Annotated in this window: 56 protein-coding genes (1 of these 56 only partly in view); 29 read left to right on the forward strand and 27 right to left on the reverse strand. The window is 71.9% G+C overall.

The features are described 5' to 3' along the window. Positions 1-117 precede the first annotated feature (117 nt). Positions 118-1,143, forward strand: a complete 1,026-nt coding sequence (locus AB0C38_RS40810) for an oxidoreductase (protein WP_360684073.1) — start codon at positions 118-120, stop codon at positions 1,141-1,143. Here AB0C38_RS40810 and AB0C38_RS40815 read toward each other — a convergent pair. Continuing rightward, positions 1,140-1,838 carry an SDR family oxidoreductase gene (locus AB0C38_RS40815; RefSeq protein ID WP_360683760.1) on the reverse strand — a complete coding sequence of 233 codons (699 nt, stop codon included), beginning with the start codon at positions 1,836-1,838 and terminating at the stop codon, positions 1,140-1,142. The two genes, AB0C38_RS40810 and AB0C38_RS40815, sit on opposite strands and share 4 nt — an antisense overlap. Positions 1,839-1,858: 20 nt before the next feature. Beyond that, positions 1,859-2,767 carry an NADP-dependent oxidoreductase gene (locus tag AB0C38_RS40820; RefSeq protein WP_360683763.1) on the reverse strand — a complete coding sequence of 303 codons (909 nt, stop codon included), beginning with the start codon at positions 2,765-2,767 and terminating at the stop codon, positions 1,859-1,861. A 107-nt stretch (positions 2,768-2,874) separates the two neighbouring features. On the opposite strand from AB0C38_RS40820, the gene AB0C38_RS40825 reads away from it, so the two are divergent. From AB0C38_RS40825 to AB0C38_RS40855, 7 genes are all read left to right on the forward strand, one after another. Then, positions 2,875-3,306: a helix-turn-helix domain-containing protein gene (locus tag AB0C38_RS40825; RefSeq protein ID WP_360683766.1), complete on the forward strand. Its 432-nt coding sequence runs from the start codon at positions 2,875-2,877 to the stop codon at positions 3,304-3,306. 10 nt (positions 3,307-3,316) lie between these two features. Continuing rightward, positions 3,317-4,303 (forward strand): WYL domain-containing protein, encoded by a 987-nt coding sequence (locus AB0C38_RS40830; protein ID WP_360683770.1) that lies wholly within the window; start codon positions 3,317-3,319, stop codon positions 4,301-4,303. Next, positions 4,300-5,280, forward strand: a complete 981-nt coding sequence (locus tag AB0C38_RS40835) for a WYL domain-containing protein (RefSeq protein ID WP_360683773.1) — start codon at positions 4,300-4,302, stop codon at positions 5,278-5,280. Before AB0C38_RS40830 ends, AB0C38_RS40835 begins: the two co-directional genes overlap by 4 nt. Before the next feature lie 10 nt (positions 5,281-5,290). Beyond that, positions 5,291-5,503, forward strand: coding sequence for a bacteriophage holin (locus AB0C38_RS40840; protein WP_360683776.1), 213 nt, complete (start codon positions 5,291-5,293; stop codon positions 5,501-5,503). 31 nt (positions 5,504-5,534) lie between these two features. Further along, on the forward strand, positions 5,535-5,861 hold the full coding sequence (gene tatA / locus AB0C38_RS40845) for a Sec-independent protein translocase subunit TatA (RefSeq protein ID WP_360683779.1): 327 nt from the start codon (positions 5,535-5,537) through the stop codon (positions 5,859-5,861). An 86-nt stretch (positions 5,862-5,947) separates the two neighbouring features. Further along, the gene (tatC, locus tag AB0C38_RS40850) at positions 5,948-6,919 is read left to right on the forward strand and encodes a twin-arginine translocase subunit TatC (RefSeq protein WP_360683782.1); all 972 of its coding nucleotides are present in this window, start codon (positions 5,948-5,950) and stop codon (positions 6,917-6,919) included. Beyond that, on the forward strand, positions 6,919-7,800 hold the full coding sequence (locus AB0C38_RS40855) for a YegS/Rv2252/BmrU family lipid kinase (RefSeq protein ID WP_360683786.1): 882 nt from the start codon (positions 6,919-6,921) through the stop codon (positions 7,798-7,800). Before tatC ends, AB0C38_RS40855 begins: the two co-directional genes overlap by 1 nt. On the opposite strand, the gene AB0C38_RS40860 is transcribed toward AB0C38_RS40855, so the two are convergent. After that, on the reverse strand, positions 7,797-8,372 hold the full coding sequence (locus AB0C38_RS40860; RefSeq protein WP_360683789.1) for a hypothetical protein: 576 nt from the start codon (positions 8,370-8,372) through the stop codon (positions 7,797-7,799). The two genes, AB0C38_RS40855 and AB0C38_RS40860, sit on opposite strands and share 4 nt — an antisense overlap. Before the next feature lie 176 nt (positions 8,373-8,548). On the opposite strand from AB0C38_RS40860, the gene AB0C38_RS40865 reads away from it, so the two are divergent. The 4 genes from AB0C38_RS40865 to AB0C38_RS40880 all read left to right on the forward strand — a co-directional run bounded on the left by AB0C38_RS40865 (position 8,549) and on the right by AB0C38_RS40880 (position 14,912). Next, positions 8,549-11,326 carry a DEAD/DEAH box helicase gene (locus tag AB0C38_RS40865; protein WP_360683792.1) on the forward strand — a complete coding sequence of 926 codons (2,778 nt, stop codon included), beginning with the start codon at positions 8,549-8,551 and terminating at the stop codon, positions 11,324-11,326. Positions 11,327-11,591: 265 nt separating this feature from the next. Beyond that, positions 11,592-12,362 carry a DUF4333 domain-containing protein gene (locus AB0C38_RS40870; protein WP_360683795.1) on the forward strand — a complete coding sequence of 257 codons (771 nt, stop codon included), beginning with the start codon at positions 11,592-11,594 and terminating at the stop codon, positions 12,360-12,362. A 74-nt stretch (positions 12,363-12,436) separates the two neighbouring features. Then, positions 12,437-13,639, forward strand: coding sequence for a GNAT family N-acetyltransferase (locus AB0C38_RS40875; RefSeq protein ID WP_360683798.1), 1,203 nt, complete (start codon positions 12,437-12,439; stop codon positions 13,637-13,639). Between the two features lie 55 nt (positions 13,640-13,694). After that, positions 13,695-14,912 (forward strand): GNAT family N-acetyltransferase, encoded by a 1,218-nt coding sequence (locus tag AB0C38_RS40880; RefSeq protein WP_360683801.1) that lies wholly within the window; start codon positions 13,695-13,697, stop codon positions 14,910-14,912. Here AB0C38_RS40880 and AB0C38_RS40885 read toward each other — a convergent pair whose 3' ends face one another. Then, positions 14,913-15,860 (reverse strand): 5'-3' exonuclease, encoded by a 948-nt coding sequence (locus AB0C38_RS40885; protein WP_360683804.1) that lies wholly within the window; start codon positions 15,858-15,860, stop codon positions 14,913-14,915. It abuts the gene before it with no gap. Positions 15,861-16,087: 227 nt separating this feature from the next. Here AB0C38_RS40885 and AB0C38_RS40890 point away from each other — a divergent pair, with 227 nt between their 5' ends. The 4 genes from AB0C38_RS40890 to AB0C38_RS40905 are packed head-to-tail and all read left to right on the forward strand — an operon-like array spanning position 16,088 to position 18,239. Further along, positions 16,088-17,230: a Xaa-Pro peptidase family protein gene (locus tag AB0C38_RS40890; RefSeq protein WP_360683807.1), complete on the forward strand. Its 1,143-nt coding sequence runs from the start codon at positions 16,088-16,090 to the stop codon at positions 17,228-17,230. Beyond that, positions 17,227-17,682 carry an Lrp/AsnC family transcriptional regulator gene (locus AB0C38_RS40895; RefSeq protein ID WP_360683811.1) on the forward strand — a complete coding sequence of 152 codons (456 nt, stop codon included), beginning with the start codon at positions 17,227-17,229 and terminating at the stop codon, positions 17,680-17,682. Before AB0C38_RS40890 ends, AB0C38_RS40895 begins: the two co-directional genes overlap by 4 nt. 46 nt (positions 17,683-17,728) lie before the next feature. Next, entirely contained in the window at positions 17,729-17,953 is a 225-nt protein-coding gene (locus AB0C38_RS40900; protein ID WP_360683814.1) for a hypothetical protein, read from the forward strand. Continuing rightward, positions 17,940-18,239, forward strand: coding sequence for a hypothetical protein (locus tag AB0C38_RS40905; RefSeq protein WP_247023286.1), 300 nt, complete (start codon positions 17,940-17,942; stop codon positions 18,237-18,239). The genes AB0C38_RS40900 and AB0C38_RS40905 overlap by 14 nt, the downstream gene beginning before the upstream one ends. A 94-nt stretch (positions 18,240-18,333) precedes the next feature. Here AB0C38_RS40905 and AB0C38_RS40910 read toward each other — a convergent pair whose 3' ends face one another. The 3 genes from AB0C38_RS40910 to AB0C38_RS40920 form a co-directional block, all read right to left on the reverse strand. Further along, positions 18,334-19,413: a GDSL-type esterase/lipase family protein gene (locus tag AB0C38_RS40910; RefSeq protein WP_360683819.1), complete on the reverse strand. Its 1,080-nt coding sequence runs from the start codon at positions 19,411-19,413 to the stop codon at positions 18,334-18,336. Between the two features lie 47 nt (positions 19,414-19,460). After that, positions 19,461-20,645 (reverse strand): cytochrome P450, encoded by a 1,185-nt coding sequence (locus AB0C38_RS40915; RefSeq protein WP_360683823.1) that lies wholly within the window; start codon positions 20,643-20,645, stop codon positions 19,461-19,463. Between the two features lie 194 nt (positions 20,646-20,839). Beyond that, complete coding sequence (locus AB0C38_RS40920; RefSeq protein WP_360683826.1) at positions 20,840-21,742, reverse strand: LysR family transcriptional regulator; 903 nt, start codon at positions 21,740-21,742, stop codon at positions 20,840-20,842. A 98-nt stretch (positions 21,743-21,840) separates the two neighbouring features. Between AB0C38_RS40920 and AB0C38_RS40925 the strand changes: the two genes are divergently transcribed. Further along, positions 21,841-22,680, forward strand: a complete 840-nt coding sequence (locus AB0C38_RS40925) for an oxidoreductase (RefSeq protein WP_360683829.1) — start codon at positions 21,841-21,843, stop codon at positions 22,678-22,680. On the opposite strand, the gene AB0C38_RS40930 is transcribed toward AB0C38_RS40925, so the two are convergent. The 4 genes from AB0C38_RS40930 to AB0C38_RS40945 form a co-directional block, all read right to left on the reverse strand. Beyond that, positions 22,677-23,027 carry a VOC family protein gene (locus tag AB0C38_RS40930; RefSeq protein ID WP_360683832.1) on the reverse strand — a complete coding sequence of 117 codons (351 nt, stop codon included), beginning with the start codon at positions 23,025-23,027 and terminating at the stop codon, positions 22,677-22,679. The genes AB0C38_RS40925 and AB0C38_RS40930 overlap by 4 nt on opposite strands. A gap of 81 nt (positions 23,028-23,108) precedes the next feature. Then, positions 23,109-23,795: an ATP-binding cassette domain-containing protein gene (locus AB0C38_RS40935; RefSeq protein WP_360683835.1), complete on the reverse strand. Its 687-nt coding sequence runs from the start codon at positions 23,793-23,795 to the stop codon at positions 23,109-23,111. Next, the gene (locus AB0C38_RS40940; RefSeq protein ID WP_360683838.1) at positions 23,792-24,484 is read right to left on the reverse strand and encodes an ATP-binding cassette domain-containing protein; all 693 of its coding nucleotides are present in this window, start codon (positions 24,482-24,484) and stop codon (positions 23,792-23,794) included. The genes AB0C38_RS40935 and AB0C38_RS40940 overlap by 4 nt, the downstream gene beginning before the upstream one ends. Then, the gene (locus AB0C38_RS40945) at positions 24,477-27,059 is read right to left on the reverse strand and encodes an ABC transporter permease (RefSeq protein WP_360683841.1); all 2,583 of its coding nucleotides are present in this window, start codon (positions 27,057-27,059) and stop codon (positions 24,477-24,479) included. Before AB0C38_RS40945 ends, AB0C38_RS40940 begins: the two co-directional genes overlap by 8 nt. 286 nt (positions 27,060-27,345) lie before the next feature. Here AB0C38_RS40945 and AB0C38_RS40950 point away from each other — a divergent pair, with 286 nt between their 5' ends. Next, positions 27,346-29,061, forward strand: coding sequence for a glycosyl hydrolase family 18 protein (locus AB0C38_RS40950; RefSeq protein WP_360683845.1), 1,716 nt, complete (start codon positions 27,346-27,348; stop codon positions 29,059-29,061). A gap of 101 nt (positions 29,062-29,162) precedes the next feature. Continuing rightward, positions 29,163-29,696: a carboxymuconolactone decarboxylase family protein gene (locus AB0C38_RS40955; protein ID WP_360683848.1), complete on the forward strand. Its 534-nt coding sequence runs from the start codon at positions 29,163-29,165 to the stop codon at positions 29,694-29,696. On the opposite strand, the gene AB0C38_RS40960 is transcribed toward AB0C38_RS40955, so the two are convergent. The 5 genes from AB0C38_RS40960 to AB0C38_RS40980 form a co-directional block, all read right to left on the reverse strand. Beyond that, positions 29,693-30,646, reverse strand: coding sequence for a zinc-binding alcohol dehydrogenase family protein (locus AB0C38_RS40960; protein WP_360683851.1), 954 nt, complete (start codon positions 30,644-30,646; stop codon positions 29,693-29,695). The genes AB0C38_RS40955 and AB0C38_RS40960 overlap by 4 nt on opposite strands. A gap of 5 nt (positions 30,647-30,651) precedes the next feature. Next, positions 30,652-31,512: a dioxygenase gene (locus tag AB0C38_RS40965; RefSeq protein ID WP_360683853.1), complete on the reverse strand. Its 861-nt coding sequence runs from the start codon at positions 31,510-31,512 to the stop codon at positions 30,652-30,654. 11 nt (positions 31,513-31,523) lie between these two features. Beyond that, a complete protein-coding gene (locus AB0C38_RS40970) occupies positions 31,524-32,318 on the reverse strand; it encodes a citryl-CoA lyase (protein WP_360683856.1) in 795 nt (264 codons plus the stop codon). Then, positions 32,311-33,471, reverse strand: a complete 1,161-nt coding sequence (locus AB0C38_RS40975; RefSeq protein ID WP_360683859.1) for a CoA transferase — start codon at positions 33,469-33,471, stop codon at positions 32,311-32,313. Before AB0C38_RS40975 ends, AB0C38_RS40970 begins: the two co-directional genes overlap by 8 nt. Positions 33,472-33,537: 66 nt before the next feature. Then, positions 33,538-34,347 (reverse strand): IclR family transcriptional regulator C-terminal domain-containing protein, encoded by an 810-nt coding sequence (locus AB0C38_RS40980; protein ID WP_360683862.1) that lies wholly within the window; start codon positions 34,345-34,347, stop codon positions 33,538-33,540. Positions 34,348-34,478: 131 nt separating this feature from the next. On the opposite strand from AB0C38_RS40980, the gene AB0C38_RS40985 reads away from it, so the two are divergent. Both AB0C38_RS40985 and AB0C38_RS40990 read left to right on the forward strand, forming a co-directional pair. Beyond that, positions 34,479-35,894 (forward strand): amidohydrolase family protein, encoded by a 1,416-nt coding sequence (locus AB0C38_RS40985; protein ID WP_360683865.1) that lies wholly within the window; start codon positions 34,479-34,481, stop codon positions 35,892-35,894. 14 nt (positions 35,895-35,908) lie between these two features. After that, entirely contained in the window at positions 35,909-36,412 is a 504-nt protein-coding gene (locus tag AB0C38_RS40990; protein WP_360683868.1) for a hypothetical protein, read from the forward strand. A 21-nt stretch (positions 36,413-36,433) separates the two neighbouring features. Here the strand turns inward: AB0C38_RS40990 and AB0C38_RS40995 are convergent, their stop codons facing one another. Further along, a complete protein-coding gene (locus AB0C38_RS40995) occupies positions 36,434-37,261 on the reverse strand; it encodes a hypothetical protein (RefSeq protein WP_360683871.1) in 828 nt (275 codons plus the stop codon). Positions 37,262-37,397: 136 nt separating this feature from the next. On the opposite strand from AB0C38_RS40995, the gene AB0C38_RS41000 reads away from it, so the two are divergent. Beyond that, positions 37,398-38,024: a TetR/AcrR family transcriptional regulator gene (locus AB0C38_RS41000; RefSeq protein ID WP_360683874.1), complete on the forward strand. Its 627-nt coding sequence runs from the start codon at positions 37,398-37,400 to the stop codon at positions 38,022-38,024. A gap of 179 nt (positions 38,025-38,203) precedes the next feature. Here the strand turns inward: AB0C38_RS41000 and AB0C38_RS41005 are convergent, their stop codons facing one another. Together AB0C38_RS41005 and AB0C38_RS41010 are read right to left on the reverse strand one after the other, a co-directional pair. Further along, positions 38,204-39,679, reverse strand: a complete 1,476-nt coding sequence (locus tag AB0C38_RS41005; protein WP_360683877.1) for a helix-turn-helix domain-containing protein — start codon at positions 39,677-39,679, stop codon at positions 38,204-38,206. A gap of 181 nt (positions 39,680-39,860) precedes the next feature. After that, positions 39,861-41,249 (reverse strand): lysine 2,3-aminomutase, encoded by a 1,389-nt coding sequence (locus tag AB0C38_RS41010; RefSeq protein ID WP_360683880.1) that lies wholly within the window; start codon positions 41,247-41,249, stop codon positions 39,861-39,863. Between the two features lie 132 nt (positions 41,250-41,381). On the opposite strand from AB0C38_RS41010, the gene AB0C38_RS41015 reads away from it, so the two are divergent. From AB0C38_RS41015 to AB0C38_RS41025, 3 genes are read left to right on the forward strand one after another with little or no spacing between them, the layout of a single operon-like run. Continuing rightward, positions 41,382-42,974, forward strand: coding sequence for an amidohydrolase family protein (locus AB0C38_RS41015; RefSeq protein ID WP_360683883.1), 1,593 nt, complete (start codon positions 41,382-41,384; stop codon positions 42,972-42,974). An 11-nt stretch (positions 42,975-42,985) separates the two neighbouring features. Further along, positions 42,986-44,620: an apolipoprotein N-acyltransferase gene (lnt, locus tag AB0C38_RS41020; RefSeq protein WP_360683886.1), complete on the forward strand. Its 1,635-nt coding sequence runs from the start codon at positions 42,986-42,988 to the stop codon at positions 44,618-44,620. 26 nt (positions 44,621-44,646) lie between these two features. Next, positions 44,647-45,414, forward strand: a complete 768-nt coding sequence (locus tag AB0C38_RS41025) for a polyprenol monophosphomannose synthase (protein WP_360683890.1) — start codon at positions 44,647-44,649, stop codon at positions 45,412-45,414. Here AB0C38_RS41025 and AB0C38_RS41030 read toward each other — a convergent pair. Next, positions 45,401-46,153 carry a methyltransferase domain-containing protein gene (locus tag AB0C38_RS41030; protein ID WP_360683893.1) on the reverse strand — a complete coding sequence of 251 codons (753 nt, stop codon included), beginning with the start codon at positions 46,151-46,153 and terminating at the stop codon, positions 45,401-45,403. The genes AB0C38_RS41025 and AB0C38_RS41030 overlap by 14 nt on opposite strands. A gap of 35 nt (positions 46,154-46,188) precedes the next feature. Here AB0C38_RS41030 and AB0C38_RS41035 point away from each other — a divergent pair, with 35 nt between their 5' ends. Then, a complete protein-coding gene (locus AB0C38_RS41035) occupies positions 46,189-46,983 on the forward strand; it encodes a PIG-L family deacetylase (protein ID WP_360683896.1) in 795 nt (264 codons plus the stop codon). Here AB0C38_RS41035 and AB0C38_RS41040 read toward each other — a convergent pair. Then, positions 46,916-47,665: a DeoR/GlpR family DNA-binding transcription regulator gene (locus AB0C38_RS41040; protein ID WP_360683899.1), complete on the reverse strand. Its 750-nt coding sequence runs from the start codon at positions 47,663-47,665 to the stop codon at positions 46,916-46,918. The two genes, AB0C38_RS41035 and AB0C38_RS41040, sit on opposite strands and share 68 nt — an antisense overlap. Before the next feature lie 48 nt (positions 47,666-47,713). Here AB0C38_RS41040 and AB0C38_RS41045 point away from each other — a divergent pair, with 48 nt between their 5' ends. Next, positions 47,714-48,340 (forward strand): NUDIX domain-containing protein, encoded by a 627-nt coding sequence (locus AB0C38_RS41045; protein WP_360683902.1) that lies wholly within the window; start codon positions 47,714-47,716, stop codon positions 48,338-48,340. A 210-nt stretch (positions 48,341-48,550) separates the two neighbouring features. Here the strand turns inward: AB0C38_RS41045 and AB0C38_RS41050 are convergent, their stop codons facing one another. The 3 genes from AB0C38_RS41050 to AB0C38_RS41060 all read right to left on the reverse strand — a co-directional run bounded on the left by AB0C38_RS41050 (position 48,551) and on the right by AB0C38_RS41060 (position 51,366). Then, the gene (locus tag AB0C38_RS41050) at positions 48,551-48,898 is read right to left on the reverse strand and encodes an RNA polymerase-binding protein RbpA (protein WP_003081521.1); all 348 of its coding nucleotides are present in this window, start codon (positions 48,896-48,898) and stop codon (positions 48,551-48,553) included. A 226-nt stretch (positions 48,899-49,124) separates the two neighbouring features. Next, entirely contained in the window at positions 49,125-49,889 is a 765-nt protein-coding gene (locus AB0C38_RS41055; RefSeq protein WP_360683905.1) for a thymidine kinase, read from the reverse strand. A gap of 76 nt (positions 49,890-49,965) precedes the next feature. Then, positions 49,966-51,366 (reverse strand): MFS transporter, encoded by a 1,401-nt coding sequence (locus AB0C38_RS41060; protein ID WP_360683908.1) that lies wholly within the window; start codon positions 51,364-51,366, stop codon positions 49,966-49,968. Between the two features lie 244 nt (positions 51,367-51,610). Here AB0C38_RS41060 and AB0C38_RS41065 point away from each other — a divergent pair, with 244 nt between their 5' ends. After that, positions 51,611-52,279 (forward strand): transglycosylase family protein, encoded by a 669-nt coding sequence (locus tag AB0C38_RS41065; protein WP_360683911.1) that lies wholly within the window; start codon positions 51,611-51,613, stop codon positions 52,277-52,279. Positions 52,280-52,282: 3 nt separating this feature from the next. Here the strand turns inward: AB0C38_RS41065 and AB0C38_RS41070 are convergent, their stop codons facing one another. Further along, positions 52,283-53,074, reverse strand: a complete 792-nt coding sequence (locus AB0C38_RS41070; RefSeq protein WP_360683914.1) for a glycerophosphodiester phosphodiesterase — start codon at positions 53,072-53,074, stop codon at positions 52,283-52,285. A gap of 66 nt (positions 53,075-53,140) precedes the next feature. Between AB0C38_RS41070 and AB0C38_RS41075 the strand changes: the two genes are divergently transcribed. Then, positions 53,141-53,521, forward strand: coding sequence for a hypothetical protein (locus AB0C38_RS41075; protein WP_360683917.1), 381 nt, complete (start codon positions 53,141-53,143; stop codon positions 53,519-53,521). Between the two features lie 39 nt (positions 53,522-53,560). Here AB0C38_RS41075 and AB0C38_RS41080 read toward each other — a convergent pair whose 3' ends face one another. Both AB0C38_RS41080 and AB0C38_RS41085 read right to left on the reverse strand, forming a co-directional pair. Continuing rightward, entirely contained in the window at positions 53,561-54,541 is a 981-nt protein-coding gene (locus AB0C38_RS41080) for a tyrosine-type recombinase/integrase (RefSeq protein ID WP_360683920.1), read from the reverse strand. A gap of 537 nt (positions 54,542-55,078) precedes the next feature. Further along, positions 55,079-55,242 carry the 3' end of an SRPBCC domain-containing protein gene (locus AB0C38_RS41085; protein WP_360683923.1) on the reverse strand. Its footprint extends 277 nt past the window's final position, so the window shows 164 of its 441 coding nt (coding positions 278-441); its start codon lies off the right edge, out of view; the stop codon is at positions 55,079-55,081.

Here is a 55,242-nt window from a genome sequence, read left to right on the forward strand (position 1 = left end):
TCGCCCACCGCCGAGCAGCCCACCATACCGCAAATTATGGCCGGTAAGGAGGCCTCCACGGCTTTTGACCCTACGAAAGTCGGCGGGCGGGTGCGGCAGGATCGCCCCATGCGTGTGCTGCGTGCGGTGGTTCTGGTCCTTGGCCTTCTGGTGGCGCTGGCTGTTCCGGCGTCGGCCGGAGGGCACCTGCCGAAGTGGGAGCTGAGCGCCACCGGCGTCACCGCCCAGTTCCGGGGCCTGTCCGCCGTCAGCGCCCGCGTCGCGTGGGTCAGCGGTACCCAAGGCACCGTCCTGCGCACCACCGACGGCGGGGCGAACTGGAAGTCCGTCGGCCCGCCCGGGACCGGCACCCTCGAGTTCCGCGACATCGAGGCCTTCGACGCCGACCACGCCGTGATCCTGTCCATCGGTCCCGGCACCGACTCGCGCGTCTACCGGACCGACGACGCCGGCGCGCACTGGCGCCAGACTTTCCAGAACACCGAGGCGGCCGCCTTCTACGACTGCCTGGCCTTCTTCGACCCGTGGCGCGGGCTCGCGATGAGCGACCCCGTCGACGGCCGCTTCCGCGTGCAGGCCACCTTCGACGGCGGCCGCAGCTGGCGCCAGGTGCCCGACAGCGGGTTCCCGCCCGCGCTGCCCGGCGAGGCCGGGTTCGCGGCCAGCGGGCAGTGCATCACCACCGCCGGGCCGTTCGACGCCTGGCTGGCCACCGGCGGCGGCGCGACCGCCCGCGTCCTGCACTCCGGCGACGGCGGCCGCCACTGGACGGCGTCGGCCACGCCGTTGCCGAGCAGCCCGTCGGCCGGCGTGTTCGCCCTTGCCTTCCGCACCCCGTGGCAGGGGGTCGCGATCGGCGGGGACTTCGCCGCGCCGACGGCGCCCGGCCCCGCCGTCGCGCTGTCGAACGACCGCGGCCGCACCTGGCGCACCCCCGGGCACTACCCCGCCGGGTACCGCTCCGGGCTGGCCTGGCGCGGCGGCACGGTCCTCGCCGTCGGCCCCGGCGGCAGTGACCTGAGCCCGGACGGTGGGCGGCACTGGACGTCGTTCGACACGGGCAGCTTCGACAGCGTGGACTGCACATCGCTGGGCAGCTGCTGGGCGTCCGGTGCCCAGGGGCGCGTCGCCCGGCTGGGCTAGAGCACCTGGCCGGCCGGGCGGACCATGATCTCGTTGACGTCCACCGAAGGCGGCTGGGACAGCGCGTAGAGCACGGCGCGGGCGATGTCGTCCGGCTCCAGCTTGGGCTTCTTCCGCTGCTCGTCGCTGAGGATGTCGGTGTCGGTCATGCCGGGGTTGATCAGCGTCACCCGCACGCCGGTGCCGACGGCCTCCTCCCGGATCGCGCCGGCCATCCCGGTCACGGCCCACTTCGTCACCGAGTACAGGCTCGCGTTCCGGATATAGCGGCCGGCGACCGAACCGGTGATCAGCAGGTGCCCCTTCGACTCCGCCAGCGCGGGCAGCGCCGCCCGGGCGGTGTAGGCCGCGCCGAGCACGTTGATGCGGACCATCTCTTCCCACCGCGTGGGGTCGGGGTCGTCGGTGCCGAAGAACGACGTCCCGACGCCGATGCCGGCGTTGGCGAAGGCCGCGTCGAGCCGCCCGAACTTCCGCACGGTTTCGGCGACGGCGCCGGAGATGGCCGCCCAGTCCGCGACGTCGGCGCCCAGCGCCAGCGCCCGGTCTTCGCCGAGCTCGGCCGCCAGGGGCGCGACGGACTCGGCCTTGCGGGCCACGAGGGCGACCTGGAAACCGGACACGGCGGCCAGCCGCGCGGTCGCGGCACCCAGGCCGCGGGAGGCACCGGTGATGAGGAGAACACGATCATCCATGCCCCCAGGCTAAGGAGAACTCACGGCGTCAGCACGAGACGGCCGCGCAGCCCGCCCGCCGCCAGCCGTTCGTGGGCTTCGGCGGCCCGCGAGAGCGGCAGCACGTCCGCGACGCGCGGGCGGAGCGCGCCGGCCCGGGTGAGCCCGGCCAGCCGTTCGCCGTCGGCGCGGATCCAGACGGTGCGTACGCGGATCCCGCGCAGGGGAATCGGCGCGGCCCCGGCGGCGAAGGCGACGAACTCCCCGCCGCCGCGGACGGCATCGAGAGCGTCGAGGCCGAGCAGCGCGGGGTCGAGAGCGGCGTCGACGCCACCCGGGACCAGGGTTCGCACGCGATCACCCAGCGCAGGCCCGCGCGGCACGAACCGATCCGCCCCGAAGCCGCGGACGGCGGCTTCGTCGGCCTCGGACGCGACGGCGACGACGTGCAGCTTCCGGGCGTGCGCGAGGGCGACCGCATGCCCGCCGACCGCGCCCGCCGCGCCGGTGACCAGCACGGTTCCGCCGGTTTCGACGAGGTCGAGCGCCTGGGCGGCGGTGAGGGCGTTGAGCGGCAAGGTCGCGGCTTCGGCGGGGGAGAAGCAGACGGGTGCCGGGGCGACAGCCGAGGCGTCCAGCACGATCTGCTCGGCGTAGGCGCCCAGCGGCGTGGCGATCCGGTCGCGCAGGCCGATCACGGCGTCGCCCACCCGGAACCCGGAGCCGGCCTCGACCACACCGGCGACGTCCCAGCCGAGGCCGAGCACCTCCCGCGGCGGGATCACCCCCGCCTCGGTGAGGATCCCGGCCCGGGTGGCGAGGTCGACCGGGTTGACCGCGGCCGCCGTCACGCGGATCAGCACCTGTCCGGGACCCGGCTCCGGCGCCGGGACCTCGATCGACTCCAGGACCTCCGGGCCGCCGAACCGGCGGACCACCATCGCACGCATCTTCGTCTCCTTCGCGAGGCCGGATCTTCCCCACGAACGTATGGGGAGCTACTCTCCATCGGGAAGTACGCACCCGCAGGTTCCCCACGTACCAGGAGGTTCGCCCGGTGCCCACGCGCACGGCGGAACAGCGGCGGCAGGCCGAAAAGGCCGCCTACGACGCCTATCTCGCGGCCTGCCCCACCCGGAAGCTCCTCGACGAGATCGCCGGCAAGTGGGTCAGCCTCATCCTCGTCGCGCTCGGTGACGGCCCGCAGCGCTACAGCGACCTTTCGCGGCGCATCGCCGGGGTCAGCCAGAAGATGCTCACCCAGACCCTGCGGGTGCTCGAACGGGACGGGCTGGTGCGCCGCGAGGTGACCCCGTCGGTGCCCGTGCGCGTCGACTATTCCCTTACGCCGCTGGGGGAAAGCCTCCGCGCGCTGATGGCCGGCTTCAAGGGCTGGGCCGAGACGAACTTCGACGCCGTGGACGCCGCCAGGACCGATTACGACGCGCGCACCCCGGACCTCACGATCGGGCCGGGCGGCGCGGGCTAGGCTCTACCGGGTGTCCACCGCACGCGCCGAACGGCTGGTCAATCTGGTACTGGCCCTCCTGTCCACCCGGCAGTACCTCACCGCCGAGCGGATTCGCGGCATCGTGCCCGGATACGGCGACGCGGCCAGCGACGACGCCTACTTCCGGATGTTCGAACGGGACAAGACCGAGCTGCGCGAGCTCGGCATCCCCCTGGAGACCGGCCGCAACTCCGCCTTCGACGCCATCGAGGGCTACCGCATCGCCCGCCGCGACTACGAGCTCGGCGAAATCGACCTGGCCCCCGACGAGGCCGCCGCCGTCGCGCTCGCGTCCCGGCTGTGGGACTCGCCGGAGCTGACCGGGCAGGCGCAGGGCGCGATGGTGAAGCTGCGTGCCGCCGGCCTGGAGGTGGACGACCAGGCACCCACCGTCGTCGAGCCGCGCGTGCGCGCCGAACCCGCGTTCGGGCCGCTGCTGGCCGCGGTGCAGAACGGCCAGGCCGTGGGCTTCGAGTACCGCCGCAGCGGCTCGCCCGAGCGGATCATGCGGACCCTCGAGCCGTGGGGCGTGGTCTCGTGGAAGGCCCGCTGGTACGTCGTCGGGCACGACCGCGACCGCGGCGCCACCCGCTGCTTCCGCCTCTCCCGCGTGACCGGCCAGGTGCGCCCGGTGGGCAAGCCCGGTGCGGTCCGGCGGCCCGACGGCGTCAACCTGTTGCAGCTGGTGTCGGCCACCAGCGGGAGCGCCGAGCCCGCGCCGGTCACCACCGCCCGGCTCTGGGTCGCCGACGGCCGCGCCGCCGGGGTCCGCCGCCGCGGCACCGTCCTGGGCCGGTGCGCGATCGACGGCGAAGAGGGCGACCTCGTCGAGATCGGGCTCTACTTCCCGGAGTCGGCGGCCGACTGGATCACCGCGCAGGGCCCCGACGTCGTCGTGCTCGAACCCGACGTGCTGGCCAAGACCGTCCAGGACCGGCTCGAAGCCGTCGTGGCCCGGCAGGGGAGCGGCCGGTGAGCGGGTCCACCGACCGGATGCCGCGGCTGCTGGCACTGGTGCCCTACCTGCTGGCGCGCCCCGGCATCCGCGTCGACGAGGCGGCGCAGGACTTCGACGTCACGCCGAAGCAGCTGCGCAAGGACCTCGAGCTGCTGTGGATGTGCGGGCTGCCCGGCTACGGCCCCGGCGACCTGATCGACCTGTCCTTCGAGGGCGACACGATCGTCGTGACCCACGACGCCGGGATGAACCGCCCGCTGCGGCTCACCGGCGGCGAGGCCACGGCGCTGCTGGTGGCGCTGCGGGCGCTGGGGGAGACCCCCGGCGTGGTCGACGGCGACGCCGTCCGCCGGTCCATCGCCAAGATCGAGTCCGCGGCCGGGCAGGCCCAGCCCGCCGGCGTGGTCGTCGGCGGCGGGGTGCGCGAGGGCAAGAAGACCGCGCACACCCGCGAAGAGGTCGCCCGGGCGCTGCGGGACGGGCGGGCGATGCGGATCCGCTACTACACCGCGTCCAAGGACCAGATCACCGAGCGCACGGTCGACCCGATGCGGCTGCTGATCGTGCAGGCGGTCGGCTACCTCGAGGCCTGGTGCCGCCGCGCCGAGGGCGTCCGGCTGTTCCGGCTCGACCGGATCGACGACCTGGCGGTCCTCGACGAGCCTTCGCGCCCGCCCGCGCACGCCCACCCCACCGATATTTCCGAGGGTGTCTTCCGCGAGCGTCCCGACCAGCGGGAGGCGGTGCTGGTCCTCGACCCGGACGCACGCTGGGTAGCCGAGTACTACCCGTGCGAGGAGCTGGACGAGCTCGACGGCGGCCGGCTGCGGATCCGGATGCGCTACGCCGACCAGTCCTGGATGGTGCGCCTCGTGCTGGGTCTGGGCGGGGAAGCGCTGGTCGAGAGCCCGGCCGAGCTCGCGTCGGACGTCGGACGCCGCGCGGCCGACGCGGTGGCCCGAGCCCGTCACCTTCCGTCAACCTGCGACCACTAGGGTGATCGACGTGCCGTACCTGCCCACCGTCGTGCTCGCCGCGATCGGTCTGCTGCTGCTCGTCGTCCTGCTGGTGCGGACCGCCAAGGTCTTGCGTGGTTTCAAGCGGACCGCAAGCATGGTGGCTACGAACACCCAGGACCGGGCCGGGCTCATCCGTGCCCGGTCGGCAGCGCTGCGCGTCGCTTTCGCGGAGCGCCGCCGGAAACCGGAAAACCAGTAACATCCCTACCAGACGCAGATAGGAGGCCATCTTGTTCGCCAACGGATTGCAAGGATGGCATTTGATCATCTTGGTGCTGCTCGTCGTGCTGCTGTTCGGGGCCAAGCGGCTTCCCGATGCGGCGCGGTCGATCGGCAAGTCCATGAAGATCTTCAAGGCCGAGACCAAGGACCTCGCGGGCGACAAGAGCGCCTCGACCGAGGACGCCGAGCCCGTCGAGACCAAGCAGATCCCGGCCACGCCCGTCGCCCCGCCGGCGACCGCCGCGACCGACCAGCAGGTCGCCGACCTCCAGCGGCAGCTCGACAAGCTGAAGAAGCAGCAGTCCGCCGACCAGCCGCAGAAGAACGCCAGCTGAGCGGCTAGGTCACACCCGGTCCCTGGTCCACGGAGCGCGCCCCAGCCGGCGCGCTCCGGCGGACACCGACGAGAACGGAACACCCCGTGGCGGAACCCGCCTCCGGAAACGGTGACAACCGCCGGTCGAAGCGGCGCCAGCGCAGCCGGCGCAAGAACCCCGACGGCACGATGACGCTCATCGAGCACATCTACGAGTTCCGCCGCCGTCTCGGTTTCGCGATGCTCGCCGTCGTCGTCGGCGGCATCCTCGGTTTCATCTGGTTCAGCACCAAGGTGGGCCCGATCCCGTCGCTCGGCGAGATCGTCAAGGCCCCCTACTGCGCCATCCCGGCCGGCCGCCGGCTCGACGGCGAGCAGGGCTGCCGGTTGCTGCAGACCGTGCCGTTCGAAGCGTTCATGACGCAGTTGAAGGTCGGTATCGCCGCGGGTGCCGTGCTGCTGTCCCCGGGCTGGCTCTACCAGATCTGGGCGTTCATCGCGCCCGGCCTGTACTCCAAGGAACGCAAGTACGCGCTGACGTTCGTCGGCTTCGCCTCGGTGCTGTTCGCCGGCGGCGCCGTGCTCGCCTACATCCTCTTCCCGCACGCGCTGGAACTGCTCATGGGCTTCGGCCAGGATGAGTTCGTCACCGCGCTGACCGCGGACAAGTACATCTCCTTCATGTTGTCGCTGCTGATCATCTTCGGGATCAGCTTCGAGCTCCCGCTGCTCGTGGTGATGCTCAACCGCGTCGGCGTGGTCAAGTACCGGCAGCTGAAGAAGTGGCGTCGCGGCATCGTGTTCGCGCTGTTCGTCTTCGCCGCCTTCGTCACCCCCGGCTCGGACCCGTTCTCGATGCTCGGCCTGGCGGGCGCGCTGACGGTGCTGTTCGAGCTGTCGATCCAGATCGCGCGCCTGCACGACCGCAAGAAGGAGCGGGAACGCTCCGACGAGGGCTGGGACCAGCTCGACGACGACGAGGCCGCCCCGTTCGAGTACACGCCGAGCAAGATCGACGACGAGCCGTCCGCCCCGACCGCGTCCGGCGGCCGCTCGTCGACCGACGACATCACCTAGTGGGGATCCACGCGGCGCTCGCCGTGCACCCGGCCTCGGGGCACGGCGCGGCCGCCCGCGTCGCGGACACCGTCGCCGAGCGGCTGCGCTCCGCCGTCGACCGACTCGACGTGCTGGTCGCCAACACCGTCGAAGAGTCCCGCGCGCTGATGCGGACCTCCCACGACGCGGGCCTCGACGTCCTGATCGTGCTCGGCGGCGACGGCGCCGCCCACCAGGGCGTCCAGTTCTGCGCGAACCACGACGTCGCGCTCGGCCTGGTCCCGGCGGGCACCGGCAACGACTTCGCCCGCGCCCTCGGCGTCCCCGGCGAGCCGCTGGCCGCCGTCGACGCGCTGGTCGCGGCGCTGCGCTCGGGCGCCCGGCGGCGGATCGACCTCGGCCGCGCCGGCGACACGTGGTTCGCGACGGTGCTGTGCGCGGGCTTCGACGCGAGCGTCAACGAACGCGCCAACCGGATGCGCTGGCCGTCCGGGCCACGCCGGTACGACCTGGCGATCCTCGCCGAGCTGGCGGCGTTCCGCTCCCGCCCGGTGGTGGTCGACACGGGCACCGAGCGCCTCGAGCTCGACGCGACCCTGGTGGCGGTCGGCAATACCCGCTTCTACGGCGGCGGCGTCCCGGTCTGCCCGACGGCGGACCCCGAGGACGGCGTCTTCGACGTGACGGTGGTGGGGCACGTGACCCGCCGCGGTCTCATCCGCATGCTGCCGGGCCTGCGGACGGGCAAGCACCTCACGCACCCGGCGGTCCGGACGCTGCGCGCCCGCTCGGTCTCGCTGACCGGCAACAGCTGGCCCGCCTACGCCGACGGCGAGCCGCAGGGGACCGTGCCGGTGACGGTCACCTGCGTCCCGGGCGCGCTCACGGTCCTGGCCTAACGCTCGTAGCCGCCGGCCCGCGCGACCAGCTGCCGGAAGTGCGCCGGCGTCAGCAGCTGCCCCGCTTCGGTGAAGTACACCCCGCCGCAACGGTGGCAGAACCAGCCCTGCTCCCACACCTGCTGCGCCGCAGGCACCCCCCGCCGCTGACGCCGGTGCGCCCGGACCCGGCGCACGTAGAGCCACACCAGCACCCCGGCCGCGACGAACACGCACAACGACGGCAACGAGATCAGCGCGACCCCCAGCGCCTGGGACGCGGGGCCGCCGGGCGGCGGATCGTCGGCCGCCGACAACGGCAGCAGCAGGAAACAGCTCCCCACCAGCACCAGCAAGATCACCGCCGTCAGCAGCCCGCCACCGCGGCGCGGGGGAGGGAAGGGGTCCAGCGACCGCGCCACCGCGGACACCGAAACCCCGCTGACCTGGCTGCTCGCGTAGACCACACCATCCCCGGCCGGCACCGCGACCAGCGGACCCTGACCGCGGTAGAACGAGTGCCCGCCGTGGTAGACGGCGGGCACATGCTGCACGTGGTCCAGCTGTCCGCAGCTCGGACACGGTTCGGTCATGCAGCCTCCGACGCCGCCGTACCCACCCCGGTTCCCCGTCACCAATGTGTATAACGTCCTATACGTCGGCCGACGGCGAAGATCATCGCGCCGGGTCACTCGATCGAAAAAGAAGCACGGACGGCCGTCGGTCACGCCGCGTGCGGACTGCCGGGGGGATGTGAAACCCTGACGAGGTGGCCAGTAGCCCTTCTCAGTCCCCGGCCGAGGCCTATGCGGCCTCCTCGCGTCGAGGGAAGTACCCCCAGCTGACGCGCTTCGCCGCGGAATCATCCTTCGAGTTCGACGACTTCCAGATCCGTGGGTGCGAAGCCCTCGAGGGCGGTCACGGCGTGCTCGTCTGCGCGCCGACCGGGGCCGGCAAGACCATCGTCGGCGAGTTCGCCGTGCACCTGGCGCTGGCCGAAGGCCGCAAGTGCTTCTACACCACGCCGATCAAGGCGCTGTCGAACCAGAAGTACGGCGACCTCGTCGCCCGGTACGGCCCGGACGCCGTCGGCCTGCTGACCGGCGACACGTCGATCAACGGCAGCGCGCAGGTGGTCGTGATGACCACCGAGGTGCTGCGCAACATGCTCTACGCCGGCTCCTCCACGATCACCGACCTCGGCTACGTGGTCATGGACGAGGTCCACTACCTGGCCGACCGGTTCCGCGGGGCGGTGTGGGAAGAGGTGATCCTGCACCTGCCGGAGCACGTCCGCGTGGTCGGGCTGTCGGCCACGGTCAGCAACGCCGAGGAGTTCGGCGAGTGGCTGGTCGAGGTCCGCGGCGACACGGCCGTCGTCGTCGACGAGCACCGGCCGGTGCCGCTCTGGCAGCACATGCTCGTCGGGAACCGGCTGCTCGACCTGTTCGCCGGGGACGACGTCCACGCGCCGGGGGCCGAGCTGCGGATCAACCCGACTCTGCTGCGCCGCACCGAGGAGATCGGCCGCCAGTACGCGCCGGCCGGGTTCCGGGGGCAGCGCGGGCGGCGGGGCGGGCCGTCGCGGATGCCGCGGTTCCGGCCGCCGTCGCGGGTGGAGGTCGCCGAGCAGCTGGACCGGGCGGGGCTGCTGCCGGCGATCGTGTTCATCTTCTCCCGGGCCGGCTGTGACGCCGCGGTGGGTCAGTGCGTGCGGTCGGGGCTGCGGCTCAACGGGCCGGGCGAGGTCGACGAGATCCGCCGGATCATCGAGGAGCGCACGTCCGAGCTGCCCGAGGGCGACCTGGGCGTGCTCGGCTACTGGGAGTGGCGGGAGGCCCTCGAGCGCGGGATCGCCGGGCACCACGCCGGGTTGCTGCCGGCGTTCAAGGAGACCGTCGAGGAGCTGTTCGTCCGCGGTCTGGTGAAGGTCGTGTTCGCCACCGAGACGCTCGCGCTCGGGATCAACATGCCGGCGCGGACCGTGGTGCTGGAACGGCTGGTCAAGTACAACGGCGAGGCGCACGTCGACCTGACGCCGGGGGAGTACACCCAGCTGACCGGCCGGGCCGGGCGGCGCGGCATCGACGTCGAGGGGCACGCCGTGGTGGCGTGGCAGCCGGGGGTCGACCCGAAGCAGGTCGCCGGGCTGGCTTCGACGCGGACCTACCCGCTGCGGTCGTCGTTCCGGCCCGGCTACAACATGGCGGTGAACCTGGTCGCCCAGGTCGGGGCGTCGGAGGCTCGTGAGCTGCTGGAACAGTCGTTCGCGCAGTTCCAGGCCGACCGGTCGGTGGTCGGCCTGGCGCGCCGGATCGAGCGGAACAAGGAGGCCCTGAAGGGCTACGCGGCCGCGGTGACCGGGGAGTTCGACGAGGTGCTCGAGTACGTGGAGCTGCGGTCGAAGATTTCGGCGCGGGAGAAGGCGTTGTCGCGGCAGAACACCGCCGTGCGCCGGGCCGGGACCGCGGAGTCGCTGGAGAAGCTCCGGAAGGGTGACGTGATCGCGGTGCCGGCGGGCCGGCGGGCGGGGCTGGCCGTGGTCGTCGACCCGGGGCTCGACCCGATCCGGGAGCCGCGTCCGGTCGTGGTGACCGAGGACCGGTGGTCGGGGCCGTTGTCGGTGGCCGACTTCCCGGCGCCGGTCGATGTGCTGGGGCGGATCAAGCTGCCCAAGCACATCGAGCTGCGGTCGCCGAAGACGCGCCGGGACATCGCTTCGACGCTGCGCGACGCCGGGATTTCGTTGCCCGGCAGGCAGAAGCGGCGGTCGGGGGCGAACGAGGACGGCGAGCTGGCGGCGCTGCGGCGGGCGCTGCGGGCGCATCCGTGCCACGGGCTGGCCGAGCGCGAGGCGAACCTGCGCTGGGTCGAGCGGTACGAGCGGCTCGCGACGGAGACCCAGCAGCTGGAGCGGAAGGTCGCGGCGACGACCCACTCGCTGGCGCGGGCGTTCGACCGGATCCTGGCGCTGCTCGGCGAGCGCGGTTATCTGGGGCCGGAGTCGGCGGGTGACGGCGAGGACCGCGTCACCGAGCACGGCCGGCGCCTGACCCGGCTCTACAGCGAGTCCGATCTGCTGGCCGCGGAGTGCATCCGCCACGGCGTGTGGCGTGGGCTCGAGCCGGCCGAGCTGGCCGCGGTCGTCTCCACGCTGGTCTTCGAGGCTCGCCGGGACACCGCCGGGGAGCCGCGGCTGCCCGGCGGTGCGGTGCCCGAGGCGTGGCAGGAGACGGCGAAGCTGTGGGTGGAGCTCACCGAGGACGAGCGGCGGCACCGGCTCGACCGCACCCGGGAGCCCGACGCGGGCTTCGCGTGGCCGGTCTACCGCTGGGCGCGCGGCGAGTCGCTGGAGAAGGTGCTCACGGCGGCCGAGGCGAACGGGCAGGAGCTGTCGGCGGGGGACTTCGTGCGCTGGTCGCGTCAGGTGATCGATCTGCTCGACCAGATCCGCGACGTGCTCGGCAAGGGCGATCCGGTGGGTGCGGCGGCGGCCGAGGCGGTCAAGGCGCTGCGGCGGGGTGTCGTCGCCGCGGGTGCCGCGTGAACTCCGTGTTACTGATCCGGCCGGAAGCAGGCCGCCCCCCCCCCCGAGCGTCACGCAACCGTTGCCGCGAAGCTATCGGCCGTGGCTGGGGTCGGATCAGTGACGACCAGCACAGTAGGGGTGGTCCGGACGGAGCAGGCGGTGGGCGTGGACACGTGTGCTCGGGTCCGACCTGTGGTTGGATCGCCTGCAAGACCGTATGTACGCGGCTTTACGGCGGTTTCGGGGTGGACAGCGAGATGAGCGAAGCAGGCGGAGGCAGAAGATGAGCACGCCGTATGGCGGCAACGACCCACAGCAGCCCCAGTACGGGCAGCAGCCGGGCGGCGCGTACCCCCCGAGCGGCCCGCAGGAGCAGCCGCAGTGGGGACAGCAGCCGCCTTCGTACGACCCGAACCAGCAGCAGTGGGGTGGTCAGCCCCAGCAGCAGCCGCCCTACGGCGGCCAGCAGCCCGGGGGGTACACGCCGCCGCAGCAGCCGCAGTGGGGCCAGCAGCCGCCGCCCTACGGGCAGCAGCCGGGCGGTGGTTACCCGCAGAGCGGCCCGCAGGCCCAGCCGCAGTACGGGCAGCAGCCCGGCGGGGCGTACCCGCAGAGCGGGCCCCAGCAGCAGCCGCAGTACGGCCAGCAGCCGCCGCAGGGCCAGTACGACTACGGCCAGCAGCAGCAGTTCCCCGGCCAGGGCGCGCCGGAGGGGGAGCAGCAGCCGGCGAAGTCGAAGAAGGGCCTGCTGATCGGCGTCATCGTGCTGGTCGTGGTGGTGGCCGTGGTCGGCGTCCTCGGTTTCGTGGCGCCCGGGTTCTTCAAGACGCAGGTCTTCAACAACACCCAGATGCAGACCGACGTGCAGAAGCTGCTCACCGAGACCTACAAGATCGACGGTGTCACCGGCGTGACGTGCCCGGCCGAGCAGAAGGTCGAGGACGGCGCGAAGTTCGAGTGCACCGCGACCATCGCGGGCAAGCCGCAGCAGATCCCCATCACGGTGAAGGGTGACGGCGGAAACTACGAGGTTTCCCCGCCCGCCACGAAGTAGCTGTGCGCACGAGGTCCGGTCGCCGCGGGAAATTGCGGTGGCCGGACTTCGTCGTTTCCGGAGATGATCCGGGGATGAGCGACTTCGAGATCCGGACGCTGAAGGCCGACGAGCTCCGCGGGGCGAGTGACCTGTTCCGCGCGAGCCTGCACGTTCCGCCGAGCGACGACGCCGACTGGGAGCGCGCGGCCCGCGCGTACCAGCCGGGCGGGACGATCGGGGCGTTCGACTCGGCTCTCATCGGCACCGCGCGGTCGTTCGACGCGGAGATGACGGTCCCGGGCGGCGCACGGGTGCCGATGGCCGGCGTGACCGGGGTGGGGGTCCGCGCGGACCGGACGCGGCGGGGCGTGCTGCGGGCGTTGATGACGACGCAGCTGGAGGACTTCGCGGCGCGCGGTGTCGTGCTCGCGAGCCTGCTCGCCTCGGAGGCGCCGATCTACGGCCGGTTCGGCTACGGGCTGGCCCTGCGGTACCGCACCTACAGCGTCGAGCGGTACCGCGCGCTGCTGCGTCCGGACGTGCCGGCCGCGGGGGAGGTCCGGCTGCTGGAGCTGGACGAGGCCCTGGAGGTCTGTCCTGGCGTCTACGAGAGCTTGGCGGGGCGGCCCGGGATGATGTCCCGGCCGGAGGTGCTGTGGCGGCTCTACGAGAACCAGGCCCGCCGCAACCCCCAGTCCGTCAAGACCGCCGTGCACCACGGCCCGGACGGGCCGGACGGCTACGCGACCTACTTCGTCGATGGTCTGCAGGTGCACCCGTGGACGAAGAGCCTGCACCTGGTGGACCTGTTCGCGGGCACGCCGGCCGCGTTCGCCGGGCTGTGGCGGTTCCTGCTGGGCATCGACCTGGTCGACCGGATCGTCGCGGAGGCCCGCCCGCTCGACGAGCCGATTGAGCTGATCCTCGCCGACCACCGCCGCAGCACCGTCGAGCGGATCGGCGACGAGCACTGGGTGCGGCTCGTCGACGTCCCGGCGGCGCTGGCCGCCCGCGAGTACGGCACCGCCGCGCCGGTCGTCGTCGAGGTCACCGATCCGCTGCTGCCGGCCAACAGCGGTGCCTACCGGGTCACCCCCGGCGGTGCCGAGCGCACCGACGAGCCGGCGGCGCTCCGCCTCGATGCCGCCACCCTCGCGATGGTCTACTTCGGCACGTGGCGGCCGTCCGCGCTGGCCGGCGCGGGCCGGATCGAGGTGCGTGACCCGGATGCCGCGGCAAACGCCGACGTGCTCTTCGGGACGCGGGTGGCGGCGTGGAGCGGCACGCACTTCTGAGCGGCCGCCGGAAAACGGGATGCCCCGGGCGGGGCCGGACGGCAGGATCGGTGCCATGAAAGACTTCGACGTCCGCCCGGTGACCGAGGACGAGCGCCGCGGCACCCTCGACCTGCTGGGCCGCTCGCTGCACACCAACCGGATCAGCGACGAGTCCTGGTCCCAGTACGGGGATTCCTGGCCCGCGGCGCACAAGTTCGGCGCGTACGACCGCGGTACCCCGATCGGGATCACCAGCTCGTTCGACACCGAGATCGCGGTACCCGGCGGCGCTGTCCTGCCGATGGGAGCGGTCGACGGCGTCGGGGTCCGTGCCGACCGCACCCGCCGCGGGGTCCTCACCGCGATGATGGCGGTGCAGCTCGAGGACTTCGTCGCGCGCGGAATCCCGCTGGCCGCCCTGCACGCCAGTGAACCGACCATCTACGGCCGGTTCGGCTACGGCTCGGCCGCGCTCGGCAAGACCGTGTGGCTGCCCAGGCCCGCGGCCCGGCTCCACGACCGCGTGCCGGCGGCCGGTGACGTCCGGATGCTCACGCCCGAGGAAGCCGTGAAGGAGATTCCGGGGCTGTACCAGCGGATCGGGCTGCACCGGGCCGGGATGATCGGCCGGCCCGCCGAGTGGTGGCCGATCGCGCACGACCGCCTCGTCGGCCCGACGGGCAGCTACGTCGCGGCCGTCCACAGTGGACCCGACGGCGACGACGGGTTCGTCGTGTACGACACGGTGGACCGCCGCACGCTGGAGTCGCCGAACGAAGGAGCCGTGCTGAAGGTCCGGGAGCTGCACACCGCCGACCCGGTCGCGCGGGCGGCGCTCTGGCGGTTCCTGCTGTCGATCGACCTCGTCTCCGGGGTGCGCGCCCGCTACCGCCCGGTCGACGAGCCGCTGGCCCTGATGCTGGCCGACCACCGGCACGCCCAGACCACCGACGTCGACGACGACCTGTGGCTGCGGCCGGTCGACGTCGCGGCCGCGCTCGCCACCCGCACCTATCGGGCGGCCGATCCGGTCGTGCTGGCGGTGACCGACCGCATGCTGCCGGCCAACACCGGGCACTACGAGGTCACCCCCGAGGGGGCGAGCCGCACGGACGCCGCCGCGGACCTGGCCCTCGACGTCGACACCCTCGGCATGCTCTACCTCGGGCAGTGGAGCGCGACGGGGCTGGCGCAGGCCGGCCGGATCGAGGTCCGCGACCCGGCCGCGGCGGCCCGCGCCGACGAGCTGTTCACCACCGTCGCCGCGCCGTGGTGCGGCACTTTCTTCTGACTAGGAGCCGGGGAGGGCCTTGAGGAGCCGCTCGACCGAGTTGCCGAGGTTCCACCGCTCGGCCAGCTCGGCGACGCGGTCCGGGTCGGCGGGCGTCGCGGGGACGGTGTCGGGGCGGGACTGCTCCACCGGCGCGTCGACGGCTACCCGGACCACGGTCGGCGCGACGGCGAGGTAGTCGGCCGCGTCGGACAGGCGCAGCCGCGTCTTGAGCGGGACGCGGGGATCGCTCGCGGCCGATGCCTCCAGGAGCGCGTCGAGCGAGCCGAACTGGGTGATCAGCTTGGCCGCGGTCTTCTCGCCGATGCCGGCGACGCCGGGCAGCCCGTCGGAGGGGTCGCCGCGCATCATGGACATGTCCGCGTACGCCGGGCCGGCCGTCTCGCGGGGGAGGCTGTAGCGCTCGGCGATCTCGGCCGGGCCGAGCACCTCGGCCTTGGCCCAGCCCTTGCCGACGTAGATCACCGACGTCGGGGTCGGCTCGGTGCGCACCAGCTGGAACAGGTCCCGGTCCCCGGTGATCACCTCGACCGGGTCCTTCTTCTCGCGGGTGGCGAGCGCGCCGATGACGTCGTCGGCCTCGTAGCCGGCCGCCTCCGCGGTGGCGAACCCGAACGCCTCCAGCAGGTCGAGGATGATCGGCACCTGCGGCGTGAGGGTGTCGGGCACCTCTTCGACGTCGGGGTTGCCGCTGTCGGTCTCTTCGGCCACCCGGTGCGCCTTGTAGCTGGGCAGCAGGTCGGTGCGGAACTTCGGCCGCCAGTCCGCGTCGAGGCAGCACACGAGCCGGGCCGGGTGCCGGTCGGTGAGGATCCGCGCGATCGTGTCGGCGAACCCGCGCACGGCGTTGACCTGCGTCCCGTCGGCGGCGCGCATCGAGTCGGGCAGGGCGAAGAACGAACGGAAGTACAGGCTCGCGGAGTCGAGCAGGGCAAGGGGTCCGGTCACCCGCACAGCCTGCCACGCCGGGCGCGCGCCCGGGGCCTGCCACGCGCACGCGGCCGCCGCAGCGGTGCCCGGGAGTCCGTGAATGGCACATCGAGGAAACTCGAGTTTCCTCGATGTGCCATTCACGGCTGGGACGGCCGGGGGAGTGGGGAGCCGTGTCACCCGGACCGGCATGTCGTGGGCCCGGGCGGGTGGACCGCCTGGCCCGGCCCACTAGGCTCGGCCTCATGTCGCGCCGTTCCCTCCACACGCCCGCCCCCGACGCCGCTGCCCTTCGCGCCCGGCTGGACCGCGCCCGCGCCGCCGCGGCCGCCGCGGACACCGATGCCCTGCTGATCGCGCCCGGCTCCGACCTGCGCTACCTCATCGGCCAGGCCGGCGGTTCGTTCGAGCGCCTCACCACCCTCGTCGTCCCGGCCGACGGCACGCCCGCGCTGGTCGTGCCGAAGCTGGAGGCGCCCGGTTACGCCGACGTCCCGGCCGACGAGCTCGGCGTCGAGCTGCTCACCTGGGTGGACGGCGACGACCCGTACGCCCTCGTCGCGGACCGGCTGGGCAAGCCCGGCCGCGTCGCGGTCAGCGACTTCACCCCGGCCCTGCACGTCCTGGCCCTGCGGACCGCGCTCGGCGCGGCCGAGCAGACCCTCGCCGGGCCGGTGGTGCGGGAGCTGCGGATGCGCAAGGACGCCGCGGAGATCGCGTCGCTGCGGGACGCCGGCGCGGCCATCGACCGGGTGCACGCCCGGGTCCACGAGTGGCTGCGGCCCGGCCGCACCGAGGCGGAGGTCGGCGCCGACATCGCCGCGGCCATCGTCGAGGAGGGCCACGTCCAGGCCGACTTCGTGATCGTCGGGTCCGGCCCGAACGGGGCGAGCCCGCACCACGACGTCTCCGGCCGCGTCATCGAGAAGGGTGACGTCGTGGTCGTCGACATCGGCGGCCCGCTGCCGGCCGGCTACAACTCCGACTCCACCCGCACCTACGCGGTCGGCACGCCGCGGGACGCCGACGTCGCCGAGACGTACGCGGTGCTGCAGCGGGCCCAGGCCGCCGCGGTGGCCGCGGTCAAGCCGGGGGTCACGGCCGAGGCGGTCGACGCGGCCGCCCGCGACGTCATCGCCGAGGCCGGGTTCGGCGAGTACTTCATCCACCGCACCGGCCACGGCATCGGCTTGGACGTGCACGAGGAGCCGTACATCATCGCCGGCAACGCGCTGCGGCTGGAGCCGGGCATGGCCTTCAGCGTCGAGCCGGGCATCTACCAGCCGGGCCGGTGGGGCGCCCGGATCGAGGACATCGTGATCGTCACCGGAGACGGCGTCGAGTCCGTCAACAACCAGCCGCACGAGCTCGTCGTGCTGGACGCATGACACCCGGCGGCCTGGAGCCGCTGGACCAGTCGATCGTCCAGGAGCTCGCGGCCGACGGGCGGCGCAGCTTCACCGACCTCGCCGAGCGGGTCGGGCTGTCGGTGTCGGCGGTGCACCAGCGGGTGCGCCGCCTCGAGCAGCGCGGGGTCATCCTCGGCTACACCACGCGGCTCGACGGCGAGCAGATCGGGCTGCCCCTGACGGCGCTCATCTCGCTGACGCCGAACGACCCGGGGGCGCCGGACGACTACCCGCAGCGGATCCAGCACATCAAGGAGATCGAGTCGTGCTACTCCGTGGCCGGCGACGAGTCCTACATCCTGCTGGTGCGCGTCCAGTCGCCGCTGGCCCTGGAGGACCTGCTGCGCCGGATCCGGGAGGCCGCGAAGGTGTCGACGAGGACCACGGTGGTGCTCTCTACGCCGTTCGAGGGACGTTCGCCGACGTTCTGACGCCGGGTCTCCGCCCGGCGGCCGGGTCACTGGTACGGTAAAAGGTATGGCAACACGTAAGGTGACTCTTTCGCTGGACAGTGGCGCCTTGGAATTCGCCGAACGCGCCGCGAAAGCACACGGGATCTCGGTCTCGTCCTGGCTGTCGAAGGCGGCCCGGCGCGAGGCGGTTCGCACGGGCTACACCCCGCAGAAGCCGGAGCCGGTCGTCGCGGAGTTCGACGAGGCCGAGCTCGCGGCGGCGGAGAAGGATCTGCGTGCGCAGGGGTGAAGTCTGGACGTATCACCCCCCGACCGAACCGGCCCGGCAGCGCACCGTGGTGCTGCTGTCCTCGGACGGGGTGAACGAGTCCGAGCGCCCCTGGCTGCTCGGCACCGAACTCCTGGAACGCGACCCGCAGGACATCCTCGGGGTGGCGATCGACGCCCGGTACTGGGTCTCGACGCTCAACCTGACCCGGCTCTACCGGCCGTGGTTCGACGAGCGCATCGCCGAGATCGACCTGGACGTCCAGGAGCGCATCGACATCGCCCTGCGAGCGGCCCTCGATCTTTAACTGTATAACGGCCTATACCACTCGGCACGGTCGAAAAACAGCGGTCCCGTTGAGCACACACGTCACCCCTTAAACCCGCCCAGAGCGAGGTGAGTCAGCGCGCCACGACCTCCGGGGCCGGGTGGAGTTTTCCGTCCGCACCCGCGAGGCAGGACGCGTTGCCGTCGCGGACCGCGATGAACTCCGTCAGGCAGTTCGCGATCGCCGCGTGGCCGGCGGCGTTGGGGTGGAACGACTCCTGGAGTGCGTGCCCCGCCCGGTCGGCCTGACCGAGGTCCGCCAGCTGGAGCGTGAGCCGCGTGAACCACTCGGTCGCCGGGTTGGCGCCGCCGCTGCACGCCTCGTGCTTCGCCCCGGCCTTCGCCAGGTCGAGGAACCGCGCGCCGGTTTGCTGGGCGGCCGCCTTGAGGCCGGAGGAGAGCACTCCGATCCCGGTCTGGGAGATCCATCGCAGGTCTTCGACGCGAAAGGGGCAGCCGTTGAGGCTGCGCAGGTCTTCCGGGACGTCCGGTCCGATGGGGGCGGCGTAGGACTGGAGGATCAGCTGGTAGTCCGCCGGGACGTACCCGGCGGAGGCCAGTACTTTCTTCACGTCCGAGACGGCGGTGGCGACCTTCGGCACCATCGCGTCCACTTTGGACTGCCAGGTCTGCTTGAGCGCGGTGCTGCACGGCGGGCCGCCGACGTTGAACCAGGCCTTGAAGCAGTCGGTGACCTGGTTGGAGAACTTCGGTTCGTCGTTGGCGCCGACCGCGATCACGACCGCGGCGACGCGGTGGTCCTTGACCAGCGCGGCGAGCTGCTGCGCCTGTGACGGTTCCGTCCACTGCTTGACGTCGCCGAGGGCGACCTGTTCGGCGGGCGCGCCGGAGCAGCCGAGGTTGACGTGGGCGGTGATGCCGGGGGCGGTGATCTTGTCGACGAAGGCGTTGGGGGAGCGGTGGCACCAGTTGCCGCCCTGGCCGTTGGTGGTGGCGGTGTACTGGCCGGCGCCTTCGCCGGAGACGGTGCTGTCGCCCATCGCGACGATGGTGAGCGGTCCGGTGCCGGGTGGACCCTGGCGGGGTTGCGGTTGTCCGGTTTTGCTTTCGGAGCCGAAGAAGACGAAGAAGCCGGCCAGCAGGGCTACGCACGCGAGGACCAAGGCTCCCCAGTACCACTTGAGACGTCGCATCGTCGTCGAGTCTACGGATCAGTGGTCGGACGGGTGTGCGTCACCGGTCACGCCGAGCGTGCGATGGCTCGGCGGGGGACCAGCTCGACGGGCAGTTCCCGGACGCCGAAGATCATCGGTGAGGGGTAGCCGACCTGGACGCCGTCGCGGACGCGGATGTCGGTGAAGCGGTCCAGGAGCTGTTCGAAGACCACTCGTCCTTCGAGCCGGGCCAGGGGTGCGCCGAGGCAGAAGTGGACGCCGCCGCCGAAGGCGAGGTTGGGTTCCTTGCGGGGGCGGGGGTCGAACTCGGTCGGGCGGGTGTGGTGGCGTGGGTCGCGGTTGGCGCCGAGGACCCAGGGGGTGACCATCGACTTGGCGGGGATGGTGACGCCGCCGAGGTCGACGTCGGTGGTGCTGATCCGCAGCAGGCGCATGATCGGGGGCCGGTGGCGGGTGACCTCTTCGAGGAGGCTGGGCACGAGGCCGGGGTCGCGGCGGACCGCGGCGGCGGCGTCGGGGAACTCGTGCAGGGACAGCACGGTGTTGCCGAGCATCATGGTGGTGGTGATGTGGCCGGCGGCCAGCAGCAGGGACGCGAAGTTGAGCACTTCGTGGTCGGCGAGGCGTTCGCCGTCGACTTCGGCGTGGGCGAGGGCGCTGAAGAGGTCGTCTTCGGGGTCGCGGCGCCGTTGGGCGAGCAGGGCGGAGAGGTAGGCGTCCATGACCTCGGTGAGGGAGGTGCCGTCTTCCTGGGGGGCGCCGCCGCCGAGCAGGGCGTCGGCCCAGCCGCGGTAGAGGGCGCGGTCTTCGGGTGGGATGCCGATCAGGTCGCCGATGACCGCGACGGGGAGTGCGTAGGCGAGGTCGCGGATGAGGTCGGGGTCGTCCCGCTCGGCCATTTCGGTGATGAGGGTGTCGGTGGCGGTCACGATCCGCGGTTCGAGGTCGGCGACGACCTTGGGGGTGAATGCCTTGCTGACCAGTTTCCGCAGCCGGTGGTGGACGGGCGGGTCGACGGCCGCCATATTGCCGCGGACGGCTTCGGCGGTGTCGGGGAGCAGCAATCCGGGGTCGGAGGAGAATGTCTGGTGATCGGTGAAAATGCGGCGGACGTCGGCGTGCCGGAATACGTGCCAGGTATCGTCGTCATCGGCGACGACGGGGTGGTTCTCGCGCATTTCGTCGACCCACGCGAACAGTGCGGATCCGCCGTCTTCCAGGGATGGTGGGCGGACTTCGGGCGAGTTCATCCCGCGGCTCCTCAGCTGAAACCAATTTCCTCGTAAGGAAGACGATCACTCGTTGACATTGAACAGGTTATTTGCGTTACCGGTTGGGCGTCAACAAGAAAAGGTGCGGATATTCGTCAACCAAATGGGCTTGTCGATCAACTTTCGATGTGAATCCGGCGAGAGCGGGCATCTCGCGCGATTCCGGCGAAGCGCTAACCGGCCTCGGTGAGGTCGGTGGTCGCCGCCAGTTCGGCGGCGACGTCCGCGATCACCGGGACCGCCGGGTTGTCGTGGCCCGGCACCCACACCAGTTCGGTCCGGGCGACGTCGTCCTCGAGCGGGACGAACGCCACGCCGCTGCGTCGCAGGCTGTGTGACGAGCGGGTCAGCCGGGTCACCCCGACCCCGGCCGCGACGAGGCCGAGCAGTCCCTGCACGGTGGCGGCGCGCTGGACGACGCGTGGGGTGAAGCCGGCGGCGGCGAAGTCGGCGTCGTAGCTGCGGTGCCAGGGTTCCCAGCTGCCGCGCGGGGTCAGGACCCACGGTTCTCCGGCCAGGTCGGCCAGTGTCAGTGAGGCGCGGGCGGCGAGCGGGTGGTCGGCCGGGAGGACGGCGCACACCTCCTCGGTCAGCAGTGTCCGGGAGGCCAGGCCGTCGACCAGTGGTGGCCGGGTGAACGCGAGGTCGAACCGGCCTTCGCGCAGGCCGTCGACGAGCTCGGCGATCGATGCCTCGGCGGTGGTGACGGCGAGGTCGGGGAACCGCTCGCGGACCGCGCGGACGATCGGGGGCAGGAGGTAGTTCGCCGTGGTGGTGAGGAACGCGAGCCGCGCGCGGCCGATCTCGCCGCGTACCGCGCGTCCGAGTGTCGCGACGGCGTCGTCGGCGCGGGCGAGGACGGCGCGGGCCTCCGGCAGGAAGAGCTCTCCGACGGCGGTGAGGCGGGTTCCGCGTGCGTCGCGGTCGAACAGCCGCGCGCCGAGGCTTCGTTCGAGGACGGTGATCTGCTGGGAGAGCGACTGTTGTGCGATGTGCAGGCCGGCGGCGGCGCGCGTGAAGCTGGTTTCGTCGGCGACGGCGACGAAGTAGCGGAACTGCCGGAGCTCGGGGGTCACAGGCTGGGACTGTAGCCCTGGCAGGAGATCGGTGTTGGCGGTGCGGTGGTGATCGTCCGCAGGATGGCGGGGAGGAAACCACTGGGAGGAACGCGAAGATGACGAACACCGACGGCCGCGTCTGGCTGATCACCGGCTGCTCGGCCGGGTTCGGGCAGGAGATCGCGCTGGCCGCATTGGCCGCGGGTGACCGGGTGCTGGCGACCGCGCGGCGGCCGGAGACCCTGGCCGACCTGCTCGCACGGGGCGGGGACCGGGTCCGGACCGCCGCGCTGGATGTCACGGACGCCGGGCAGGTCGACGCGGCGGTGAAGACGGCGCTCGAGGAGTTCGGCCGGATCGACGTCGTGGTCAACAACGCCGGCAACGGTTCGGTCGGCGCGGTCGAGGAGCTGACGCTCGAAGAGCTGCGCGCGTTGATGGAGGTGATGTTCTTCGGCGCGGTCGCGGTGACGAAGGCCGTGCTGCCGCACCTGCGTGCCCAGGGCAGCGGCACGGTCGTGCAGATCAGCTCGATGGGCGGGCAGCTGTCGATGCCCGGCTTCGGTGCGTACTCCGCGGCGAAATATGCGTTGGAGGGCATTTCGGAGGCGCTCGCCGAAGAGGTGAAGCCGTTCGGCGTGAAGGTGCTGATCGTGGAGCCGGGCGCGTTCCGCACGGAGTTCGGCGGCGGCCGGATGCACCGCTCCCGCACGATCGACGCGTACGCGGTGTCGACGTCGGGCACGCGGGACGCGGTCGAGTCCATGGACGGCACCCAGCCCGGCGACCCCGCCAAGGCAGCCGCGGCGATCGTCCGCGCGGTCGGCAGCGACGACGCCCCGCTGCACCTCGCGCTGGGCGCGGACGCCGTGGCGGCGATCCGGGCCCAGCACCAGGCGCTCGCGGCGGACCTGGCCGCCTGGGAGGAGATCAGCCGGGCGACCGCGCTGGATTAGGCGGGGTCCTGCAGCAGGCCGAGGACGTTGCCGTCGGCGTCGGTGAAGGTCGCGACCTGGCGGCCGTTGCCGACGTCCTTGGGCTCGTCCTTGACCTTGCCGCCCGCGGCGGTCACCTCGGCGAGCTTCGCCTGGATGTCGGCGACGTGCCAGTAGGTCACCGGGCCGGTCATGCCCTGCTGCGCGCCGTTCGGGACGAGGCCGATGTGCTGGCCTTCGGTGTCGTAGCCGACGTAGTAGGGCGCGTCGGCCTGGGGTTCGATGCCGAGCAGCGCCGTGTAGACGGCCTTGGCGGCGGCCACGTCGGTGACGGGGTGCAGGACGGTCTTGATCCCCTGGGTGCTCATCGGTGCTCCTGAAGTCGTCGGTGCGGTACGGCGACGACGCTATTCCGGGCCACTGACCAGCGCTTCTCGATTCCTGATCGGTTAGTCCAGCAGTGCGGTGAGCACTCCGTCGAGGAGGCGGACGCGGCGGTCGGCGATGTTGTGGACCTCGTCGTCGTGGGTCGCGACGATCACCGCGGCGCCTTCTTCGGCGCACCGGCGCAGCAGCCGCAGGACCCGGGGGGTCGAGCCCGCGTCCAGGTGCGCGGTCGGTTCGTCGGTCAGCAGCACCCTCGGCCGGCCGGCGACCGCGCGGGCCAGCGCGACCCGTTGCTGCTGCCCGAACGACACTTCCAGGGGGTAGCGGTCGCCGAGCTCGCCGATGCCCAGCTCGTCGAGCAGTTCGGTGACGCGCGCGTCGATGTCGGCGTTCGACGGCCGCGGGATGTCCGAGCGCAGCCGCAGCGGGAGGGCGACGTTCTCCGCGATCGTCAGCTCGTTGGCCAGTCCGAGCGCCTGGGGCAGCACGGCGCAGGTGTGCCAGGGGGGTGCGCCGCTTATCGGGACGCCGTCCAGCAGCACGCACCCGGAGTCGGGGGAGTCGAACCCGCACAGCAGCGCCAGGAGCGCGCTCTTGCCCGAGCCGGACCGGCCCGACACCGTGACGAGCTCGCCGGCGGCGACGCGCAGCTCCAGCCCGCGCAGCACCTCGATGTCGCCGCTGGGGTGGGCGAAGCTGCGGCGCAGCCCGACGGCTTCCAGCATGGACGGCTCGGCTTGGGCGGTCATGGTCGCGGCTCCCGTTGTTCGACGCCTTCGAGGGTGCCCTTGTGCAGCCGGGCCACGCGCGCGCCGAGGTCGATGAGGCGTTCGTCGTGTGAGGCGACCAGGACCGCGAAGTCCTGGTCCACCAGGTACTGCAGGGTGTCCAGCACGAGGTCGGCCGATGCCTCGTCGAGCTGGGACGTCGGCTCGTCGGCCAGGATGACCGTCGAGCGGGCGGCGAGCACGCACCCGAACGCGAGCCGTTGCTGCTGCCCGCCCGAGAGCGCGGAGATCTTCCAGTCGCCGGTGCCGTGCAGGCCGAGCTGCCCGAGGATGTCGTCGGGGTTGCAGTCGGTCCCGGCGGCTTCGGCCGCGGCCCGCAGGTTCTCGGCCACCGAAAGGTAGCCGAGCAGGTTGTCGGACGGGTTCTGGAACACCAGCCCCAGGTGGTGGCGCCGCAGTGCGCGTCGTTCGCGGTGCCTGAGCTTGCGGACGTCGGCGCCCTGGAAGGTCAGGGTGCCGCGCACGGGTTGTTCGAACAGGCCCAGCACGCGCAGCAGTGTCGACTTCCCGGAGCCGGAGGGCCCGGCGAAGACGGTCATGCCGCGGGCGGGCACGTCGAAGCTGACGTCGTCGACGCCGGTGACGACCCCGGCCGGCGTCGGGTAGTCGACGCCGATGCCGCGCAGGGAGAAGATCGGTTTGTCAGGCACGGATCAGCTCCGCGGTCCGGGCGGTGCGCACCGAGCGCACCGCGATCCAGCCGGCCAGGCCCACCACGAGCACGCCGATGGCCAGCACGGTCAGCACGAACGGCAGCGGGTCGGGCAGCTCGGAGCGGGGTGCGAGGAAGGTCGCCGGGTCGAACCGCGGCACCGACAGCCCCGCCACCGAGATCCCGCACACCACCCCGACGACGATGGCCAGCCCGCTCAGGGCGCCCAGCTCCATCAGGTGGCTCGCCAGCAGCGTCCGTGGCCGCATGCCCATCCGCAGCACCAGTGCCCCGGCGAGGGCGTTCTGGCGCCGCCGGACCTCGACCGCCACCAGCAGCGCGAGGATCGCCACGAGCCCGAGGACCGCGCCGAGCAGGGCCACGAACGAGAACGTCCACGAGACGACGAAGAACGGCAGTCCGTCCAGCGCGGTTTCGCGGCTGATCCGGTTCGGGATGAACACGCCCGCGGCGCGCAACGCGGCGGTCGCGTCGGCCATCGACGCGCCGGTCAGGACGCTCCACTTCGGGACCCGGTCCAGCTGGCCGTGGTCGAGCGCGGTGCGGGAGACGACGTAGCCGGGCGAGGTGCCGATCATCGGGAACACCGGCAGGTCGGCGACCGTGACGGCGTCGCGGAGCCCGTCGGGCAGCTGCGCCATCTGCTTGGCGGTGTGGCCGACGCGGAGCACCGGCGTGCCCTTGGGGTCCGGTTGCGAGATCTGCCGCAGCAGCCCCTCGAGGTCGTCGGCCGGGACGTCGCCGACGGCGGCGCCCTTGGTGAACGTCGCGGGGTCGACCACCAGCACGACGCCGCCGGTGCCGGTCAGCTCCCCGACGACGGTGCTGTCGCCGGCGAGGGCGGCGGGCATCGCGACGTCGCCCATCCCGATCGGGCTGTCGGTGTCGAGGCGGGCGTTGCCGCCGACGAAGATCGCCGACTTCGTGTCGAGCGCGTCCTCCTGGCCGTCGGCGATGCCGATGCCGGTGGCCAGCGTGCCGATGGCGAGGGTGCCGATGACCAGGACGCCGGTCACCGGGGCGCGGGCGCCGGCGAGCCGGCGGATCGCCAGCTGCAGCGCCGGGCGCGACCAGAGCCGGGCGCGGTGGGAGGCGTGCAGGGCCAGCCACGCCAGCCGCGCGGTCAGCAGGCCGACGGTCAGCACGACGAACACCGGGTAGGTCAGGGCCAGCGGATCGACCTGGGGTAATGGATTTCCGAGGCGGGAGCCGGTGCTGTAGTGGGCCAGGCGGGTCCAGCCGAGCCACGCCATGCCGGCCGTCGCGAGCTCCCACGGGAAGTACCCGAGCAGCCGCAGCCGGTTGCCGCCGCGGCGGATGCGGCCGAGTTCGAACTCCCGGTGCGCCCGGACGGCGACGACCAGGGCCAGCAGGGCGAGCGACACCAGCAGCACGCCCGCCGCGACGACGCCGGCGCGCAGCTCCTCCTCGGGGTCGGGTGTGCCGGGTGGCCCGTACACGCCGAGCAGCAGCCGGGCCGCGACCGCGCCGAGGGCGCCGCCGAGCAGGATCGGCAGGCCCAGTTCGGCGACGGCGAGGCCGCCGAGGGCGCCGGGGCCGCTGCCGCGGGCCGACAGCAGCCGCAGCTGCGCGTGGCGCCGCTGGTACCACTGGAGGGCGACGGTGCCGAGGCCGGCGCAGCCGACCAGGACGCTGATCAGCGCGAGCGGCAGGATCGAGACGAACACGTTGTCCTGGGCCTGGCGGGCGATCTGCACCGAGCGGTCGAAGGTGGGGACGTCGGCGGCGACCAGGTTCCCGAGTCCTTGGGCGGTGAGGTCCGCGCGGACGTCGGCGATGAGGTCGCGGGAGCGCTGCAGCAGGTCCTCGGCGGCGCTGAGCGTGGTCGGTGCCGGTTCGTAGAACGAGATGTGGAAGTACTGCATCGTCGGCAGGCCGATGGCCTTGACGGTGTCGGCGAAGGTCTTGTCGTCGGTGGCGAAGACGATCGAGTCGATGGGGTCGTTGGCGAGCCGGTCGACGACGGCGCCGGACTGCTGGGAGCACCACCACCGCGGCGGCGGGTCGAGCAGGTCGCGGTAGATGCCGGTGACCGGCGGCAGGACGTCGCCCCGGATGCTGGGCTTGGCGCCGACGCCGATGTGCTCGCCGTCGGCCAGGACGTTGCCCAGCCACAGGCCCGGCGCGCGCGTGCCCTGCTGGAGCGCCAGGTTGTCCAGACCTGCCTGGCCGCGGGAGGCGAGCCGGACCTTGTAGCCCGGGCCGCCGTCGAACTGCGTGCCGAGCAGGACGGTCGTGTACTGGCCGACGACCGGGGCGCCGAAGCCGTGCGCGGGCGCGTGGCGCTGCACCGCGCCGGTCACGGCCGGGATGTCCTTGACGGGGATGTTTCCCTTGCCGAACACCGGGCCGTAGCTGTCGGGGCAGGTGATCCCGGTCTGGTAGGCGATCGTCGCGCCGCCGGCGGCGGAGGCCTGCAGGACCGCGGCGGTGCCGAGGAAACAGGCGAGCAGTGAGGTCACCGCCGCGACGATCAGCGTGAGCGGGCTGGAGAGGGCGGCCTTCGGTGCCGCACGCCACGGCTTGGTCACTCTGCGCTGTCCAATCTTCCCCCAGTTCACCCGCATGGACGCGCACGCTACCGGCAAACCGCAGGAGTTGGCACCTTTTTGTAGTCGATTGTTGCTCACTCGGCGTCATCTCCCGTCGAAACGACGATCGAGCAACGCGTGCGGCCATCCGGCCGGTTTAGTGGTCTAGACCTTGACGCCGATATTGGTCTGATCCAATCCTGAAGACGTTCTCGCCGTGTTACGCCGCGGCACGGCTTCCGCCGGCACTGGAGCGCAGATGCGTCGACGCAGACCTTTCTCCCGAATGTCCGTTTTGCTGGCCATGGCAGCGGTTTCCACCGGTTCACTGGTGACCACCGCCGGGACCGCCCAAGCCGCCACGCCGCTGCCCGCGCACGTCTTCGCGCCGTACTTCGAAGCCTGGACCGGCGAAAGCCCCGCCGCGCTGGCGCAGCAGTCGGGTGCCAAGCACCTCACGATGGCCTTCATCCAGGCCGCCACCAAGGGTTCCTGCACCGTTTACTGGAACGGCGACACCGGGATGCCGATCGCGAACTCCACGTTCGGCTCGGACATCGCCACCATCCGTTCCCGCGGCGGCGACGTCATCCCGTCCTTCGGTGGCTACACCGCCGACAACACCGGCACCGAAATCGCCGACAGCTGCACCACTGTGGATTCGATCGCCGCCGCCTACGAGTCGGTGATCACCACCTACGACGTCCCGCGCCTCGACATGGACATCGAGGACAATTCACTGACCAACTCCGCCGGGATCGACCGGCGCAACAAGGCCATCAAGAAGGTCCAGGACTGGGCCGCGGCGTCCGGGCGGTCGCTGCAGATCTCCTACACCCTGCCCACGACCACCCGCGGCCTCGCCGACAGCGGCCTGGCCGTGCTGCGCAACGCCGTCTCCAACGGCACCCGCGTCGACGTCGTGAACATGATGACCTTCGACTACTACGACAACGCCGCCCACCAGATGGCCACCGACACCCAGACCTCGGCCACCGGGCTCGTCTCCCAGCTCGGCGCCCTGTACCCGGGCAAGACGCAGGCGCAGCTGTGGGCGATGGTCGGGATCACCGAGATGATCGGCGTCGACGACTTCGGCCCGGCCGAGACGTTCACGACCGCCGACGCGGCCACCGTCTACAACTGGGCGGTCTCGAAGGGCATCAACGAGCTGTCGTTCTGGGCCCTGCAACGCGACAACGGCAGCTGCCCCGGCGGCGCGGCCGCGGACAACTGCTCCGGCATCGCCCAGGACACGTGGTTCTTCAGCCACGCCTTCGCGCCGTTCACCGGCGGCACGACCGTGCCCGGCAACGACTTCTCGCTCGCCGCGAACCCGTCCTCGGCCGCCGTCGACCCGGGCGGCTCGGCCACCGCGACCGTCACCACCGCCGTCACGTCCGGCTCCGCGCAGCAGGTGACGTTGTCGGTGACCGGCGCCCCCGCCGGCGTCACGGCGTCGGTCAGCCCCGGGTCGGTGACGGCGGGCGGCAGCGCGACGCTGTCGGTGAGCACCACGTCGGCGGCGGTCCCCGGGGTCTACCCGCTGACCGTCACCGGTGCTGCGGCGTCGGCGAGCCACAGCGCGACCTTCACCCTCACCGTCAAGGGCACCCCGCCCGCGGGTGGCGTCGTCAACGGCGGGTTCGAGACCGGCGTGCTGAGCCCGTGGAGCGCCGCGGGTGACGCGATCGTCGCGTCCCCGGCCCACTCCGGGACCCACGCGCTGCAGGTGGTGCCCACCTCCTCGGCCACCGGTGAGGCCGCGCAGAACGTCACGCTCGCGCCGAACCACGCCTACACCCTCAAGGCCTGGGTGCAGGGCAGCTACGCCTACCTCGGGGTCCGGGGCGGCGCGAACGCCAGCACGTGGACCTCGAGCAGCGGCTGGACCCAGCTGTCGGTGCCGTTCACGACCGGCGCGTCCGGCGCGGTGACGGTGTACGTCCACGGCTGGTACGGCCAAAGTGCCCTCTACGCCGACGACTTCACCCTCGGCTGATCCTTTCGGCGGCGGCCCGGTTGCGCAATGCGGAGGTTGGCCGGGCCGCCCTCGGCCGAAAGACTCACGGGGAGATCTTTCGGCCCCCCGAGGAGGACCTGATGCCGCACATCCCGCTCGACCCGCAGCTGCCGGGGATTTCGGCGCTCTTCGCCTACCGGCCGGAGACCGCGGCGCCGCTCGGGCAGCTGGCCCAGGTCCTGCTGCGCGGCCCCAGCACCCTCACCGTCGGGGAGCGCGAGCTGATCGCGACGGTCGTGTCCAACGGCAACGAGTGCCGGTTCTGCACCGGCAGCCACGCCGCGGCGGCGGCCGAGACGATCGAAGGCGGCCGGGCCGTCGTCGACGCCGCGTGCGGCGGGATCGACGATGCCCCCGTGTCGGCCAAGCTCAAAGCGCTGCTGCGGATCGCGCTGGCCGTGCGGGAAACGGGCCGCGCGGTCACCGAAGAGCTGGTCGCCGCGGCCCGCGCCGAGGGGGCGACCGACACCGAGCTGCACGACACGGTCCTGCTCGCGGCGTCGTTCTGCCTGTTCAACCGGTACGTCGACGGCCTGGCCACGGTCGTGCCGGACGACCAGGCCGTCTTCGACCAGATCGGCAAGCAGCTGGCCGCGAACGGCTACGCCCGCTAAGGCACCAGCACCATCCGGCCCGGGCGGGTCCAGGCGGTGCCCGCGTCGAGCAGCGGGACACGTTCGTAGTCGACGGTGAGCGTCCCGGCGATCGCGTGTCCCACCACCGTGAGAAGTGCTTCGCGGCGCCGGCCGGTGTCGAGCTCGTTGTTCGTGTAGCCGTGGATGTGCAGCGACCGGCTGCGCAGCACGGCCGAGGACACCGGGAACTCGTCGCCGGCCGCGCTGCCGAGGTTCACCAGCCGTCCGCCCGGGCGCAGCGTGCGCAGCGCCGCCGCGGCCGGGATCCCGGACACCGGGTCGATCACGAGGTCGGCCGGGACATCGCCGAACCGCCGGGCCAGCGAGTCGGCGTCGTCGTCCTCCGACAGCTTGACGACGCTGTCCGCGCCGAGCCGCCGGGCCCGTTCCAGCGCGGCGTCGGACCGCGCGCAGGCGACGACGTGCCCGGCCCCGGCCACGCGGGCCAGCTGCACAGCCGACTGGCCGACCACACCGCCGGCGCCGAGCACCAGCACGGTCTCACCCGGGACGAGGTTTCCCTTGGCCGTCAAGCACATCCAGGCCGCGACGGCCGACAGTCCGAGCGCCGCGACGAGCGCGTGGTCCGCCCCCGCCGGCAGCACCACCAGGTCGGCGGGCGCGACCACGGCGTGCTCGGCCATGCTGCCGTCCCCCGGCCGCATGCCCGCGGTGGTGGCGAACCAGACCGCGGTCCCGGCCGGTTCGGTCGGCGTCGGGCGCGTCAGCACGCCGACCCCCTGGACCCCCGGCACATACGGCGTCCCCGGCTGCCCGAAGTAGGACGTGCCGGACGCGCAGAGCAGGTCGAGCGGCGTGATCGGGGCCGCGGTGACGCTCACCGCGACCTCGTGCGCCCCGGGCTCGGGCACCGGCCGGTCGGCCACCACCGGGGGAGCGCCCGCCGCCCGGATCTCCGCCGCGCGCACCGGCGTCAGACGGGCTGGAGGACGAAGTCGTAGCGCGCCTCGAGCCACGGCTCGGCCGATTCGCCACCGTCGGGCGTCGGCCCGGGGTCGCGGTGCTCGAAGGACACGACCAGCTCCTGCTTGGTGCCGAACACGACGTCGCTGTCGAGGTACTCGGCGCCTTCCTCGAACAGGTGCGTGATCAGCGGCTCGTAGCCGGCCGCGTTGATCAGGAAGTGCACGTGGGCCGGCCGGAAGTGGCTGATGTCGGTGCCGCCGATGAGCTCGCCGACCGGGCCGTCCATCGGGATCGAGTAGCCCTTGGGCGCGATCGTGCGCAGGCAGTAGGTCCCGTCGGCGCGCGTGGCGTACTTCGCGCGCAGCCGGGCTTCGTCGATGTCCGGGATCTGCGACTCGTACGCGCCTTCTTCGTCGGCCTGCCAGACGTCGAGGATGGCGCCGCCGACGGGGGAGCCATCGAGGCCGCGGACGGTGCCGGTGACGTAGAGCGGCGTGCCGGGCAGGCCGTCGGACATGTCGCCGCCGAACTCCTGCTCCGGCGAGCCGTCGATGTGGAACGGGCCGAGCACGGTGGCCGGGGTCGCCTTGGCGTCGAAGGCGTGGTTCATCTGCACGACCAGCATGCTCAGGCCGAGCACGTCGGAGGCGAGGATGAACTCCTCGCGCTTCTCGTCGCTGATCTGCCCGGTCTCGGTCAGCCACCGCATGGCGGCCATCCACTCGGTCTCGCTCAGCCGCACCTCGCGGGCGAAGGCGTGCAGGTGCCGGACGAGGGCGGCCATGACCTCCGCCGTCCGCGGGTCGTGCGCGCTCGACCAGCGCTGCGCGGCGAGCTCGGTGATGTTGTCCTCGGTGACGAGCTGCATCGGCGTTCCTCTCAGCGTTGCGGGTCCGGGGGGACCGGCCGGTTGTTCAGGTCTACCGACAGGAAGATGTCGTTCGCGACCGGGTGGCGCAGCTCTTCGGCGAGCTGGCCGATGAGCCCGGCGGTGCGGGCCAGCAGCGCGAACCCGCGCAGCAGCTCCAGCGGCAGCCCGAGATCGGCCAGCGCGGCCCCGCAGACACCGGCACCGTTGAGCGGCAGCGTCTTCCCGAGCACCTGCGGGTGTACGCGGCCGATGGCGGCGAACAGCTCCAGGTGCGGGCCGCGCAGGCCTTCCTCGGCGGCGATCTCGAACAGCCGCCGGGTCCGCGGGTCGCCGTCCTTGTGCACGTGGTGCCCGAGCCCGGGGACGAACTTCTTTTCGGCCCGGCGGGTTTCGACGGTCGTCAGGGCGAGTGCATCCCAGCCGGCCTCGTCGGTCGGCACGTCTTCGGTGGCGGCCAGGACGTCGTGCAGGAACCGGCCGCAGTCCTCGGTGACGCCGAGGAAGCGCGACCCGCCGCCGAGCAGGCCGGCGGCGAGCGCGCCCTGGACCGAGTCGGGCGCGGACAGGTACGTCAGCCGGGTGACGATCGCGGTCGGGGTGAAGCCGTGGTCGGCCAGCGCCGCCAGCACCGCTTCGAACACCCGGGTTTCCCCTGGGGACGGACGGCGTTGCGTGGCCAGCCAGAAGGCCAGCTCGCCGAAGCCGACGGTGCCCATGACGTCCTCGGCGAGGTCCTGGCCGAGCAGGGTGATCTTGTCCTTCGTGGACGATCCGAGTGCGGTTTCGTAAGTGGGGTCAGTCATCCGTGGTCTCCGTGAGCCAGGCGCGCAGTTCGGCGCCGTGTTCGTCGAGCTCCGGCGGGGGCAGCCGGTAGGCGGCGGGGGTCGCGGAGAACCGGATCGGGTGGCGGGTCGTGGGGACGGCCCGGTCGCCGTCGCCGACCTCGACGATCGGCTCGAGCCCGAAGCGCTCGGCCATCGCGAAGCCGCCGTCGATGGTGTTGATCGGTCCACACGGGACGCCGACGTTCGTCAGCGCGTCGAACCACTCCACCGCACCGCGTTCCTTGAGCCGCTCGACCAGGACCGGCCTGAGCTCTTCGCGGTTCTTGGTGCGGTCGGCGTTGCGGGCGAACCGCGGGTCGTCCGGGACCTCGGGCAGGCCGAGGACCTCGCACAGCCGGCGGAACTGCCCGTCGTTGGCCGCGGCGACGATCAGGTCGTGGTCGGCGGTGGGCAACGGCTCGTAGGGGAAGACGCTGGGGTGCGCGTTGCCCATCCGGTACGGCACCACCCCGCCGGCGGCGTAGGCCGAGCTGTGGTTGACCAGCCCGGTCAGGGCCGAGGACAGCAGGTTGACCTCGACGTGCTGCCCTTCGCCGGTCGCGTCGCGGTGGCGCAGGGCGGCGAGGATGCCGATCACCGCGTGGTTGCCGGCCATGACGTCGAACACCGAGATCCCGGCGCGGAACGGCGGGCCGTCCGGGTCGCCGGTCAGGCTCATCAGTCCCGAGATCGCCTGCACCATCAGGTCGTAACCGGGCACGTGCCGGCCTTCACCGGAGCCGAAGCCGCTGATGGAGGCGTAGACGGTGCCGGGATTGGCCGTCTTGACGGAGTCGTAGTCCAAGCCGTACTTGGCCAGGCCGCCGGGCTTGAAGTTCTCGATCACCACGTCGGCGCGGGTCGCCAGCTCGCGGGCGACGGCGGCGTCGGCCTCCTCGCGCAGGTCGAGCGCGATGGACCGCTTCCCGCGGTTCACGCCGAGGTAGTACGTCGAGACGTCCCCGCGCACCGGCGGCATCCATGTGCGCGTCTCGTCGCCCTGCGGTCCCTCGACCTTGACGACCTCGGCGCCCAGGTCCGCGAGCAGCATCGTGGCGTAGGGCCCGGCGAGCACCCGGGAGAAGTCCGCGACCAGCAGCCCGGACAACGGGCCGGCAGCGCTGTTTTCCACCCGGTCCTCACTTCCTGTCCGTCTGACGGACTTGTGTCCGCAGTTTGCCCCGGAGTGCCGTGGCGGTCAAGACACCGCGGGCACGGTCACGTGCGGGACGTCGTGCAGCCGCGCGAAGTCGGCGCTGATCTCCCCGGCGGCCTGCAGCAGCAGCGGCAGGTGGTGCTCCAGGAGCCGTTCGACCGGCGTCTCGGCGGCGTGGCAGTTGACGTTGACCCCGGCGATCACCCGGCCGGACCCGTCGCGCAGCGGCGCGGCCACCGAGCGGATGCCCAGCGCGAGCTGCTCGTCGGTGAGCGCCCAGCCGCGGGCGCGGACCTCGCGCAGCTCGGCGTCGCGCTCGGCCCGGTCCGGCTGCCAACGCGGGACGAGCCCGGAGCGGGTCGGCTCGGCCAGCACCGCGTCCAGCTCGCCGGGGGCCAGTGCGGCGAGCTGGACTTTGCCCAGCGACGTCGGCAAAGCCGGGAAGCGGGTGCCGATCTGCACGGTGAGCCCGACGATCTTCGGCACCGCGACCCGGGCGACGTAGACGATGTCGGAACCGTCGAGCTGGGCGATCGAACACGACTCGTTCGTGCGTTCGACCAGGCGTTCCAGGTGCGGCCGGGCGACGTCCCACAGGCCTTGCGAGCGCACGTAGGCGACGCCGAGGTCGAGCACGCGCGGAGTCAGGGCGTAGCCGCGGCCGCCGGCGCGGACGTACCCGAGCTCTTCCAGGGTGAGCAGGATCCGGCGCGCGGTCGGGCGGGCCAGGCCGGCGGCCGTGGCCACCTCGGCCAGGGTCAGCTCCGGCCGGTGCGGCCCGAACGCCGTGATCACCTCGAGCCCGCGCGCCAGCGCTTCGATGAAGTCGGGACCCGTTCCCTCGCGTGGCATGCGCGGCCTCCCTCTCGCAGTCGTGCCCGCAGCGTAGCGGCGGGCATTGACACCGGCTCGGCACTGGGCAAAGGTGACTTCACCCTGTGAGTGTCCGCAGAGCGGACGAGTGTACGCAACCGGAGGAAGCGATGACCGGATCGATCGTCCTGCGGGGCGGCACGGTGCTGACCCTCGACGACACCCACCGGGTGCTGCCCGGCGAAGACGTCCTGGTCACCGGCGACAAGATCGCCGCGATCGGGCCCGCGCTGGAGGTCCCGGCGGGCACGACCGAGATCGATGCCGCCGGCGGCATCGTCATGCCGGGCATGATCGACACGCACCGGCACCTGTGGCAGACGGCCATGCGCGGCTACGGCGCCGACTGGACGCTCACGCAGTACTTCGTCTGGTACTACCTCGAGTGGGGCAAGGTGTTCCGCCCCGAAGACATCCACGCGGGCAACGTCCTCGGCGCGTGGGAAGCGCTCGAAGCGGGCGTCACGACCACAGTGGACTGGTCCCACGGCCTGCAGACGACACAGCACGCCGACGCGGCGGCCGACGCGCTCGAAGCCGTGCCCGGCCGGTTCGTCCTGGCCTACGGCAACATCCAGGACGCCCCGGCGACGTGGACCGGCACCCCCGAGTTCCGCGACTTCGTCGCGCGTCGCACGGGCGGCGACCTGGGCTTCCAGCTCGCGTTCGACGTCACCGGCGACCCGGCGTTCCCCGAGAAACCGGCCTTCGAGGTGGCGCGCGAGCTGGGCGTGCCGGTGACCACGCACGCGGGCGTCTGGGGCGCGACCGGCGACGACGGCATCAAGCTGATGCACGACCACGGGTTCATGACCCCCGAGACGGTCTACGTCCACAGCGCGTCCCTGTCGGCGGACTCCTACCACCGGATCGCGGCGACGGGCGGGTCGGCGTCCGTCTCGACGGAGAGCGAGCAGAGCGCGGGCCAGGGCTACCCGTCCACCTGGGCACTGCGGCAGTACGGGATCCCGGTGTCGCTGTCGATGGACACGTCGGTCTGGTGGAGCGGCGACCTGTTCTCGGCGATGCGCACGACGCTGGGCGCGGACCGCTCGCGCGAGCACCTGGAGGCGCACGCGAAGGGCGAAACGGTGACGCACGCGGCGCTGCGGGCGGAGCAGGTGGTGGAGTGGGCCACCCGCGGCGGCGCGGCGGCGTTGGGCCGCTCGGACATCGGCAGCCTCGAGGTGGGCAAGAAGGCGGACGTGGTGCTGCTGAAGAACGAGCACTCGCCGGTGTCGTTCCCGCTGCTGAACCCGTACGGCCACGTGGCGTTCCAGGCCCAGCGCGGCGACGTCCACACGGTCCTGGTCGACGGTCGCGTGGTCAAGCGCGACGGCCGCCTGGTGGACGTGGACCTCCCGGCGGTCCGCCGCCAGGTGGAGTCGACGGTCGAGCACCTGCGCGGGCAGCTGGGCGAGGAGGCGTGGACGAAGGGGATGAACCCGGACGTCCCGGAGGCGAAGATCCTCGACAACCCGTACACGTACACGACGTACCAGAGCGACACCACCCACGGCGGCTGAGCTAGCGTGGCGCGGTGGTCCAGGTCTTCATCCAGCCCGCCTACGGCACCGCGGACGCCCGCCGGTACGGGGCGGAGTCGCTGGAGAACACCGTCGACTTCCGCGCCTACGCAGACCTTCTCGCCCCGGCCGACCTCGCCCGCCTGACCGCGCTGCACCGCGGCGGCCGGGCGCGGTTCTGGGGCGCCAAGGACAAGTACGACCGCCGGATGGACACCGTGGGCACCGGCGACGTCGTGCTGTTCACCGGCCGCAAGCACGTCCAGGCCACCGCCGAAGTGGGACACGGCTTCCGCAACCCCGCCTTCGCGCGGCGGCTGTGGAACCCGGATCCCGGGAAGTGCTTGTTCAGCAACGTCTACAGCCTGCGTCACTACCGGCGCATCGGGATGGCCTACGAAGAGATCTGGGCGTTGCCCGGCTTCACCGCCGGCGACCACTTCATGGGCCTGCGCTTCCTCGACGACACGAAGTCGGCCGCGGTCCTGGCGTTGCTCGGTTCCATCCCCGCGAGCTGACGGAATTCAGCCGCCTCGGGACTATCGTTCGCGGTGGCCGTCGACGAGGAACTCCGGCGTTCCGTGGATCGCCCGGGCGGCGCGGGCGAGCGGGATCGTGGCCGCCTCCAGCTCCGGGGTGACCGCGATGTGGCGCACCCAGCCGTGGTCGGTCAGCTTGATGCCGGTGGGAGTCCCGCGGAACGCTGTACGGTCGTCGCCGGACCGCCCGCGGCTGCCGTGGGAAAAGCTCCGGACCCGGCCGGTGCCCAGGAGGGCGGCCGCTTCTTCGAGGGTGATCCAGCGGAGGTTCGTCGACGGCGGGCCTTCCCCCGTCTCGTCGTCGTACTGAAGCATGCGGCCTTCGGCGAGGACTTCGTCCGCGGCGGCCACGAAGGCGAGGTAGTCCCGCGGGTCGGCGCGACGGGTCCACAGCTCCCGTTCCCTGGCCACGCGGGGATCGAGGGTCACCTCCAAGACGCCGTCCCGCCGTGAGAAGGAGCGCACCAGGCCCGCCGCGAGCAGGTCGAGCACCTCCTCCCGGGACAGGAGCTGCCGGCCGATGCGGGCGACCCGGCGGGAAAGCCGGCGGTGGCCGAGGTAGCCGGCCGCGACGAGAGCGGCGCCGACGAGCAGGACGACCGTGCCCACGACGAGGACGACGCCCGCGTCGGTCAGCAGGACGAGCAAGAGACCGCTGAAGCCGCCGACGACCGTGGTCACCATGGCGAACATGGTCAAGAGGATCGTGATGAAAGCCGGCGTCGCGGAGCCGGTGACACGCTCCCGGATCAGGGACGCGGAAAGGCTCACGCCCAGCGCCACGACGTTCAGGACGCCGATTCCCCACAGTGCCCACAACACCGGCATGGCGCCTCCCCAGGTTCGGTCCGTCCAGGATGCGCCTGAATCGGACACGGCGTCAAGACTCGATGTCTGGACACAGTGTCCGGACTTGTCGTCCGGCTACGATGACGGCGATCACTTCCCGTACGTGGAGACGCCGATGCCCTCAGTCACCCGGCCCGCCGCCGGCAAGCGCCAGGACCGCCGAGCCGAGCTGGAACGACGCCTGTTCGCGGCCACCGAGGACCTCGTCGGGGCGGGCACCGGCTTCACCGAGCTCAGCGTCGAACGGCTGGCCGCGGCGGCCGGCATCTCCCGCTCGACGTTCTACGTCCACTTCGAGGACAAGGGCGACCTCGTCCGGCGGCTGGCCACGACCGTGCTGAGCGAGCTGCGTGATGTGGCGGGCGCCTGGTGGGAGACGGCGGAGCACGCCGACCGGGCCGGGCTGACCACGGCCGTCACGGCGATCGTGGGCGTCTACCGCCGGCGAGCGGCGGCATTCACGATCATCACCGAAACCGCGGCCTACGACCCGACGGTCGCCGACGAGCTGCGCACGCTGATGCAGTCGATCATCGACACCACCCGGCAGGCGATCGAACGCGGCCAGGCCGCCGGCGTGATGCGCCCGGTGGTGCCGGCCGAGACGGCCGCGGTCCTCACGTGGATGGTCGAACGCGCGGGCTATCAGCTCGTCCGCGGCGCCGACCCGGCACGCGACGCCACGGTCATCGAAGTCCTCACCGACATCATCCGGACGACGCTCTACACCGCCGCGCCCTGACCGGTCCCGGGCGTTCGGTGTCGTCGAAGATGGCCGGGAGAAGCATGTTCGCGACGACCCCCAGGTGCGCCGCGACGTCTTCCCCGGTCCCGAAGGTAGCCATCCGTCGCGTGTCGTGGCGAGTCACAGGGTGCACAGTGAGACCCCGCGGCGGTTTCGTTGTGACCAGTGATCCGGCGTCACAGCGAACCGAGGATCCGCATGGCCAGCCACAGTTCGTGCTTGGCGCTGGGCGCGTGCAGCAGGGAACGGCCGAGGACCTGTTCGATTCTGGTCAGCCGCTTGCGCGTGGCCGGCGCGGAGATGGCGAGGGCCGCGGCGGTGGCCGGAAGCCGGGTGTCGGCACGTAGCCAGGCCCGTACCGTTTCCAAGCCGTTCGGCAGATCGGCCCGCTCGAGCGGGTGGAGCTGGGATCGTGCCCAGACGCTCGCCGCCGGGGTGCCCAGCAATCCGTCGAGGGTGGCCGGGCGCGGCGGTGTGGTGCTCGCGTGGTGGGCGGAGTGCAGCCGCAGCGCGAGCCAGGCGGCCGACTGGTCGGACACGTGGGTGAGGTCCACCCCGAGCAGGCCGTCGAGCAGGTGCAGACGGGCGGTGAGGGTGTTGCGGTGGATCTTGAGGTGGCGGCTCGCGCCGGTCTCGAAGATGAGCCAGGAGTTCAAGGTGGCCAGGAGCTCCTCGGCACCGGGGTCGGCGCGCCGTGCCGGGGTGTAGGACAGGCATGGGGCCAGGAAACCGGTGGCCCAGGCGTGTCCGCGGGGGTCGATGAGCGGCGTGAGGTCGGTGTGCCGGTCGAACCGGGCGTACCCGCCGGGCACGCCGCGGGCCACCGCCAAGGCGTGGAACGCCTGCTCGTAGCCGATCGCGGTCTCGCGCAGCGGCAGCTCTTCGCCGGCGCCGACCCTGGACTCGGGGACTCGTTCGGCGATCACCCTGTCCAGCCGGGTGGCGCTGTGGTCGCGGCCCGGCGGCACCAGCGCGATCAGGTGGTGCGGGTAAACGGGGCAGGGCACGATCCACGCCCGCCCCCGCGCGAAGTGCTCGATCCGGTCCGCCACCAGGTCCCGCCGGCCGGCCGGGCACGCCACGATGTACACCCGGCAGAGGTCGGGCAGCCGGTGCCGCAGCGTCGCGGCGATCCGCCGTGCCGTGGGCACGCTGCCGATCATGAGCAGGTGGAGCACGGCCTCGCGGCTGTGGGCCATGGCCGAGGCGACCCGCTGCCGGGTCTGTTCGGCCTCCTCCACCCGCCAGCACAAGCCGAGCAGGCGGGAGACGTCGGCGAGCAGGACACCGTGCCGGCGGTCTTCCGAGCCGGTGACCATCAGGTATGGCGCTTCGCTGCCGAGACGGACGAGGTCGATGGTGCACGACTCATCGCCGAGCACGGCCGAGGGCGTCCCGCGCCGGTGCATGTCGGCGACCGCGGTGGCGGCCGTGGTCAGAGCTCGGGGGGAGGGGCGGTGCCGGCCCGACGGCACGGTTACGACCTCGCCATCGGTCCCGAGCAGGGCCACCGTCCCTCCGGTCCGCCCGGCGAGCCAATCGAGGATCGCGCCCACTGCACCGGGCCCGGTGGACAGCCGGGCCAGCGCGATGATGTCGCCGGCCCGATCGGCGAAGCCGGCCTCCGCGGCCGCCACCCGTGCCTGGACCACCTGTCGACCCCCTTGACCGCGCGGCTTCGACCGTACTGGGTGGAGGAGGGTTTCCCGCGTGGCACAGGTACATTCGAGAAACGGGAATTGCCGGTTCGGGTCCGCGAACCCGGCCGGACGGCAACGGGGCGCCCGCCGCGCGAATCACGCGTCCGGGCGCCCCGTGCACCACCTGCGGGCGTCAGTCGCCCTGGTTCGCCCACCAGGTCTGGCCGGCTTCGGGCAGCGTCGAGATCGGGTCGTAGTACGGGTAGCGGCGGTTCAACGCCTCCGGGTCCTCCAGCTCGATCCCCGTCCGGTAGTTCTTCGTCCAGTACGAGATCCCGAGCTCACGGTCGTACTCGGCCAGCTGGTGCACCCACCGCTTCCCGACATAAGGCACGTCGCACACGATGCGCGGCGTCGCGTAGCCCGGCAGGTAGCCCATGATCGAGTGCTGCAGTTCCTGCGCCTCGTGCACGGAAACCCGCCAGTGCTCCGCGTTCGGGATCATGTCGCACATGTAGAAGTAGTACGGCAGGATGTTCGCTTCGCCCTGCAGCGCGAAGCACAGGTCCAGCAGCTGCGCCGGCGTCGCGTTGACCCCGCGCATCAGGACGCCCTGGTTGCGGACGTCGCGGACGCCCACGTTCAGCGCCGTCTGGGCCGCCTCCGCCACCAGCGGGGTCACCGACTGGGCGTGGTTCACGTGGGTGTGGATCGCCAGGTTGACGCCGCGGCGCTGGGCCGTCACTGCGACGCGCTCCAAGCCTTCGACGACCTTCGGCTGCAGCCAGTGCTGCGGCAGCGCCGCCAGGGCCTTCGTCGCCAGGCGGATGTCGCGGACCGTGTCGATGTCCATCAGGCGCATCAGGAACGACTCCAGCTGCGGCCACGGCACGTTGGCCACGTCGCCGCCGGAGACCACCACGTCGCGGACGCCCGGGGTCTTCTTCAGGTACGCGATCATCGCGTCCTGGCGGTCGACCGGCTTGAGCGTCAGCTTGTGCTTCTCGACCTGCTCGGTGGAGTTGCCGACCAGGTCCATGCGAGTGCAGTGCCCGCAGTACTGGGGGCAGGTCGAGATCATCTCGGCCAGCACCTTGGTCGGGTAGCGGTGGGTCAGGCCCTCCACGACCCACATCTCCGCCTCGTGCAGCGAGTCGCGCTCCGAGTGCGGGTGGCTCGGCCACGTCGTGTCGCGGTCGCTCTTCACCGGGAGCATGTAGCGGCGGATCGGGTCGGCGTAGAACGCCTCGGTGACCTTCGCCGGGTCGGTGCCCGCCGTCGGCGCCATCGTGTTGATCATCTGCGGCGGCAGCAGCATCGACATGGTCGCCATCTCGCGCTGGTCGGCGAGCAGGTCGTCGTAGAAGCGTTCCTCCAGCAGATCGCCCATCAGGGCGCGCAGCTGCTTGGCGTTGCGGATGCAGTGCACCCGCTGCCACTGGGCGTCACGCCACTCGGCGTCGGTCACTCCGTGCCAGCCGGGGAAGCGGCGCCAGTCGGGTTCCACGAGCTCGGCGCGGGCGTACTCGTAGGGCTGATCGAAGGCGGCGGCAGGCGTCACAGGTTCCTGGGTCGCAGTCACTTGTACTCCTAGTCGTCGGGAACGCGTTAAAATATCCTGTCATAACGTTCTCATGGAGTAAATCTTCCTGCCTTCTGAGGTGTCTTCACCCAGGTGCCGAGGTCGCTTCCACGCCGGGGCAGACTCAAGGACGTGACGGACGAACACACGACGCTCCTGCTCGGCGGACGCGTCTACACCCCCGCCGGCCCGGACGCCACGGCGATGGCGGTCACCGGCGGCACCGTGGTCTGGGTCGGCCAGGACGCCCCGGCCCGCACCCTCCACCCCGGCGCCGAGATCGTCGACCTCGACGGCGCGTTCGTGGCGCCCGCCTTCGTCGACGCCCACGTCCACGCCACCGCCACCGGCCTGCACCTGACCGGCCTCGACCTCACCGCCGTGCGCAGTGGCACCGAGCTGCTGGCCCGCGTGCGCGAGGCCGTCGTCCCCGGGCAGGTCCTGCTCGCCCACGGCTGGGACGAGAGCACCTGGACCGACTCCCGGCTGCCCAGCCGCGCCGAGCTCGACGACGCCGCCGGCGCCACGCCCGTCTACCTCAGCCGCGTCGACGTCCACTCCGCGCTGGTCTCCACCGCCCTCGTCGAGCTGGCCCCGGCCGCCCGCGACGCCGGCGGCTGGTCGCCCGACGGCCCGCTGACCCGCGCCGCCCACCACGCCGTCCGCGCGGCCGTGCGCGCCGCCATTACCCCCGACCAGCGCGAACGCGCCCAGCGCGCGTTCCTCGCCGAGGCCGCGAAGCAGGGGATCGTCAGCGTCCACGAATGCGCCGGCCCCGACATCTCCGGCCGTGACGACCTCGCCGCCCTGCTCGCCCTCGCCGGCCCGGGTCAACCCGAGGTCGTCGGCTACTGGGGCGAGCTCGGCGCCGTCGGCACCGCCCGCGAGCTCGGCGCCCGCGGCCTGGCCGGCGACCTGTTCGTCGACGGCGCCCTCGGCTCCCACACCGCCGCCCTGACGACGCCGTACGCCGACCGCGCCGGCTCCGGCACGCTCTACCTCGACGCCCACCGCATCGGCGAGCATCTGACCGCCTGCACCGAAGCCGGGCTGCAGGCCGGCTTCCACGTCATCGGCGACGCCGCCGTCGCCGAGGTCGTGGAGGGCTTCCGGCTCGCCGAGAAGGAAGTCGGCCAGCGCGCCCTGGCCGCCTGCCACCACCGGCTCGAGCACCTGGAGATGGTCACCGCCGACCAGGCGAAGCTGCTGGCCGGCTGGGGCGCGGTCGCCTCGATGCAGCCGCTGTTCGACGCGCTCTGGGGCGGCGGCGACGGCATGTACGCCGAACGCCTCGGCGACCGGGCCGCCGGGCTCAACCCCTTCTCGACGCTCGCCGCCGAAGGCGTCCTGCTGGCCTTCGGCTCCGACGCGCCGGTGACGCCGCTCGACCCGTGGGCCAGCGTCCGCGCGGCCGCCTACCACCGCACCCCGGGCGCCGGCCTCTCGCCGCGGGCGGCCTTCACCGCCCACACCCGGGCCGGGCACCGCGCCGCCGGGGTCAACGACGGCGTCACCGGCAGCCTCGTCCCCGGCGCACCCGCGCACTACGCGATCTGGGACGCCACCGACCTGGTCGTGGCGACCCCGGACAGCCGCGTGCAGCGCTGGTCCACCGACCCACGCGCCGGCGTCCCACCCCTGCCGCGGCTCGAACCGGACGCCGCCCTGCCGCAATGCCTGCGCACGGTCCGCGCGGGTGACGTCCTCCACGACGCCATCACCTAGAGTTGTCACCCGTGGCAGTCACCGTGGCGGACCCCGAACCGGGCGCCCCGCACCAACCCGCCCCCACCCGGCGGTTCCCGCGTGCCTGGCTGCTGCGCCTGGCCGCGGCGCTGGTGTCCGGGTTCGCCTACTACCTGAGCTTCGCGCCACGCCCGCTGTGGTGGCTCGCGCCGCTGGCGTTCGCCGGGTTCGCGCTGGTGTTGCGCGGCCGGCAGCGCTTCCGGGGCGCGTTCGGCTACGGCTTCGCGTTCGGGTTCGTGTTCTTCCTGCCGCTGCTGACGTGGCTGCTCGACTTCCTCGGCCCCGACTTCGGGCCGTGGCCGTGGCTGGGCCTGTCGTTCGCGCTGGCGCTCTACTACGGGCTCGCGGGCGGCCTCATGACCTGGGTGTCGCGCCTGCCGGCCGGGCCCCTGTGGGCCGCGCTGGTGTTCATCGCGCTCGAGACGCCCCGCGCGTGGTTCCCCTTCGGCGGCTTCCCGTGGGGCCGGGTCGCCTTCAGCCAGCCCGAAGGCGCGTTCCTGCCGCTCGCGTCGATCGGCGGCGCGCCCCTGGTCGGCTTCGCCGTCGTCCTCACCGGGTTCTGCCTCGCCGCGCTCGTCGGCCGGCTCTGGGACGGGCGTGAGGCGCTCGTGGCCGCGCTGCGGACCCGCCCGGCCGTGTTCGCCGCCACCGGCACGCTGCTGCCCGTGGTGGCCGGCCTGGCGCTGTGGCCGGCCGTCGGCACCGGCGCACAGGACGGCGAGCTCACCGTCGCGACCGTGCAGGGCAACGCGCCGGACATCGGGCTGGCGCTGCAGGGCGAACGTACCGTCCTGCGCAACAACACCATCGCCGAGAGCCAGCGGCTGCTCGACGCCATCCACGCCGGCCAGGTCCCGAAACCGGACCTGCTGCTGTGGCCCGAGAGCGCCACCACCGTCACCGGCCCCGACCCGCAGGTCGACCAGCTCATCGCGAACTTCGGCGTGCCCGCGCTGATCGGCGCGATCTACGAGCTGCCCGACCGGCACCTGCAGAACTCGGTCATCGCCTGGGACCCGCACACCGGGCCCGGGCAGCGCTACGCGAAGCAGCAGCTGGTGCCCTTCGGCGAGTACGTGCCCGCGCGGAAGCTCGCCGAGCTCGTCACGCCGTTCCTGGACCAGGAGACCGTCGACATGGTCCCCGGCGACGGCACGAACCAGGCCATGGACGTCGCGGGCACGAAGGTCGGCATGTTCGTCTGCTACGAGGCCGCGTTCGACTACCCCGGCCGCGACGCCGTGCGCGACGGCGCCGAACTGCTCGTCGTGCCGACCAACAACGCCTGGTACGGCGAGAGCGAGATGAGCGTCCAGCAGCTGGCCATGTCGCGGCTGCGGGCGGTCGAACACGGCCGCGCGGTCGTGGTGTCCGCCGTCTCAGGAGTGAGCGCGATCGTCGCCCCCGACGGGACGGTTACCAGCTCAACGGGCCTTTTCACCGCGGATTCCCTGGTCGGGCGCGTCCCGCTGCGGACGCAGACTACGCTGTCGGATCGACTCGGTGCATGGACGGAGTACGGGCTGCTGGCACTGGCGATCGCCGGGGTGGCCGGCGGGCTCGTGCTCCGTTTTCGCACCCGGCGCACCAGCGCCGGCACGGCAGCAGGGGAGACGGCGGACTGACCGCCGGGGATATCGGAGGAGCACGGATGTCGCAGGCGCCGCGGGGGGCCCGGGAAATCGAGCCGGTGCTGGTGGTGATCCCGACGTACAACGAGCGGGAGAACCTCGGCCCGATCCTGGATCGCCTGCACAAGGCACTTCCGGACGTGCACGTGCTCGTGGTGGACGACGGCAGCCCGGACGGCACCGGTGAGCTCGCCGACGAGCGCGCGGCCGCGAACGGGAACATCCACGTGATGCACCGGACCGAGAAGGCCGGGCTGGGCGCGGCCTACATCGCCGGGTTCCGCTGGGGCCTGGCGCGCGAGTACAACACGATCGTCGAGATGGACGCGGACGGCTCGCACGCGCCCGAGGACCTGCCCCGGCTGCTGGACGCCGTCGGCGACGCGGACCTGGCCATCGGGTCGCGGTACGTGCCGGGCGGCAGCGTGGTCAACTGGCCGGTGAAGCGCCAGGTGCTCTCGCGTGGCGCCAACGTCTACTCGCAGATCGCGCTGGGCATGCGGACCCGCGACATCACCGCCGGTTTCCGCGCCTACCGCCGCCCGGTGCTGGAAAAGCTGGCGCTGGACGAGGTCAACTCGCACGGCTACTGCTTCCAGATCGACCTGACGATCCGCACGGCCGAGGCCGGGTTCGAGATCGTCGAGGTGCCGATCACCTTCACCGAGCGCGAGATCGGCGAGTCGAAGATGGACGGCTCGATCATCCGCGAAGCGTTCTTGCGGGTGGCGAAGTGGGGCGCCGAGCGCCGCTGGCAGCAGGTGCGACGGCTGCTCAAGCGCGGCTGAGCCGGGCGGTCACGATCCAGGTCCGGGCGCCCAGGAGCACCCCGTCCGCGGTTTCGTGTGCGGCGAAGGCGTCCCGCAGGCGGGCTACGGACTCACCGTCTCCGCCGGTCAGCAGCTCTTGGACGTCCTTGAGGCCGAGGGCGAACTCGCACGCGGTCGCGGAGTCGGGGCCGTAGCAGACGGGCTCGCGCAGCTCGGTGAACTCGACGTCGCCGAAGCCCGCGGTCCGCAACAGGGCGTCGGTGTGGTCCCGGTCGCCGAGGGAGAAGTGCGGCCCGCTCGGGGGCGGGGCGATGCCGGGGGAGAGCGCATCGTGCAGCACCGAGTACCACTCGTTGCGGGCCCGCTCCTGCCACACGAGCGGCACGAGGCGCCCGCCGGGCCGCAGCGCGCGGGCAAGGTTGGCGAACGCGGCGGGCGGGTCGGCGAAGAACATCGCCCCGAACCGGCTCAGCACGACGTCGAACGCCGCGGCCGGGAACGGGTGCGTCTGGGCGTCGGCGACCTCGAAGCTCGCCCCGCCGAGTTCACGAGCCTTGACGATCGCCTGCTCCGAGACGTCGATGCCGAGCGCCGTCGCGCCCGCCTTGGCAGCTTCGCGGGTGGACTCGCCGGTGCCGCAGCCGACGTCGAGGACGTCCTCGCCCGGCCCGACGGCGGCCGCGGCGCGGAACCGCTCGTTGTGCGGCCGCACCTCGGCGTCGAACAGCGCCGCGAACCGGACCCGGTGTTCATTCATGCGGACTTCTCCCGTCATCGGCCATCATGGGGCCGATGACGACCATCGTGGCCTTTCACGCCCACGCCGACGACCCCGTGGTGCTCAGCGGGGGCACCCTGGCCCGCGCGGCGGCCGACGGGCACCGGGTGGTGGTCGTCGTGGCCACCGACGGCATGGACGCCGAGTACCCGACGCCCCGCTGGCGGGAGCTGGAGGCGAGCGCGGCCATCCTCGGCGTCCGGCGCGTCGTGCACCTCGGGTACGCCGACAGCGGGCACGGGCCCGAGCTGTACCCGGATCCGCCCGGCCGGCAGCGCTTCGCCCGCGCGGACACCGAGGAGGCCGCGCACCGGCTCGCGGCCGTGCTGCACGAGGAAAAGGCCGATCTCCTGCTCGGCTACGACGCAGGCGGCGGCTACGGCCACCGCGACCACGTCAAGGTCCACGAGGTCGCCCGGCGGGCGGCCCGGCTGACCGGGACACGGCTGATGGAAGCGACGATGCCGCGCGAGACCGTCGTCCGGCTCGTCCGGGTGGTCCGCGCGCTGCGGATCCCGTTCCGGTACGACCACGCCGCCTTCGGCGGGCTCTACAGCCCGGCCTCGGCCATCACCCACCGCTTCGACGTGCGGCGGTTCGCCGGGCGCAAGCAGGCGGCGCTGGCCGCGCACGTGTCCGACGTGCGCGGCCGCGGGCGGCTCGCGGCGGTGCTGCGGGTGCTCGTGTGGCTGCCGGCGCCGGTGTTCGCGCTGGTGGCGGGCCACGAGTGGTACGTCGAGGTCAAAGGAACCGGACCCCGATCGCTGCAAGTTTCTGCACGTTCTGGTCGGAGTGGTCGGCGTCAGTGATGACGCCGGCGATGTCGGCGAACGGCAGCACGGTGAACCGGGAAGCGGCACCGAGCTTCTCGGCGCTGGCCAGGACGTAGGTGTCGGCCGCGCGCCGGGCCAGGGTGCGTTTCATCGCGGCTTCGTCGGCGTCGCCGGTGGTGAGCCCGGCGTCGGGGTGGACGCCGGTGACGCCGAGCAGGAAGACGTCGGCGCTGATCGCCTGGGCGGCCTCGGCCGCGGCGGCGCCGCAGGTGACCGCGGAGTGCCGGAACAGGCGCCCGCCCAGCAGGAAGACCTCGACGCCCGCGTGGTCGAGCAGGGCCACGGCGACGGTCGGGCTGTGGGTGACGACGGTGGCCTCGAGGTCTTTCGGCAGGGCCTTGGCGACGGCCAGCGTAGTGGTGCCGCCGTCGAGGATGACCGTCGAGCCGGGCCGGACCAGGCCGGCGGCGGTCGCGGCGACCCGGTCCTTGCCGTCGACGGCGATCGCGGTCCGGCTCGCGTAGTCGGCGATGGCGGGGGAGACGGGCAGCGCTCCGCCGTAGACGCGCTGGCATAGTCCCGCGGCGGCCAGGTCGCGCAGGTCGCGGCGGATGCTGTCCTCCGAGACGCCGAGTTCGGCCGCCACGTCCTTCGCCAGCACCTTGCCGTCGGCCGCGAGCCGGGCGAGCAGCAGGTCACGACGTTCGCCGACCAACATGCACAATCCTCCTTGTTTCTGCCGAGTCGTGCACATTATGGTCGCGGCATGACCTCATCGACAAGCCTGACCCGCACTCTGGCCCGCAACCCGCGGGTCCGGATCACCGACGTCGAAGTGCTGTCGTCGGCCTGGTACGTGCTGCGCCGCACGACGTTCGACTACCAGCACCGCGACGGCCGCTGGACCACCGAGCAGCGGGAGACCTACGACCGCGGCAACGGCGCCACCGTGCTGCTCTACGACGTGGCGGGCGCGACGGTGCTGCTGACGCGCCAGTTCCGCTACCCGGTCTACGTGAACGACCACCCGGACGGGATGTTCCTGGAGGCGGCGGCGGGCCTGCTGGACGCCGACGACGCGGAGACGGCGATCCGCCGCGAGGCGCAGGAGGAGACCGGCGTCCGCATCGGCGAGCTGGAGCACGTGTTCGACGTCTACACGAGCCCGGGCTCGGTGACCGAGCGCCTCCACTGCTACGCGGCGCCGTACGACCCGGCCGACCGCGGCGAGGGCGGCGGCATCGCGGAGGAGGGGGAGGACATCGAGGTGGTCGAGCTGCCGTTCACCGACGCCAAGAAGATGATCGAGACGGGCGAGATCGCGGACGCGAAGACGATCATGATGCTGCAGTGGGCAGCCCTGCGAGGCCCGTTCCGCGACGCACCGGGGTAAGCACGTACCCGGAGGGTCGGGTCACGTACCGGAACGGTCGGTTCGCGTACCTGGAGGGTCGGCCAGGTAACCGACCCTCCAGGTACGCGAGCCGACTCCCTGGGTACGCGAGCCGACCCTCCGGGTACACGAAAGGCCCCCGCGGGGGGAGGTCGCGGGGGCCTTTCCGTTGTGGTGGGAGCGGTGGCTACGGGCCGACGCTCTCGGGGCTTACGCGGACCGGGAGGTCCGCCGGCCCTTCAGCTCGGCGAGACGTTCGTTCAACAGGTCCTCGAGCTCGGGGATCGTGCGCCGCTCGAGCAGCATGTCCCAGTGGGTGCGCGGCGGCTTGACCTTCTTCTGCTCGGGCTGCCCGCCATCCACGATCTCCGACTCGCTGCCGTGCAGGCGGCATTCCCAGACCGTCGGGATCTCGGCGTCGTCGGAGAACGGCACCTCGAACTCGTGGTTCTTGGGGCAGGCGTAACGCACGGTGCGGCGAGGAGCGAGGTCGTGGTTGCGGTCGGTCTCGTAGCTGACCGCTCCCAGCCGGCTTCCACGAAGAACACGGTCGGCCATGATGGGGGTCCTTTCAGTCAGCTCCGGGTGGAGCCTGGGTGTTGCTCACCCTATGCAACGACTTGGGGCCCCCGAGGATTCCCGGGATGCCATGTCGTTGCTCACGATGAGCTGCGTCACCCAACGGCATCAGCTTCCTCTAGTAGGAGGCGTTTCGCGCTTCGGCGTGACGTCAATACGGCCTTCTTAGTGCTGATATCCCCCGGATGGGCTACTAACGCCCACGTCAGGTCAACCGTAACTGACCGTGACGACCAGTAACGGGCCCCAAGTCACCCGATCGGAAGTGGCGGCGACACAATACCTGATAACGCACGGTAGCGTTTTCGGCCTCAAAACCCGCCAAAGCTGAAGATTCAACTACGGATTGTTCGGTATCTGCCACCACAACGGTGTCACCTTCGCGCACGACCTCACCGTCGAGGACCCGCGCGTTGAACCGTCCCGGCAGCCCGCACCAGCACAACACCTCCACCTGAACGGGCTGCAGCTCGTCCGCCAGTTCGAACAGGCGAGCGGCCCCCGGGAACAACCGGCTCCGGAAGTCCGTCGCGATACCGAAGCAGTACACGTCGATCTCGACCTCGTCGGCCAGCTCGGCCAGCTGGTCGACCTGCCCGGGGGAGAGGAACTGCGCCTCGTCCACCACGACGTAGTCCACGTGCTGCCCCCGCGCCCACTCCTGGCGCACCAGGTCCCGCACGTCGGTGTCCTCGCCGACCTCCACCGCCTGCCGGCTCAGCCCGATCCGGCTCGAGATCTGCGGCGCGCCCGAACGGTCGTGGCGCACCAGCACCAGCCCGCGCCGGCCCTGCCGCGCGTGGTTGTGGTCGATCTGCAGCGCCAAGGTCGACTTCCCGCAGTCCATCGGCCCGTAACAGAACTTCAGCCTGCCCACCGGCGGCGTCCCGCGGCGCGAACCGGCCGCGGGCACCGACGAGAGGGCGTCGGTCGGGTCGGGGCCCCCGGCCCGGTCGTTCAACAAGGTCACGACACCCGACCCTATCGGTGTCTGGACAGTCGTTCAGGACCGCCCGGGTGACAACCGATCGTGCCTCGTCACAGCCTCACAAGACTTCCGGCGGCGTGTTGCCCGCCGCCACGATCGCCCGCCGCACCGGCACCAGCCAGACCAGCACCAGACCCGCCGCGAAGAAGATCACCAGCGCGATGATGGCCAGCCGGAACGACCCCGTCGCCTGCCCGACCCCGGCGAACAGCAACGGCCCCAGCCACGACGTCCCGCGCTCACCCACGACGTAGAGCGAGTAGTACTGCGCGTCCTTGCCCGCCGGGATCATCTGGCTGAACAACGACCGCGACAGCGCGTTCGTCCCGCCCAGCACCAGCCCGATCCCGACGGCCACCGCCAGGAACTGCACCAGCTGCTTCGGCTGCACGAAGTACGCCCCCGCCAGCACCACCACCCACAGCACCAGGCTGCCCAGGATCGTCCGCTTCGCCCCGATCCGCCGCGCCACCAGCCCGTGCAGCGTCCCGCCCAGGTACGCGACGAACTGGATCACCAGGATCGTCATGATCAGGACCTCGTTGCCGAAGCCCAGCTCGTCCTTCCCGTACTGCGCCGACACCGTCACCACCGTGTTGATCCCGTCGGTGAAGACCAGGTAGCTGCCCAGGAAGGCCAGCGTCAACGGGTACGCCTTCGCCGCCACGATCGTCTGCCACAGCTCCGCGAAGCCCGACCGCAGCACCGACGTCCCCGGGGCGACGTCGACCGGCGAGTGCCGGCGGGGGAGCGCCCGCACCGCGGGGATGGTGAACAGCGCCCACCACAGCCCCGAGGTCAGGAAGCAGATCTGCACCGCCGTGTCCTTGCTCACCCCGAAGGCGTCGTGGCCGAGGTAGAGCCCCAGCTGCAACACCAGCGCGAGCCCGCCGCCCAGGTACCCGAACGCCCAGCCCTTCGCCGAGATGTCGTCCCGCTCGTCCGGCCCGCCGATGTCGACCAGGAACGAGTAGTAGACGACCAGCGAACCGCCGTAGCCGATGTTCGCGATGATGAACAGCACCACGCCCAGCTGCCAGTCCGAACCGGCGAAGAAGAACATCGCCGCCGAGGCCACCGCACCCAGGAACGCGAACCCGCCCAGGATCCGGCGCTTGTTGTGGCTCCGGTCGGCCACCGCACCCGCGATCGGCAGCACCAGCACCTGCACGACCGTCGCCACCGACAGCAGGTAGCCCCACACCGAACCGGCGGGGAAGTGCAACCCGAACAACGTCACGTCGCAGTGGTCGAGCGTGTCCACCGCACCGGCCGCGTCCACGCACGGGCGGTCCCCGTTAAGGGTGAAGTTCGTTTTCGCGTCCGCCGCCGCGATCGTGCTCATGGAGAGCGCGCCGAACACCGTCGTCGTCGACGAATAGAACGGCGAATTCGCCCAGTCGTAGAAATACCAGCCCCAGCGCTCGCGCTTGGTCGAGCGCGTCCCGGCCAGCGTCATCCACGGCTCCTCATCCTCGAGAACGTCCAGGTCAGCGCGGAGACTACTGGGCCGTAGCGAAGCGGGTGAACGCACCACCGAAACCGTGTCCGGTTCGTCGCTTCGTGATCATCCGCCACTTCCGTGGCAATCACGGTCCGCCATTGACGGCGTGTCGCTGACCAGAGTGAAAGGTGTTTCGTGTGAGACTGAAGCGCGGAGTGTGTCTCTTGTGGCCAAAGAGGCACGCTCCTACTGTGCTCCCATGATCCAGAACCGGAGACGCACCGCCGCGAGAACCCTCCTTCTCGCCATCGCCGCCATGGGTCTGCAGCTCACCGTCCCCGCCGTCGCCTCCGCGGACCCCGCGTCGACGGCCTGGGCCAAGCTCCGCATGTGCGAGTCGAGCGGCCGCTACGCCACCAACACCGGCAACGGCTACTACGGCGCCTACCAGTTCGACCTGCCCACCTGGCGCAGCGTCGGCGGCGCCGGCCGCCCCGACCAGGCCGCCCCCGCCGAACAGGACTACCGGGCCCTCTACCTCTACCGCATGCGCGGCTGGCAACCCTGGCAGTGCGCCGGCATGCTCAAGCTCACCGGCGACGCCGACGCCCGCAGCAAGCGCGTCCCCTCCTACGCCGAAGCCGCCTACATCGGCGGGGGACCGGCCCCCGCACCCACCCCGCCGCCCCCGAGCGGCAAACCGCCGTGGCCCGGCGTCGTCTACGCCTACGGCGACTGCGCCGCCCCGCTCAAGGCCTTCCAGCTCCGCATGAACGCTTTCGGCTACGGCTTCACCGGCACCGGCTGCTACTACGACAAGACCCGCACCGCCGTCCTCGATCTGCAGCGCGCCAACGGCATCAAGGACAGCGGCCTGCTCGGCCCCAAGACCTGGGAAGCCGCCTGGAACGGCAAACCACCCCGCTGACCCTCACGGCTCCTGGGACCGCTGCCAGGAGCCGCGCTCGATCAGCACCTCACGCAGCAGGTCCGGCCGGTCCGTCACGATCCCGTGCACCCCCAGGTCCAGCAACATCCGCATCTCCGCCGGATCGTCGATCGTCCACGTGTGCACCTCGATCCCGGACCGGCCGGCGATCGACAGGAACGCCTTGTCCACCACCCGCAGCGCCCCCTGCCGCACCGGCACCTGCGCCATCGCCCCCAGCACCAGCCGCCCGAGGGGGAGCAGCGGCAGCTTCCCCCGCGCCCAGAGCGCGAACGCCGACCGCGGCCCCATCGCCGTCACCAGCTTCGGCCCCGCCAGCTTCCGCAACCGCACCAGCCGCGCGTCCGAAAACGCCGCCGCCGCCACCCGGTCATGGGCGTTCGTCCGCTCCAGCACCCCGACGAACGGCGCCACCGCCTGATCGGCCTTCACGTCGATGTTGAACCGCGCGTCCGGCAGCTCCTCGAGCACGTCCTCCAGCCGCGACAGCGGAGCCCTCCCGCCGACCTTCACGTTCTTCAGCTGTTCCCACGTCTGCGTCGCGATCGCCCCCGAACCGTCCGTCGTCCGGTCCAGCCGCGCGTCGTGGTGCACCACCACCACACCGTCCGCCGTCGCGTGCACATCCGTCTCCAGGTACCGGTACCCCTCGGCACACGCCCGCCGGAACGCCGGCAGCGAATTCTCCAACCCGTCCAGCTCGTCCAGGTGCCAGCCACGGTGGGCGAAGGCACGGGGGAGCGGATCGGCCAGGTACGGGAACGACGACGGCATCCCCCAAGTGTGCCCTTCCGCCATGACCCCGGCATGAGCAACCGATGGCCAGCTAGGGTCTCCCGGGTGAGGGAAGCCGCCGAACTAGCCCAGCCCGCCCCCGTCGAAACCGTGCCCGCCCGCCGCGGCGCGCCCCGGCACTGCGGCTGGTGCGGACGACGCCTCCCCGAAGGCGGCAACGTCGGCCGCCGCCGCCGGTACTGCGGACAGTCCTGCCGCCAGCGCGCCTACGAACGCCGCACCGCCCTGCAGCGCAGCGGCCTGCCCGAAGACGCCGTCGTCCTCTCGGACGCCGAGATCGCCGCCCTCCAGGACCGCCTCTTCCAGCTCCGCTGCGCGGCCGAAGACATCGTCACCGCCGTCGACGACGGAGCCGACGCGGGGGAGCTACGCGGGCTCGCCCACGAGATCGCCCGCGCCGCCAGGGACCTCGAACAACTCCGCTGACGGTGACGGAAGTCGCAGCCGAACGTCGGGTCGCCCGCCTCAGCCCAACCCGTCCAACGCCCGGTAAGTCCGGTTGCTCGCCGCCGCCGCACGCTGCTCCCGGCCCGTCGCCTCGATGTAGTTCTGACTCGTCGCCAAGCTCGCGTGCCCCAGCAACGCCATGATCTCCGACGCCGTCGCCCCGTCCTCCGCCAACCGCGTCGCGAACGTGTGCCGCAACGCGTGCAGATTCGCCCCCACCGGCACCCGGTCGTGCAACCCCGCCCCGCGATAACACGACTTCACCAGGTACTCCAGCGCACCCCGCCCGATCGGCTCACCCGCCCGGTCCAGCAGCAACGGCGAACCAGGGGAGAACCGCACACTCGGGAACCGCACCCGGCACGACTCCCGGTACCGCTCGATCAGGTCCGCCAGTACCGGCTGCACCGGGATCGACCGATCCCGGCTGCCCTTCCCCTTCACGTGCAACCGCGGCTCACCCTCACGCCCCACCAGCGACCGCGCCGTCAACGCCCGCATCTCCGCCGCCCGCAACCCCGCCACCAGCCCCAGCGCGATCACCAGCACGTCCCGCTCCGGCCACGGGTCCCGCGCCCTCCGCGAACCCGCGGCCGCCGCCGACAGCAGCTGCTCCGGGGTTTCCTCGCCCCGCAACGGTTTCGGCGTCAACGCCGGCGTCCGCGGCCGCGCCACCGCGCCCATCGGGTTGCCGTCCAGCAGCCCGTCCGCCACGCAGAACGTCAGGAACTGGTTCCACGTCGACCAGGCCCGCAGCACCGAGCTCTTCGCGTGCCCGTCCGCGAACACGCCGAACACCGATCTCAGCGCCAGGCCGGTCAGATCGGTGACGTCCAGGTCTTCGGCCGGGCGGGCGAGCTCCAAAACCAGGAGAGTGGTGATCCCGGCGAGGTCACGGCGGTAGGCGTCGGTGGTGTGCGGTGAGTCCTTGCGGGGCCGGCGGGCCGCGAAGAAGGCTTGCTGGGCCTCGGAAACCTTCATGTGGATCTTGTACAGCACACCACCGACAATTCCGGTCGCCGGGTCACCCCCGACATTTCATGCATAATCGCCATTATGCATGAAATGTCGGTTTGGTCCGATCCGACCTCCCGGGGGATCCTGGACTCTCTCGGACGCCGATTCGGGCCCGAATCCGCCCCTCCGGGTGCGTTCACCGGGGATGCGCACATATGTTCGAGCAGCACAGAGGCTGCCTGAGACGCTCTGGGCGATCGTCAGCGAGCCGGCAGCGTCGGACCTTGCCAACTGCCGTCTCGGCGTCGGATCGCCCACCTTAGTTTCGTCACCGTGACGTTTTAGGGTCGAGTGGCGGCGCATCGGATCCACGCCTTCAGGGGATGCTCCTGCGGCCTTCTGAGGGGCACCCTCAGGGGCTCTGGCGTCCGACACGGGAGAACGCCGGAGGAGAAACCTCAGCAGGAGCCGTCCTGACGAACCGAACGCACCTCCCGGGAACCCGGCTTCAGCGCCCCTCCTGGCTCCCCGTCCCAGCACGTCCCCAAGTGCCGATAATGTACATTATGTCAAGTAATCTCAATGCCAGTCGCTGATCGCCACGTCCCTCGGGTCCGGGGCGCCCTCCCCGGTCTCCAGGAGCTGCTTGAGGCTCATCAGGAAGATCGCCCACTTGGTGCTGCAGTGGTGCATGAACTCCACCGGCTCACGCCAGCCTTCGTGCTTGAACAGGACGATCGTGT

Origin of the sequence: Amycolatopsis sp. NPDC048633, assembly GCF_040650695.1 — a bacterium.
Lineage (GTDB): Bacteria > Actinomycetota > Actinomycetes > Mycobacteriales > Pseudonocardiaceae > Amycolatopsis.

Bases quoted from the DNA above. Each gene is read 5' to 3' on its own strand.
- AB0C38_RS40815 (WP_360683760.1), bottom strand. From the start codon at position 1,838: ATGGATGATCGTGTTCTCCTCATCACCGGTGCCTCCCGCGGCCTGGGT.
- AB0C38_RS40820 (WP_360683763.1), bottom strand. From the start codon at position 2,767: ATGCGTGCGATGGTGGTCCGCCGGTTCGGCGGCCCGGAGGTCCTGGAG.
- AB0C38_RS40860 (WP_360683789.1), bottom strand. From the start codon at position 8,372: ATGACCGAACCGTGTCCGAGCTGCGGACAGCTGGACCACGTGCAGCAT.
- AB0C38_RS40870 (WP_360683795.1), top strand. From the start codon at position 11,592: ATGAGCACGCCGTATGGCGGCAACGACCCACAGCAGCCCCAGTACGGG.
- AB0C38_RS40875 (WP_360683798.1), top strand. From the start codon at position 12,437: ATGAGCGACTTCGAGATCCGGACGCTGAAGGCCGACGAGCTCCGCGGG.
- AB0C38_RS40880 (WP_360683801.1), top strand. From the start codon at position 13,695: ATGAAAGACTTCGACGTCCGCCCGGTGACCGAGGACGAGCGCCGCGGC.
- AB0C38_RS40890 (WP_360683807.1), top strand. From the start codon at position 16,088: ATGTCGCGCCGTTCCCTCCACACGCCCGCCCCCGACGCCGCTGCCCTT.
- AB0C38_RS40895 (WP_360683811.1), top strand. From the start codon at position 17,227: ATGACACCCGGCGGCCTGGAGCCGCTGGACCAGTCGATCGTCCAGGAG.
- AB0C38_RS40900 (WP_360683814.1), top strand. From the start codon at position 17,729: ATGGCAACACGTAAGGTGACTCTTTCGCTGGACAGTGGCGCCTTGGAA.
- AB0C38_RS40910 (WP_360683819.1), bottom strand. From the start codon at position 19,413: ATGCGACGTCTCAAGTGGTACTGGGGAGCCTTGGTCCTCGCGTGCGTA.
- AB0C38_RS40915 (WP_360683823.1), bottom strand. From the start codon at position 20,645: ATGAACTCGCCCGAAGTCCGCCCACCATCCCTGGAAGACGGCGGATCC.
- AB0C38_RS40925 (WP_360683829.1), top strand. From the start codon at position 21,841: ATGACGAACACCGACGGCCGCGTCTGGCTGATCACCGGCTGCTCGGCC.
- AB0C38_RS40930 (WP_360683832.1), bottom strand. From the start codon at position 23,027: ATGAGCACCCAGGGGATCAAGACCGTCCTGCACCCCGTCACCGACGTG.
- AB0C38_RS40935 (WP_360683835.1), bottom strand. From the start codon at position 23,795: ATGACCGCCCAAGCCGAGCCGTCCATGCTGGAAGCCGTCGGGCTGCGC.
- AB0C38_RS40950 (WP_360683845.1), top strand. From the start codon at position 27,346: ATGTCCGTTTTGCTGGCCATGGCAGCGGTTTCCACCGGTTCACTGGTG.
- AB0C38_RS40955 (WP_360683848.1), top strand. From the start codon at position 29,163: ATGCCGCACATCCCGCTCGACCCGCAGCTGCCGGGGATTTCGGCGCTC.
- AB0C38_RS40965 (WP_360683853.1), bottom strand. From the start codon at position 31,512: ATGCAGCTCGTCACCGAGGACAACATCACCGAGCTCGCCGCGCAGCGC.
- AB0C38_RS40970 (WP_360683856.1), bottom strand. From the start codon at position 32,318: ATGACTGACCCCACTTACGAAACCGCACTCGGATCGTCCACGAAGGAC.
- AB0C38_RS40980 (WP_360683862.1), bottom strand. From the start codon at position 34,347: ATGCCACGCGAGGGAACGGGTCCCGACTTCATCGAAGCGCTGGCGCGC.
- AB0C38_RS40985 (WP_360683865.1), top strand. From the start codon at position 34,479: ATGACCGGATCGATCGTCCTGCGGGGCGGCACGGTGCTGACCCTCGAC.
- AB0C38_RS40995 (WP_360683871.1), bottom strand. From the start codon at position 37,261: ATGCCGGTGTTGTGGGCACTGTGGGGAATCGGCGTCCTGAACGTCGTG.
- AB0C38_RS41000 (WP_360683874.1), top strand. From the start codon at position 37,398: ATGCCCTCAGTCACCCGGCCCGCCGCCGGCAAGCGCCAGGACCGCCGA.
- AB0C38_RS41025 (WP_360683890.1), top strand. From the start codon at position 44,647: ATGTCGCAGGCGCCGCGGGGGGCCCGGGAAATCGAGCCGGTGCTGGTG.
- AB0C38_RS41030 (WP_360683893.1), bottom strand. From the start codon at position 46,153: ATGAATGAACACCGGGTCCGGTTCGCGGCGCTGTTCGACGCCGAGGTG.
- AB0C38_RS41035 (WP_360683896.1), top strand. From the start codon at position 46,189: ATGACGACCATCGTGGCCTTTCACGCCCACGCCGACGACCCCGTGGTG.
- AB0C38_RS41040 (WP_360683899.1), bottom strand. From the start codon at position 47,665: ATGTTGGTCGGCGAACGTCGTGACCTGCTGCTCGCCCGGCTCGCGGCC.
- AB0C38_RS41045 (WP_360683902.1), top strand. From the start codon at position 47,714: ATGACCTCATCGACAAGCCTGACCCGCACTCTGGCCCGCAACCCGCGG.
- AB0C38_RS41050 (WP_003081521.1), bottom strand. From the start codon at position 48,898: ATGGCCGACCGTGTTCTTCGTGGAAGCCGGCTGGGAGCGGTCAGCTAC.
- AB0C38_RS41060 (WP_360683908.1), bottom strand. From the start codon at position 51,366: ATGACGCTGGCCGGGACGCGCTCGACCAAGCGCGAGCGCTGGGGCTGG.
- AB0C38_RS41065 (WP_360683911.1), top strand. From the start codon at position 51,611: ATGATCCAGAACCGGAGACGCACCGCCGCGAGAACCCTCCTTCTCGCC.
- AB0C38_RS41070 (WP_360683914.1), bottom strand. From the start codon at position 53,074: ATGCCGTCGTCGTTCCCGTACCTGGCCGATCCGCTCCCCCGTGCCTTC.